The organism is Roseibium sp. Sym1 (assembly GCF_027359675.1).
GTDB lineage: Bacteria > Pseudomonadota > Alphaproteobacteria > Rhizobiales > Stappiaceae > Roseibium.
The window spans coordinates 2,907,419-2,965,089 of sequence record NZ_CP114786.1 but is presented as its reverse complement, the minus strand read 5'-3'; the positions used below and the strand labels follow the sequence as shown (position 1 = coordinate 2,965,089).

Annotated in this window: 50 protein-coding genes (2 of these 50 running past the window's edge); 25 read left to right on the top strand and 25 right to left on the bottom strand. The window is 62.2% G+C overall.

Annotation, left to right across the window (positions count from 1 at the left end):
• The 15 genes from O6760_RS13465 to O6760_RS13395 all read right to left on the bottom strand — a co-directional run.
• A protein-coding gene (locus O6760_RS13465; protein WP_269585872.1) for a MarR family winged helix-turn-helix transcriptional regulator crosses the window boundary here: on the bottom strand, nt 1–420 show its 5' portion. 66 nt of this gene lie to the left of the window's left edge; 420 of the gene's 486 nt are visible here — the first part of the coding sequence; its start codon is at nt 418–420; the stop codon falls past the left edge of the window.
• 4 nt (nt 421–424) lie between these two features.
• Nucleotides 425–1,192: a crotonase/enoyl-CoA hydratase family protein gene (locus O6760_RS13460; RefSeq protein WP_269585871.1), complete on the bottom strand. Its 768-nt coding sequence runs from the start codon at nt 1,190–1,192 to the stop codon at nt 425–427.
• Between the two features lie 10 nt (nt 1,193–1,202).
• Complete coding sequence (locus O6760_RS13455) at nt 1,203–1,967, bottom strand: SDR family NAD(P)-dependent oxidoreductase (protein ID WP_269585870.1); 765 nt, start codon at nt 1,965–1,967, stop codon at nt 1,203–1,205.
• Nucleotides 1,968–2,057: 90 nt separating this feature from the next.
• Nucleotides 2,058–3,374 (bottom strand): TRAP transporter large permease, encoded by a 1,317-nt coding sequence (locus O6760_RS13450; protein ID WP_269585869.1) that lies wholly within the window; start codon nt 3,372–3,374, stop codon nt 2,058–2,060.
• A complete protein-coding gene (locus O6760_RS13445; protein ID WP_269585868.1) occupies nt 3,371–3,958 on the bottom strand; it encodes a TRAP transporter small permease in 588 nt (195 codons plus the stop codon). Before O6760_RS13445 ends, O6760_RS13450 begins: the two co-directional genes overlap by 4 nt.
• 66 nt (nt 3,959–4,024) lie before the next feature.
• A complete protein-coding gene (locus O6760_RS13440) occupies nt 4,025–5,065 on the bottom strand; it encodes a TRAP transporter substrate-binding protein (RefSeq protein ID WP_269585867.1) in 1,041 nt (346 codons plus the stop codon).
• Nucleotides 5,066–5,158: 93 nt separating this feature from the next.
• Nucleotides 5,159–5,449, bottom strand: a complete 291-nt coding sequence (locus tag O6760_RS13435; protein WP_269585866.1) for a hypothetical protein — start codon at nt 5,447–5,449, stop codon at nt 5,159–5,161.
• Between the two features lie 255 nt (nt 5,450–5,704).
• A complete protein-coding gene (locus tag O6760_RS13430; protein WP_269585865.1) occupies nt 5,705–7,351 on the bottom strand; it encodes a dihydroxyacetone kinase subunit DhaK in 1,647 nt (548 codons plus the stop codon).
• 11 nt (nt 7,352–7,362) lie between these two features.
• Entirely contained in the window at nt 7,363–8,358 is a 996-nt protein-coding gene (locus tag O6760_RS13425) for an ABC transporter ATP-binding protein (protein ID WP_269585864.1), read from the bottom strand.
• Nucleotides 8,351–9,448 carry an ABC transporter ATP-binding protein gene (locus O6760_RS13420; RefSeq protein ID WP_269585863.1) on the bottom strand — a complete coding sequence of 366 codons (1,098 nt, stop codon included), beginning with the start codon at nt 9,446–9,448 and terminating at the stop codon, nt 8,351–8,353. Before O6760_RS13420 ends, O6760_RS13425 begins: the two co-directional genes overlap by 8 nt.
• Nucleotides 9,449–9,453: 5 nt before the next feature.
• A complete protein-coding gene (locus O6760_RS13415) occupies nt 9,454–9,642 on the bottom strand; it encodes a hypothetical protein (protein ID WP_248154508.1) in 189 nt (62 codons plus the stop codon).
• Nucleotides 9,642–10,583, bottom strand: coding sequence for a carbohydrate ABC transporter permease (locus tag O6760_RS13410; RefSeq protein ID WP_269585862.1), 942 nt, complete (start codon nt 10,581–10,583; stop codon nt 9,642–9,644). Before O6760_RS13410 ends, O6760_RS13415 begins: the two co-directional genes overlap by 1 nt.
• Nucleotides 10,580–11,527, bottom strand: coding sequence for a carbohydrate ABC transporter permease (locus O6760_RS13405; RefSeq protein WP_269585861.1), 948 nt, complete (start codon nt 11,525–11,527; stop codon nt 10,580–10,582). The genes O6760_RS13410 and O6760_RS13405 overlap by 4 nt, the downstream gene beginning before the upstream one ends.
• Before the next feature lie 158 nt (nt 11,528–11,685).
• Nucleotides 11,686–13,005 (bottom strand): ABC transporter substrate-binding protein, encoded by a 1,320-nt coding sequence (locus tag O6760_RS13400; RefSeq protein WP_269585860.1) that lies wholly within the window; start codon nt 13,003–13,005, stop codon nt 11,686–11,688.
• A 228-nt stretch (nt 13,006–13,233) separates the two neighbouring features.
• Nucleotides 13,234–14,262 (bottom strand): LacI family DNA-binding transcriptional regulator, encoded by a 1,029-nt coding sequence (locus tag O6760_RS13395; RefSeq protein WP_269585859.1) that lies wholly within the window; start codon nt 14,260–14,262, stop codon nt 13,234–13,236.
• A 346-nt stretch (nt 14,263–14,608) separates the two neighbouring features.
• On the opposite strand from O6760_RS13395, the gene O6760_RS13390 reads away from it, so the two are divergent.
• From O6760_RS13390 to O6760_RS13330, 13 genes are all read left to right on the top strand, one after another.
• Nucleotides 14,609–15,685 carry a hypothetical protein gene (locus O6760_RS13390; protein WP_269585858.1) on the top strand — a complete coding sequence of 359 codons (1,077 nt, stop codon included), beginning with the start codon at nt 14,609–14,611 and terminating at the stop codon, nt 15,683–15,685.
• Nucleotides 15,686–15,709: 24 nt separating this feature from the next.
• Entirely contained in the window at nt 15,710–16,843 is a 1,134-nt protein-coding gene (locus O6760_RS13385; RefSeq protein ID WP_269585857.1) for a hypothetical protein, read from the top strand.
• 9 nt (nt 16,844–16,852) lie between these two features.
• Entirely contained in the window at nt 16,853–18,805 is a 1,953-nt protein-coding gene (locus O6760_RS13380) for an ATP-binding protein (RefSeq protein ID WP_269585856.1), read from the top strand.
• Nucleotides 18,802–20,175, top strand: a complete 1,374-nt coding sequence (locus O6760_RS13375) for a DUF6638 family protein (protein ID WP_269585855.1) — start codon at nt 18,802–18,804, stop codon at nt 20,173–20,175. Before O6760_RS13380 ends, O6760_RS13375 begins: the two co-directional genes overlap by 4 nt.
• Nucleotides 20,176–20,180: 5 nt before the next feature.
• A complete protein-coding gene (locus O6760_RS13370) occupies nt 20,181–20,849 on the top strand; it encodes a DUF1523 family protein (RefSeq protein ID WP_269585854.1) in 669 nt (222 codons plus the stop codon).
• Nucleotides 20,850–21,050: 201 nt separating this feature from the next.
• Complete coding sequence (locus tag O6760_RS13365; RefSeq protein WP_269585853.1) at nt 21,051–21,731, top strand: HAD family hydrolase; 681 nt, start codon at nt 21,051–21,053, stop codon at nt 21,729–21,731.
• Nucleotide 21,732: 1 nt separating this feature from the next.
• Complete coding sequence (locus O6760_RS13360) at nt 21,733–22,689, top strand: sugar-binding transcriptional regulator (protein ID WP_269585852.1); 957 nt, start codon at nt 21,733–21,735, stop codon at nt 22,687–22,689.
• 164 nt (nt 22,690–22,853) lie between these two features.
• Nucleotides 22,854–24,164 (top strand): ABC transporter substrate-binding protein, encoded by a 1,311-nt coding sequence (locus O6760_RS13355; RefSeq protein WP_269585851.1) that lies wholly within the window; start codon nt 22,854–22,856, stop codon nt 24,162–24,164.
• 103 nt (nt 24,165–24,267) lie between these two features.
• Nucleotides 24,268–25,140, top strand: coding sequence for a carbohydrate ABC transporter permease (locus O6760_RS13350; protein ID WP_269585850.1), 873 nt, complete (start codon nt 24,268–24,270; stop codon nt 25,138–25,140).
• 2 nt (nt 25,141–25,142) lie between these two features.
• Nucleotides 25,143–25,973 (top strand): carbohydrate ABC transporter permease, encoded by an 831-nt coding sequence (locus tag O6760_RS13345; RefSeq protein ID WP_269585849.1) that lies wholly within the window; start codon nt 25,143–25,145, stop codon nt 25,971–25,973.
• Between the two features lie 10 nt (nt 25,974–25,983).
• Complete coding sequence (locus O6760_RS13340; RefSeq protein ID WP_269585848.1) at nt 25,984–26,988, top strand: ABC transporter ATP-binding protein; 1,005 nt, start codon at nt 25,984–25,986, stop codon at nt 26,986–26,988.
• Nucleotides 26,985–27,758 carry an L-iditol 2-dehydrogenase gene (locus tag O6760_RS13335; RefSeq protein WP_269585847.1) on the top strand — a complete coding sequence of 258 codons (774 nt, stop codon included), beginning with the start codon at nt 26,985–26,987 and terminating at the stop codon, nt 27,756–27,758. Before O6760_RS13340 ends, O6760_RS13335 begins: the two co-directional genes overlap by 4 nt.
• Before the next feature lie 3 nt (nt 27,759–27,761).
• Nucleotides 27,762–29,267, top strand: coding sequence for a mannitol dehydrogenase family protein (locus O6760_RS13330; protein WP_269585846.1), 1,506 nt, complete (start codon nt 27,762–27,764; stop codon nt 29,265–29,267).
• Nucleotides 29,268–29,499: 232 nt separating this feature from the next.
• Here O6760_RS13330 and O6760_RS13325 read toward each other — a convergent pair whose 3' ends face one another.
• Entirely contained in the window at nt 29,500–29,940 is a 441-nt protein-coding gene (locus O6760_RS13325) for a hypothetical protein (protein WP_269585845.1), read from the bottom strand.
• On the opposite strand from O6760_RS13325, the gene O6760_RS13320 reads away from it, so the two are divergent.
• The gene (locus O6760_RS13320) at nt 29,939–30,139 is read left to right on the top strand and encodes a hypothetical protein (RefSeq protein ID WP_269585844.1); all 201 of its coding nucleotides are present in this window, start codon (nt 29,939–29,941) and stop codon (nt 30,137–30,139) included. The genes O6760_RS13325 and O6760_RS13320 overlap by 2 nt on opposite strands.
• Before the next feature lie 184 nt (nt 30,140–30,323).
• Here the strand turns inward: O6760_RS13320 and O6760_RS13315 are convergent, their stop codons facing one another.
• Genes O6760_RS13315 through O6760_RS13300 form a run of 4 tightly spaced genes read right to left on the bottom strand, consistent with a single transcriptional unit; the run spans nt 30,324 to nt 34,279 of the window.
• Complete coding sequence (locus tag O6760_RS13315; protein ID WP_269585843.1) at nt 30,324–31,145, bottom strand: heme ABC transporter ATP-binding protein; 822 nt, start codon at nt 31,143–31,145, stop codon at nt 30,324–30,326.
• Between the two features lie 10 nt (nt 31,146–31,155).
• The gene (locus O6760_RS13310; protein ID WP_269585842.1) at nt 31,156–32,280 is read right to left on the bottom strand and encodes a FecCD family ABC transporter permease; all 1,125 of its coding nucleotides are present in this window, start codon (nt 32,278–32,280) and stop codon (nt 31,156–31,158) included.
• Between the two features lie 17 nt (nt 32,281–32,297).
• Nucleotides 32,298–33,194 (bottom strand): heme/hemin ABC transporter substrate-binding protein, encoded by an 897-nt coding sequence (locus O6760_RS13305; protein ID WP_269585841.1) that lies wholly within the window; start codon nt 33,192–33,194, stop codon nt 32,298–32,300.
• Complete coding sequence (locus tag O6760_RS13300; protein WP_269585840.1) at nt 33,191–34,279, bottom strand: hemin-degrading factor; 1,089 nt, start codon at nt 34,277–34,279, stop codon at nt 33,191–33,193. The genes O6760_RS13305 and O6760_RS13300 overlap by 4 nt, the downstream gene beginning before the upstream one ends.
• A gap of 254 nt (nt 34,280–34,533) precedes the next feature.
• On the opposite strand from O6760_RS13300, the gene O6760_RS13295 reads away from it, so the two are divergent.
• The gene (locus O6760_RS13295; RefSeq protein WP_269585839.1) at nt 34,534–36,687 is read left to right on the top strand and encodes a TonB-dependent receptor domain-containing protein; all 2,154 of its coding nucleotides are present in this window, start codon (nt 34,534–34,536) and stop codon (nt 36,685–36,687) included.
• A gap of 602 nt (nt 36,688–37,289) precedes the next feature.
• Here the strand turns inward: O6760_RS13295 and O6760_RS13290 are convergent.
• Genes O6760_RS13290 through O6760_RS13280 form a run of 3 tightly spaced genes read right to left on the bottom strand, consistent with a single transcriptional unit; the run spans nt 37,290 to nt 40,415 of the window.
• The gene (locus O6760_RS13290) at nt 37,290–38,357 is read right to left on the bottom strand and encodes an ABC transporter substrate-binding protein (RefSeq protein WP_269585838.1); all 1,068 of its coding nucleotides are present in this window, start codon (nt 38,355–38,357) and stop codon (nt 37,290–37,292) included.
• Complete coding sequence (locus O6760_RS13285) at nt 38,354–39,751, bottom strand: sensor histidine kinase (RefSeq protein ID WP_269585837.1); 1,398 nt, start codon at nt 39,749–39,751, stop codon at nt 38,354–38,356. Before O6760_RS13285 ends, O6760_RS13290 begins: the two co-directional genes overlap by 4 nt.
• Nucleotides 39,744–40,415, bottom strand: coding sequence for a response regulator transcription factor (locus O6760_RS13280; protein WP_269585836.1), 672 nt, complete (start codon nt 40,413–40,415; stop codon nt 39,744–39,746). The genes O6760_RS13285 and O6760_RS13280 overlap by 8 nt, the downstream gene beginning before the upstream one ends.
• Before the next feature lie 192 nt (nt 40,416–40,607).
• On the opposite strand from O6760_RS13280, the gene O6760_RS13275 reads away from it, so the two are divergent.
• The 4 genes from O6760_RS13275 (at nt 40,608) to O6760_RS13260 (ending at nt 45,159) form a co-directional block, all read left to right on the top strand.
• Complete coding sequence (locus O6760_RS13275) at nt 40,608–41,597, top strand: Bug family tripartite tricarboxylate transporter substrate binding protein (RefSeq protein WP_269585835.1); 990 nt, start codon at nt 40,608–40,610, stop codon at nt 41,595–41,597.
• A 208-nt stretch (nt 41,598–41,805) separates the two neighbouring features.
• Nucleotides 41,806–42,237 carry a tripartite tricarboxylate transporter TctB family protein gene (locus O6760_RS13270; protein ID WP_269585834.1) on the top strand — a complete coding sequence of 144 codons (432 nt, stop codon included), beginning with the start codon at nt 41,806–41,808 and terminating at the stop codon, nt 42,235–42,237.
• 12 nt (nt 42,238–42,249) lie between these two features.
• On the top strand, nt 42,250–43,791 hold the full coding sequence (locus O6760_RS13265) for a tripartite tricarboxylate transporter permease (protein WP_269585833.1): 1,542 nt from the start codon (nt 42,250–42,252) through the stop codon (nt 43,789–43,791).
• A 339-nt stretch (nt 43,792–44,130) separates the two neighbouring features.
• Nucleotides 44,131–45,159: a Kelch repeat-containing protein gene (locus O6760_RS13260; protein ID WP_269585832.1), complete on the top strand. Its 1,029-nt coding sequence runs from the start codon at nt 44,131–44,133 to the stop codon at nt 45,157–45,159.
• 115 nt (nt 45,160–45,274) lie between these two features.
• Here O6760_RS13260 and O6760_RS13255 read toward each other — a convergent pair whose 3' ends face one another.
• Nucleotides 45,275–46,189 carry a LysR family transcriptional regulator gene (locus tag O6760_RS13255; protein WP_269585831.1) on the bottom strand — a complete coding sequence of 305 codons (915 nt, stop codon included), beginning with the start codon at nt 46,187–46,189 and terminating at the stop codon, nt 45,275–45,277.
• Nucleotides 46,190–46,300: 111 nt separating this feature from the next.
• Between O6760_RS13255 and O6760_RS13250 the strand changes: the two genes are divergently transcribed.
• The 4 genes from O6760_RS13250 (at nt 46,301) to O6760_RS13235 (ending at nt 50,347) form a co-directional block, all read left to right on the top strand.
• The gene (locus O6760_RS13250) at nt 46,301–47,077 is read left to right on the top strand and encodes an SDR family NAD(P)-dependent oxidoreductase (RefSeq protein ID WP_269585830.1); all 777 of its coding nucleotides are present in this window, start codon (nt 46,301–46,303) and stop codon (nt 47,075–47,077) included.
• Nucleotides 47,078–47,088: 11 nt separating this feature from the next.
• Nucleotides 47,089–48,075, top strand: a complete 987-nt coding sequence (locus tag O6760_RS13245; RefSeq protein ID WP_269585829.1) for an aldo/keto reductase — start codon at nt 47,089–47,091, stop codon at nt 48,073–48,075.
• A 137-nt stretch (nt 48,076–48,212) separates the two neighbouring features.
• Nucleotides 48,213–49,112: a lytic murein transglycosylase gene (locus O6760_RS13240; RefSeq protein ID WP_269585828.1), complete on the top strand. Its 900-nt coding sequence runs from the start codon at nt 48,213–48,215 to the stop codon at nt 49,110–49,112.
• 341 nt (nt 49,113–49,453) lie between these two features.
• Nucleotides 49,454–50,347 (top strand): TolB family protein, encoded by an 894-nt coding sequence (locus O6760_RS13235; protein ID WP_269585827.1) that lies wholly within the window; start codon nt 49,454–49,456, stop codon nt 50,345–50,347.
• Nucleotides 50,348–50,532: 185 nt separating this feature from the next.
• On the opposite strand, the gene O6760_RS13230 is transcribed toward O6760_RS13235, so the two are convergent.
• A complete protein-coding gene (locus O6760_RS13230; protein WP_269585826.1) occupies nt 50,533–51,468 on the bottom strand; it encodes a hypothetical protein in 936 nt (311 codons plus the stop codon).
• 70 nt (nt 51,469–51,538) lie between these two features.
• On the opposite strand from O6760_RS13230, the gene O6760_RS13225 reads away from it, so the two are divergent.
• Together O6760_RS13225 and O6760_RS13220 are read left to right on the top strand one after the other, a co-directional pair.
• Complete coding sequence (locus O6760_RS13225) at nt 51,539–55,813, top strand: Ig-like domain-containing protein (RefSeq protein ID WP_269585825.1); 4,275 nt, start codon at nt 51,539–51,541, stop codon at nt 55,811–55,813.
• A 439-nt stretch (nt 55,814–56,252) separates the two neighbouring features.
• Nucleotides 56,253–57,671: the 5' portion of a DUF1565 domain-containing protein gene (locus tag O6760_RS13220; RefSeq protein ID WP_269585824.1), read on the top strand. 363 nt of this gene lie beyond the right edge of the window; the window shows 1,419 of its 1,782 coding nt (coding positions 1–1,419); the start codon lies at nt 56,253–56,255; its stop codon lies beyond the right edge, outside the window.

Genomic DNA, 57,671 nt, shown 5'->3' with positions numbered 1-57,671 from the left:
CGGATTGATGCCCCGAAGCAGGCGCTGCTCATGCGTCTCGACCGCGGCGACGGCCTGCTCGTACAGACGCCGCCCTGCCAGGGTTGCCTTGAGCGCATAGGCCCGGCGGTCACTCGGCAGACGGTCCCTGATGATCAGTTCGCGCCGTTCAAGCTCATCGACGATCACCACCAGGTTGGGCCGTTCGATATCCATTGCCTCTGCCAGTTGCGACTGGCGCAGACCGGGATTGTCGACAATCAGGATCAGCGCGGTGTAGGTGATCATCCGGAGATCGAAGGGCTTCAGCGTCCGGTTGAGATCCGACTGGATGACATTGAACGCCCGCTTGATCTGGTAGCCGTGAAGCGAGCGCAGCGAGCGGTCGCTGACACTTGCGGCCCCGGCAGGCTGTTCAGGTTCGGGCACGGGTTTCTTCATGGCCTCACCGGAAGGTCGGATTGCGTTTTTCAAGAAAGGCCGCCAGCCCTTCCAGCGCATCGGGGCTGGTCTGGGTGATGGCCGCGCACAGGCTTTCGGTAAAGAGGCCGTCGGCCTTGGACATGTCTCCGATCCGGGCCAGCGCCTGGATCATGATGTAGTTGGAAAGCGGCGCGTTGGAGGCAATCTTGCGGGCAAGATCCTGCGCCTTGGCCAGCGCCTCGCCTTCGCCGACCGTATAATGGGTCAGGCCCAGTGCAAGGCCCTCCTCCGCGCTGTACTTGCGGCCGGTCAGCATCATTTCCGTCATCCGGTCCGGCCCCAGGATGCGGCCGACCCGGACGGAGGCACCGCCGCCGACGAAAATGCCGCGACGGCCTTCCGGCAACTGGAAGAACGCGGACGGTTCGGCAACCCGGGCATGCGTGGCCGACGCCAGCTCCAGGCCGCCGCCGATGACCGCGCCGAACATCGCCGAAACCACCGGCAGCCCGCCGAACTGGATCCGGTCCATCACCTCGTGCCAACCGCGCGAATGGCGCATGGTGCCTTCGGCATCGCGGGCGACATGTTCACTGAGGTCGAGCCCGGAGCAGAAATGCCCCGCCGTTCCGGTCAGGACAACGGCCTTGACCCCTTCAGGCGGTTTGGAGAAGAAGCCATCGATTGCTTCCAGCAGCGCGTCGCACATGGCATTGCGCTTGTCCGGGCGGTTCATGGTCAGCGTGGCGACGCTGTCTTGGATGTCAATTTTCAGGATCGGGTCAGACATCTGAAACTCCTCAGCGCGGTGGCAGGCGCACGGCGCCGTCCAGGCGGATGGTGGTTCCATTGAGGAACGGGTTGCTGACGATGTGCTCGGCGAGCAGCGCGAATTCGTCCGGTTCACCGAGACGTGGCGGAAACGGAATGTTGGCGGCGATCTTGGCCGCCACCTCTTCCGGCAGGCCTTCCATCATCGGCGTGCGGAACAGGCCCGGGGCGATCGCCATCACGCGGATGCCGTGCTGGGCGAATTCCCGCGCAGCCGGCAGACACATGGCGGCAATGCCGCCCTTGGACGCCGAATAGGCGGCCTGGCCGAGCTGGCCGTCCTCGAAGGCGACCGAGGCCGTGTTGACGATCACGCCGCGCTCGCCGTTTTCCAGCGGCGCTTCCTCGAGCAACCGTCTGGCCGCGTGGCTCATGACGTTGAATGTCCCGAACAGGTTCACTTTCAGCGTCTTTTCGAACGTATCGAAGGAAAGCTTGCCCTCCCGGCCGACGATGCGCGCGGCGAAGCCGACACCGGCGCAATTGACGACCGCGCGGGGTGCGCCGCCCAGATGCGCGGCGGCTTCATCGAGCGCCTTGCCGACGGCCGCCTCGTCACTGACATCGGCCTGGACGGCACGCGCGCCGATCTCGTCCGCCACCTTGCCGGCCCGGTCGATGTCGTAGTCGAGCAGGACAACCTTCGCACCCCGGGCAGCGAAATGACGGGCCGTTGCCGCGCCGAGGCCGCTGCCGGCACCGGTCACCAGCGCGGTGGTGTTTCCTAGCTGCATCGCGCTGCCTCCAATTCAGTTTGACCTATCATTGTTATATTCCATACCTATTTTCACGGACCGGTAACCCTGTCTGGCCCTCCGGGCGGTCTAGCCGCCCAGAAGGAACAGGGTGATCGAGGGGAACAGCACCAGAAGGATGACCCGGACAATGTCGGAGGTGACGAACCAGAGCACCGCCTTGTAGGTTTCCTTCATCGGCGTCGATCGGTCCATCGCGTTGATGATGAACAGGTTCATCCCGACAGGTGGCGTGATCAGCCCGACCTCGACCACGATCAGCACGATGATGCCGAACCAGATCGCGACATGTTCCGGACTCATGCCGAACTCCAGCACGCTGATCACCGGGAAGAAGATCGGGATGGTCAGGAGGATCATCGACAGGCTGTCCATCAGGCAGCCGAAGGCAAGATAGAACAGCAGGATCAGGGTCAGCACCATCCACGGGCTGAAGCCCTGGCCGACCACCCAGCCGGAAAGCTCCTGCGGCAACTGGCTGAGTGCCAGGAAGCTGTTGTAGAAGCCGGCGCCCAGGATGATGAAGAAGATCATCGCCGTGCTCATGGCGGTCTGGATCATGCTGTCGAGGAACATCTTCCAGGTCAGGTTCCCCGAGATCAGGGCCAGGATGCCCGTGCCGGCCGCACCGACGGCGGCGCCTTCGGTCGGGGTGAACCACCCCAGATAAATGCCGCCGACCACGAGACCGAAGACCAGCAGCACCGGCCACACATCGATCATTGCCCGCATGCGCTCCGGATAGGGAATCGGTTCACGCGTGCCGGCGGCGGCAGGGTTGAGCCGCACATAGATCGAGATCGTGATCATGTAGCCGATCGCAGCCAGGATGCCCGGGACGAAGGCCGCCAGGAACAGCTTGGCGATATTCTGCTCGGTCAGGATGGCGTAGATCACCAGGATCACCGACGGCGGAATGAGAATGCCGAGGGTGCCGCCCGCCGCCAGGGTCGCGGTCGAGAATCCGCCCGAATAGCCGTAGCGGCGCAGTTCCGGCAGGGCGACCCGGCTCATGGTCGCGGCGGTTGCCAGGGACGATCCGCAGATCGCGCCAAATCCCGCACAGGCTCCGACAGCGGCCATCGCGACACCGCCCTTGCGGTGCCCGAGCCAGCTTTCGGCCGCCTTGAACAGCGACGACGACATGCCCGAATGGGTCGCGAACTGCCCCATCAGCAGGAACATCGGAATGATGGTCAGCGAATAGCTGGAAAAGGTCGAGTAGGTCTCGCTCTTCAGCTTGGAGAGAAAGATGTTGGGGCTGCCGGTGGCCAGCCACAGGCCGCCCAGGCCGCAGATCATCATGGCGAGGCCGATGGGCGCGCGCAGGAAGATCAGAATGAGCAGGACGGGAAAGGAGTAGTATCCCAGTTCAAGCAGGCTCAATGGACGCCCCCCTCGGCTTCCGGCGTGTAGCGACGGCCCGTGAACAGTTCCAGCAGCCTTGCGGCCGCGCAATAGACCGCGACGACGGAGGCGATCAGAGCCGCTGAAAAACTGAGGGCGTAGGCCCACCAGATCGGGAACTGCAGCAGGAAGGTTGTTTCGTTGTAGCGCATCTTGTCTTCCATGCCGATGAACAGCCGCCAGGTGATCACGATGATCAGGGCGCTCAAGAGCACTTCCCAGAAGGTTTCAAGAAACCGGTTCAGCCAGCGCGGAAATCCCGTGGCGAAGATGTCGACCGTTGCGTGACCGCGGCGCAGCTGGCAGATCGGCAGAAAGGCGAAGATGGTGAAGCTGATGCCGGCCTCGAGAAGTTCGAAGTCACCCGAGACCGGGCCGACGCCGGTCGAGATCAGGGCGTTGGCGGCGCTTTCGGATATGGATTTCAGGAAGTCGGAATGCCCTAGGGTGTTGAGGCCGCGCCCAAGCACGCTGACACAGGTCAGCGCGATCAGCACGGTCAGCACCAGGCCGCCGAGAATTGCCATGAAGCGCGCGAGACGCTCCACCAGAGTGAGCAACATTGTTCAGTGTCCTGTCGATGGTTCCCCCGGAACCACGGTTCCGGGGGAACGCATGTCACGGATGGATCAGTTGGCCATCAGTTCGTCGGCACGGGCCTTCAGGGCCTTGCCGTCGATGCCCTTGCTGTCCATCTCGACAAACCATTCGTCGATGGTGCCCTGGGCGGCATCCTTCCACTCCGACACCTGTTCCGGTGTCAGCGTGATGATGTTGTTGCCGTTCTCGACGGCGGCGGCACGGGGACCGGCATCGTCGGACTGCATCTGCTTGCCGGCAAAGGCCGAGAATTCCTCGCCGGAATTCGCATCGATGATGGCTTTGAGGTCATCCGGCAGGCTGTCGTACTTGTCCTTGTTCATCGCGAACAGGAACGTGGTCGTGTAAAGCGCGTCGCCCGGGAACTCGGTGTGGTTGTTCACCAGTTCGCTGACCTTGAGCGCGCCGACGACTTCCCACGGAATGACCGTGGCATCGACCACGCCCTTGGACAGCGCTTCCGGAATGGCCGGAACCGGCATGCCGATCGGCGTTGCACCGAGATTGGAGAACAGCTTGTTGGTCACACGCGTCGGCGCACGCAGCTTGACCCCGTTGAGGTCACCCAGGCTGGTGATCGGGTTGCTGGAATGGATCACGCCTGGGCCATGCACCCACAGGCCGAGCGGCTTGAAGGGAGCGAACTCGGTGTCCATCATCTCTTCTTCCGCGAGCTTCCAGTAAGCCCGGGACATGGTCTCCGCGTCGCTCATTGTGAAGGGCAGTTCAAACACTTCCGCACGCGGGAAACGGCCCGGCGTGTAGCCGGCAACGGTCCAGACGATATCGACAACACCATCGACCACCTGGTCGATCAGCTCCGGCGGCTTGCCGCCAAGCTGCATGGCAGGATAACGCTCGATCTTGATGCGCCCGCCGGATTCGGCTTCGATCTTGTCCGCCCACGGATCCAGGATGTTCTTCGGAACATTGGCCTGGGCCGGCAGGAACTGGTGCAGGCGCAAGGTGACTTCCTGCGCGAAAGTGGACGAGGCCGTACCGGCCAAAGCGACTGCCGAGACGGCAGCCGCAGCGGCGAGTTTGGCAATCTTCCTGTTCAAGTTGATCATGGTTTCCTCCCTGTTCGATCAACTCCAAAGCCCGGCCGGCATCCTCCTTCCGACCAGGTGATGGAATATAATAGTTATATCTTATAACTTTTTTCAAGCTGAATTTGACGGGATTGTTTCAAGAGCGGACAAATCCATTTCCGCATGCGCGCCATATTTCGGCAAGCATATCCTTCCTTCCCCGAAAAAAACATCACAGCACACTGTGAGTTTTACCGGATCTTGTGATGAATTGAGATGGAAGGCAAGGCCTTCGAATGGAGCAGACGTGAAGAAAGGGTCTCGCTCGCCAGGCGGACGTTTATTACCCGGAGAGACGTACTCCTCGCTTGACCGGCCGGCAGCAGCTACTGGCGAGGCAACAGGCATGATGGTTTCAGGCAAGGATGACAATCCGGGTACTCATCTGGCTCTCTCCGACTGCCAGCACCCTGAATGAACCAAATCAAGAAGTAAAATAAGAAATCAAGCCACTTACTTTCCAAAACAGGAAAGCAATCAAGGGATAGCAGCGCCGAGAAAGACAACCGTGTCACACAAGCGGGGACCATCACGGCGAATATGCGATTTCCGGCAATGCCACAGATGGAAAGACCGGCGGGAGATCCTGGAAAATCGCCCGCCGGCAGGTGTCCGGCCTTATGCGGATCGGGAGGAAAGGGCCGGCGTTTCGGTGAGCTGCTCGAACAGGCGGGCAACAGCCTCGGCGCCCGGATCGTTGTACCCGGACAGGCTCGATTCGGAGACATAGGAAGCCCGGCCGGCACGGGCGCGGGTGATGCGCGCCGTGGCATCCGCCCCCTGCCGGGCCTCGGCGGCCGCCGCATCGAGCCCCCGCTCCAGCGCGTTGAGCGCCGGCATCAGGGCGTCGATCATGGTCCGGTCTCCGGGCTTGGCGCCGCCCACCTGCATCACCCGGTCAAGCCCGGCCTGAAGCGCGCCGATGGAGCCGCGGCCACTCGACGAGGCGTCACCCGCCGCGGCAAAGAAGATCGCCAGGAGCACCCCGGAAGAACCTCCCATCGTCTGGCTGAGCTCCAGGCCGATGGCCCGGTAGAGCTGGGTCAGGTCCGCCAGCGGCAGCCGGTCCAGCGCCTGGACCAGCGCCCGGGCGGCCGTCGCCAGCGTGCTGCCGGTATCGCCATCGCCGGACTTGAGGTCGAGTGCGTTGAGGTCGTCCTCCGCCGCGATCAGGATGTTGCAGCACCGTTCGATGAATTCACGCGTCTCGGGGCTTTTCGAGGGCAACGGCTGGATCGGAGAAAGCCCGTCCGGCAAGGGCAGGACCGACACAGCCCCGAGAGAAAGACAGCCCGGCCAGGCCCAGGGCGCGACCGGCGCCTGCAGCAGCGCCTCCTCCGCCTTGTCGACCGGCAGCAGCGACACGGAAAACCCATGCATGTCGAGCGAGGTCATCATCGCCGCCGGGCCGATCACCCAGCGGATCTGGCTGCCGATGCGCGACGCCGTCATCTCCTCCAGCAAAACGTTCATCTCGAGCGGCGTCGTGCTGCCGAGATTGTTGAGGATGGCCACATGCGGTCCCGGCTTGAGGTTCGGCGCCAGGCGCTCGACGACCATGGCCATCGCGGCTCTGGCGTTGGAATACTCGACCTGCTCGATCCCCGCCTCGCCGTGAATGCCAAGCCCGAGTTCCGCCTTGCCCATGGCGATCCGGTCTTCCTTCGGCGTGCCCGGGATGGTGCAGGTATCGAGCGACATGCCGATGGAAATCGCCCCGCCGATCGCCTTTTTCGCCGCCGACGTGATCGTGTCGAGATCGGCGCCCTGGTCGGCCAGCGCACCGGCGATCTTGTGCACGAACAGCGTCCCGGCAACACCGCGCGCCTGGGGCAGGTCCGGCAGCGCGACGTCGTCGTCGACGATCACCATGTTGACCTTGAGCCCGAACGCCCGCGCCCGTTCCGCGGCGAGACCGAAATTGAGCCGGTCGCCGGTATAGTTCTTGACGATCAGCAGGCAGCCCGCCTTGCCGGTGACCGCCAGGATCCCCGCCAGGACCGCATCGACGGAGGGCGAGGCAAAGACTTCGCCGCACACCGCCGCCGTCAGCATGCCCTGACCGACGAAGCCCGCGTGGCTCGGCTCGTGACCGGAGCCCCCGCCGGACACAAGCGCCACCTTCGACTTGTCCCAGTCGGTCCTGACGACCACCTTGATATGCGGATAGCCGTCCAGGCGGGCAAGTCGTCCCCCGGCGGTCCTGAGCATGCCGTCGATCGCTTCGGTGACGAGTGTCTCCTTGGTGTTGATGAACTGCTTCATGTCTCGTCTCCTCAGGCAATCCGGGCGCCGCTGGCGTCAAAGAACAGCGGATTGCGCGGCTGGATGGCAACGGTGTCGCCGGGTTCGATGGTCGTGTGGTGTTCGGACAGGGTGACGATGTCATGCCCCTCCAGGGACAGGTGCAGGCGCGTCTGGTCGCCCAGGTGCTCCACCCGCTTGACCCGCGACGGCTGGCCCTCTCCCTGGGCAATGTGTTCCGGCCGGAGCCCGATTGACTTGGCGCCCGTCGGCGCGCCCGCGAACATGTCGGCGGGCAGCACATTGATGCGCGGCTGGCCGAGCCGCCCGGCCACGTAGAGATTGACCGGGTTTTCGTAGATCTCGCGCGGCGAGCCGAACTGCACCAGCCGGCCGTTGTCGAGCACGCCGACATGGGTCGCCATGGTCATGGCCTCGATCTGGTCATGGGTGACATAGAGCAGGGTCGCGCCGAGGTTTTCCTGGATCCGCTTCAACTCGATCCGCAGGTCCGATCTGAGCTTGGCGTCGAGCGACGAGAGCGGCTCGTCCATCAGGTAGATGGACGGATCGCGCACCAGCGCCCGGCCGATCGAGACACGCTGCATCTCGCCGCCCGACAGATTGGTCGCCTTGTTGCCCAGTTTGTGCGAGATGCGCAGAACCTCCGCGACTTCCTGGACCTTGCGGTCGATCTCGTCCGCCGGGGTCTTCAGGAGCGGCGAGCGCAGCGGAAAGGCCAGGTTGTCGCGCACGCTCATGTGCGGGTAGAGCGAATATTGCTGGAACACCATGGCCACGTTGCGCTGCGCAGGCGTGTCTGCGATCACGGACCGGCCGCCGATGGTGACGTCCCCGGTGTCGGGTTGCTCCAGTCCGGCGATCAGCCGCAGGATCGTTGTCTTGCCGGCCCCGGTCGGGCCGAGCAGCGTGACGAAGGCCCCGTTCGGAATGGTCATGGTGACGTCATCGACGGCCACCGTGTCGCCGAAGGCTTTTGAGAGATTGCCGAGCTTGACCTCAGACATGGGCGAGCACCCCCTCGTTCAGTTCCGAGCGCAAGGCCCGGCCCGACTGGTTGTCGAAGAGCGTGACCGTCGCGCCGTTGAACTCCAGACCGACATACTCTCCGGCCCGCACCGCCTGGTCCGACGGGATCCGCGCCTTCAGTTCGCCATTGGCGGTCTTCAGCGTCACGATCTGCGTGGTGCCGAGATATTCCGCGGCGATCACTTCACCACGATAGGTCCCGCTGTCGGAAAGCGCGATATGTTCCGGGCGGATGCCGAACACCATGTCGCCCTCGAACGGTTCCTGCAGCCGCGGCACCGCGATCTCCTGATGATGGATGCTGATCTCGGACGAGCCGGCATGGACCTGGCCGTGGAAGCGCAGGAAATTCATCGATGGCGAGCCGATGAAATCGGCGACGAACATGGTCGCCGGCTTGTCGTAGATATCCTGCGGCGTGCCGAACTGCTCGATGACGCCATGGTTCATGACGACGATCTTGTCGCCCATCTGCATGGCCTCGAGCTGGTCATGGGTGACATAGACCGTGGTCGCGCCCATGCGGTCGTGCAGGGCGCGCAGCTCCTCGGCCATATGCTCGCGGAACTCCGCATCGAGCGCGCCGAGCGGCTCGTCCATCATGAAGGCCTTCGGATCGCGCACGATCGCCCGGCCGAGCGCGACGCGCTGGCGGTCACCGCCCGACAGACCGCCCACGGGACGGTCCAGGATCTTGGTGATGCCGAGGATCTGCGCCACTTCGGCGACCTTCTCCTGCACCTGGTGTTTGGGCATGCCCTGGCTGACCAGCGGATAGGAGATGTTCTTGCGCACGTTCATGTGCGGATAGAGGGCGAACATCTGGAAGACGAAGGCGATGTCGCGCTTGCTGGCGCGCTGCTGGCCGACCTCCTCGCCGTCTATGTAGATCTCGCCGGAGGTCGGCAGTTCCAGCCCGGCAATCATGCGCAAGGTGGTGGTCTTGCCGCAGCCGGACGGGCCCAGCAGCATGAAGAACTCGCCGTCCTCGATCTTGAAGGAGGAAGACTGCACGGCGGTGAAGTCGCCGAACTCCTTCCTGAGGTTTCTGATCACGATCTCAGCCATCTGGATCACTCCGGGAAGTGGCTGACGACGATGAACATCACCGTTCCGGTCAGCGTGACAATGAAGGAATAGGTGTAGGCCCACAGAACCAGCGGCTGCATCAGCATGATCACGCCGACGGCGATCAGGATGGAGGCCAGCATTTCCCAGGCCCCGCGGCGGAAGTGGACAATGCCATGGACGAAGTCGCTCATCATTTGCGGACCGCTCCGAAGGTGATGCCGCGCAGAAGATGCTTGCGCAGGAGAATTGTGAAGACCATGACCGGCACGAGGAACAGGGTCGCGCCCGCGGCCACCGCCGGCCAGTCCTGGCCGCCGACACCGATGATGGTCGGGATGAAGGGCGGCGCGGTCTGGGCCGTGCCGGAGGTCAGGAGAACCGCAAAGGCATATTCGTTCCACGAGAAGATCAGGCAGAAGATGGCCGTCGAGGCGATCCCGGTGGCCGCCTGCGGCAGCACCACCTTGTAGAAGGCCTGGAAGCGCGTGTAACCGTCGATCAGGGCCGCTTCCTCATATTCGCGCGGGATCTCGTCGATGAAGCCTTTCAGCAGCCACACCGCCAGCGAGATGTTCACCGCCGTATAGAGCAGGATCATGCCCAGATGGGTGTCCGAAAGGCCCAATGTGCGGAACATCAGGAAGATCGGGATCGCGACCGCAATCGGCGGCATCATCCGGGTCGACAGAATGAAGAACAGGAGATCGTCCTTCAGCGGCACCTTGAACCTTGAAAAGGCATAGGCGGCGAGCGTTCCGAGGAACACCGACAGGAAGGTCGAACCGAAGCCGATGATCACCGAGTTCAGGAACCGTTCGCCGTAGCGCGACGGACCGGCAATGACCATGTCGCGGTTGCGCACGATTTCCTCGTACCAGGTCGCCGGCGGCGGCAGCGCCTCAAGCTGTTCCTGGGACACCCGGGTGCGCGTGGTGAAGAGGTTGACGTAACCCTCGAGCGACGGCTCGAACATGACCTTCGGTGGGTAGGCGATGGCATCGACCGGCGACTTGAAGCCCGTGGTCAGGATCCAGACCAGCGGCAGCAGGGTGATGACCGCATAGGCGATGACCAGGGAACCGGCGACCCATTTCTGCCGGGAGGACGGTTCGGTGATGGAATAACTGCTCATCGTTCTTTCACCTTGTTGAGCGCCTTCACGTAGATCGAGGCGAGGCCGAAGACGGTCACGAACAGGATGATCGCGTAGGCGGAGGCATAGCCCGTGCGCCATTTTTCAAACGCTTCGCGTTTCAGGTTGATCGAGGTGAGTTCGGTGACGGAGCCGGGTCCGCCGCCGGTCAACTGCACCACAAGGTCGAACATCTTGAAGTTCTCGATGCCGCGGAACAGGACCGCCAGCATCAGGAAGGGCAGCACCATCGGGATCGTGATCGTCCAGAACTGGCGCCACTTGCTGGCCCGGTCGATTTCGGCGGCCTCGTAGATATAGTCCGGGATCGAGCGAAGCCCGGCCAGGCAGATCAGCATGACGAAGGGCGTCCACATCCAGGTATCCACGATCACGATCGCCCAGGGCGCCAGCGCGACATCGCCGATCATCTGGAAGGACGACGGATCGACGCCGGTCAGGAACGAAATGCCGTAATTGAAGAGGCCGATCTGGGGCTGGTAGAGAAAGGTCCAGAAGTTGCCGACCACGGCGGGCGACAGCATCATCGGCAACACGATCAGGGTGGTCCAGAGATCATTGCCCTTGAATTTCCGGTTGATCAGCCAGGCCAGCGTGAAGCCGATCAGCACCTGCAGGAAGATGGTCCAGAACAGGAAATGGGCCGTTGCCTGCATGGTCAGCCAGATGTCGCCGTCGGTCAGGATGCGCTCGTAGTTGCGCAGGCCGATATAGTCGACCTCCCGGTTGGGCCGGTTGGCCCGGAAGTTGGTGAAGCTCAGGTTGATCGTCCAGATCAGCGGAAAGATGTTGACCGCGAGCAGCAGGAAAATTGTCGGTGCGACAAACAGCCAGGCGATGGTGCGATCTGACAGCCCCCGGATTTTGGACGCGACCGAGGGCGGGGTCGCTTTTGCTACGTGGTCGATAGGTGTCACGGCCATGAGATGCTCTTCAGTGAAAAGGTGCCGGAAAGACCCGGTTGGAACGGTTGGTCCTGGATGGCAGGATGCGCCGCGCGCACCCGCCCCTTGGCCGATGGGGCCTTTCAGTTGCAGGCGGCCCGGCGCGTTGTCCGGGCCGCCTGTTCCTCAAGCCGGGATCAGAGCTTGCCTTCGTCCTCGAAGGTCTCGGTCCAGTCCTCGATCAGCTTGTCGAGGGCTTCCTGGGCAGTTCCCTGATCCGCCACGACATAGTCGTGAAGTCGCTTCTGCATGGCCAGCAGCAGTTCCGCATAGGCCGGCTCCTGCCAGAAGTCCTTGACGTTATCCATCGCCAGCAGGAAGTCGGACGCGAACGGCGCGCTGTCCGGGAACCCCGGATCGCTCAGAACGCTGACATGACAGGAATAGCCGCCGAGGTCCCACCACTTCTTCTGCACGGACGGCTGGGCGAACCACTTGATGTATTCAAGCGCAGCGTCCTGCTTGTCGGAATAGGCGACCACCGAAATCCCCTGCCCGCCGAGCGTCGAGGCCTCGACATTCTGGCCGGGATTGACGAAGAAGCCGATCTTGTCGCCGCCCACATCCGGGTCCGCGTAGAGCCCGGGGAAGAAGGCGAACCAGTTCATCGCCATGGCCACCTGGCCCGACTTGAACGCGTCAAGCGACTGTTCCATGTAGCTGTCGGTGTAGCCCGGTGGCGTTCCGGTCTTGTAGAGCTCCTTGTAGAACTCCAGCCCGGCGACGGCTTCCGGCGAGTTCACCGCGCCTTCCATGTCGTATTTGCCCGGCGTCATCTCGTATTTGAAGCCGAACGGATACATGGAGCTGGTCGCGCCCATGGTGATGCCCTCCGAGCCTCGCTCGGTGAAGATCGACGCGCCATAGCGGACCTGACCGTCGATTTCCCGTTCCTGGAAGAACTGGGCGACTTCCAGGAGTTCGGCCTGGGTTTTCGGCGGCGCCAGATCGCGGCCGTGCTTTTCCTTGAACGCCGCCTGGATCTCGGGCATCTCGAACCAGTCCTTGCGGTAGAACCAGCCGTTGGCATCGCCCATGGCCGGCAGCGCGTAGTAGTTCGGCGTGCCCTTCGGCCAGGTCGAATAGGCATAGACGGTCGCCGGGGCGAAGTCGTCCATGCTGATGCCTTCCTTGTCGAAGAACTCGTTCAGCTTGACATAGTGCCCGTTCTCGGCGCCGCCGCCGATCCACTGGCTGTCTCCGATCAGGAGATCGCACAGCTTGCCGCCGGAGTTGAGCTCGTTGAGCATGCGGTCGGCGAAATTCGGCCAGGGCACGAATTCGAAATTCATGGTGTGGCCGTATTCGGCCTCGAATTCCTTGGACAGTTCAACAAGGGCGTTGGCCGGATCCCAGGCCGCCCAGCACAGCGTCAGGTCTTCGGCCTGCGCATTGGTGGCAGTAAGTCCGCTGGCCGCCACGAGGGCGGTCGCCGCGAGTAGGTTCGCAGTTTTCATGGGTGAAGTCCTCCCGAAATGATCGCGCACCGGCGCCTGCCGGGCGGCTGCACTCCTCCAAGTGCAAGGGCACGGTAATTGACACACGTATGTCAGGTCAATCAAAAAACTGACATACGTCTTTCTTTTTGACGTCAAAACAGCGCTTCAGCAGCAACAAAAATTGCTCAAGTCATTGTAAAATAGTGATTTTCAAACCAAGGTGCTGAGCCGGAAAGAACATCACGCTCAGTAGAGATTTTCCCGCATGATGATCTCGATACGGATCTTTTCCTGGGCTTCGTAGATGTCGGTACCGTCGCATTTGGCCCTGAGCACCCGGAGCGCGCTGCGCACCAGGTGCCCGACATTTTGCGCGATCACCGCATCCAGCTCCCCATCGATCAGTGCCTGACGGGTAACCGTCGTCAGATCATGGGCGATGGCGACAAGCCTGCCCGCGACACCATGTTCCCGGAGGGCGTCCAGCATGGCCGCATTCCCCGACCCCATGGAATAGACAGCCTTCAGTTCCGGATGTTCCCTGAGTGCATGATCCAGGGTTTCGTGAATGCGCTCCGGGTCGTCGTAGAATTCGATTGTCGGCAGCGCCGTCAGTCTCGGAAAGTCCCGCGAGAGCACCTCATCGAGACCGAAGCGCCGCTCGATGCTGTCGCGCGCCACCATGGAATTGGTCGCGACCAGGATGCTGCCCGTTTCATTGCGAAGGAACTTTCCGAGCAGCGCTCCCGCGGTCTTGCCGGCGGAGAAATTGTCAACGCCTGCAAAATAGTGGCACCCGGAGTTGGGCAGATCCGAGACAAGCGCGACCACGTAGAGACCGGCGCTCTTGATATGGGCAATCGCATCGCGAACCTGCGGCGTCTCCGGAACCATGAGCGCCACGCCGTCAAGCGTCGACAGGTCCAGCCTCTTCAATGTGTCGACGATCGCATGCGGATCGGCCGCATCGACAAACTGCACACCAACATCGGTCCGGTCGGCAACCCAGGCGCCGGACACGTCCTCGACAGCCGTGGCAATGGTCTCGACAAAGTGGTTCGGCCCTTCAGGCAGCACGAAGACGAAACGATACTGGCGCTGCTTGGCGAGGTTTGCCGCGTTGGTGTCGCGCACATAGCCGAGCTTCCTGACGGCTTCCTTGACCCGCTCCGCGTTTTTCGGCCGCACGTCGGCACGGCCGTTCAGCACCCGATCCACCGTCGACAGGCTGACGCCGGCTTCCCGCGCAATGTCATGGACGGTTGGCTTGGCCATAACACCTCCTCTGAGAAGGCCACTGTCGCGCGGCATTCTGACATACGTCAATCAAATTCGCGGGCCCCACTAAAATCCGGCGAGATTTTTCCAATAGATATCAGCTGCTTGCCGGCTACCTGCCGGAGCATCCCGTCAATAAGCATCGATTCGCGCACAAGACCACCCCTTCAAACGCATTGCCGTGCCGGCGGCTTCGGGAGGGCCTGGTCTCATCTCCCTGTTTCCGTGACGCCATGCCTGACCCCATCGGTCAACATCGTTCGGCATGTCGTCTTGTAATTGTATTTCCAAGAAGAGTTGCTAAATAAGAGCTGCAATATTTTACAAGTTCAGGAAGGGGCCCATGGCGGATTTCAGCGCTCAAATAGAGAAGTCCAAGAAGGAAGTGGCTGCCGCGCAGCAGAAGATCAGCGATCTGACCTCGAAGATCGAAACCGTGCGCAGCAAAATGGACTCCGGCCAGGACATCTCGATCGACATCGAAAACGCGACCCTGGACGATGTCCACGCCCATACGGAGCTGATGGGCGCCAACATCGCCGAACTCATCATGGGTCTGGACGACGTCACGGCGAACTTCTCCAAGGACTTCGACGCCATGCGCTCGAAGACCGGCTGGGAAACCTTCATCGGCATCTTCTCCAAGCAGCGTTCCGACAGCATCCGCCAGGAACGCATGCGCTCCGCCAGCATCGACGACAAGCTGCAGGACCTGATCTCGAAGTCCAACGTCATCGGCCAGCTGCTGCAGGAACAGCTCAACACGTTGAACGAGCACTCCAAGCGGGTCGAGACCAACCTGAGCGGCACGCTCGCCCAGCGGGAACAGACCGTCGGCGCGCTCGACGAGATCAAGCAGAAGCTGGTGGCGATGGACCCGGACATCATCGCACTGGAAAACAAGATCTCCATGGAGACCGATGCCGCCGCCCGCACCAAGCTTGAAAGCGAGCTGGCGGAAATGAACACCGAATACAACCGCCTCGCCCAGGAAGAGCAGGTCAAGCTCGCCGAAAGCCAGACGCTTGAGCGGTACATCGAGAAGGGCAAGACCTGGGTCGACAGCCTGCAGAACCAGGCCGCCACCCAGATGGTCCTGATCAACAAGCTGCAGACGGACACGAAACAGCGCGTGGTGCTCTACGATGCCCTGGTGAAATCGCTGAAGACGGCGCAGCAGCAGGATGTCGCCCACAAGATCAACGAGATCGGCGTGGCCACCGACAAGGAGGCACAGTCCGCCATGGCCGCCATCGGCTCGGCCACCAACCAGCGCATGGCCGACATGATGGAAGCCCATGAGGACCACATGGTGTTCGCGCGCAAGGTGCTGGAGGAAAAGGCCAAGTCGGACGAGCGTTTCGCGCGCCGGTTCGAGAAGATCGTCGAGAAGCACGACAAGAACGCCTACGGCGCCTGACGGCTCGGCCCGGGAGCATAAGCGTTGGACCTGACCCTGGACCACAGAACCCTGGAAGAAGCGCATGAAACACGGCGCTACTTCGCCAAGTTCGAGCGGATCATCCATCATCTGAAGGGTGTCGCCGACAGTGTCGTCAACGAAAACACGGCCCTGGCGAGTGAGATCCCCATCCTGCAGGACTACCTGGAGGCACTGTCGGCCACCTTCACCGCGTTGTCCTACAAGTATCTCCTTGCGGGCCGCGTATCCGAGATGATGCCCTCGCTGCTCAGCATCGACCGGCAGGACAGCGGTTTTCCCGTCTACCAGGAACTGCTGCAAATGGCGAATGACGCCATGCAGGTGGACAATCACCTGCGTTCGCTGCCAGGCATGCGCGACCTCAAGCTGGCAATGGTCAACCATATCCTGCGCGAACAGTCGTCGCCGACAAACCTGCAATTCGCGGCCTCCCAGCGTCAGTACTACGAGGAACTGGCCAAGGGCGGCCTGTTCTGGGCCAGGAACGACCCGCGGATCTCCTGGACCGGAAACGCAACGGAAAGCCGCCGCAGATACCGGCTGCACTGGGCGATCTATGACAGCCAGCAGAACATCCCGCTTGTCTATATTCTCGACCTGGAAGACAGCGGAAAACGGCCGCTGGCCAAGGACGAACGCCGCTGGCCGCGCGTCCAGAGCCACCTGACGGCCCAGGCCGGAGCCTCGCTGAAACTGGTCACCATCGCCCGCGGCTTCGACCGGGATTTCGACGATCTGCACCCGAAGCGGCTGCGGCGGTTTTTCCTCGGACCGATGTACAGCCACACCTTCACCCAGCAGAGCGGCCCGTTGAGGGACGTGCTCGCCGAAGTGGATGGACATCCCGGCGAGGACTGGGCGCTGGCCTGGACCACCGAGACACTGGTCGCCACGGGATCGGAGCAGGAATCGTCCGGTTTCTTCTCCTCGGTCGAGCGGCAGATTTACGAACTCGACCCGCTTGCCGCGCTGGACCCGGCCGCCCAGGAAGCCCCCGGCCATACCCACCAGCAGCGATCGCTGATCCTGCCACAACGCCCTTATCAGGTGCTGCAGGAGCGCGATCCGCCCGGATTTTCCAACATCCGCAAATATGCCGTCAGCCCGGCGGGCAAGATCCTCAGCTACAGATAGGTTTCACGCGTGACCCTTTCCAACGACCTCATGGAACTGAAAGAAGACAAGATCCGCGAGAAATACAAGCTGGCGGAAGCCATGCTCGAAGGCTTCGACCACACGCCGCGGATTGCAAAGAAATCCGAGCCCGACCGCGTTTCCTCCGAACGCTCGCCCGGCCTCGGCTCCCGCCGGCGCTTCCGCTCGACGACCCCCGGCCTTGTCACCCGTTCGACGGCGCGCCCCGAAGGCGTCCAGCTGTCGGTCCGCATCCTGGAGAGCGACGACGACGCGCTGACCACGCCGACCCAGGCGAGCGTGCTGCGCGCGTTGCGCCGTGCCCTTTCGGTCGCGCAGGTCACCTCGGACCAGTTTGCCGAACAGTCCGGCCTCTCCGACCTGAAACGCGCCAATCTCGCGGGCACCCTTGACCCGTCCCGGAAGGTCCGCTTCGAGAAACTGCTCAACGCCTCCGCACTGATTTCCCTGCATGTTTTTGCCAACATGACCGATTTCCTGCTCTCCGGCCTCGGCACCGAAGAGGGCGAGAGCGAAACGCAATGCGGTGAGGTCGAGGAAGTCCTGATCGACAATGACCAGCTCGCCCTGCACGGCGTGCTCTGGGAACTGGACCAGGAAATTGCCGCGGCCGGGGTCGACACCGACGCCGGACTGATCGGCCTGATCACCTCCTTCTGCGAACAGCTGATGGAGAAGGTGACCCTGCGCGCCGAGGGCATGAGCGAGCTTCACCCCTTCTCGGAGGCCCGTTACCGGGTCGAGGCAGACAATTTCGAGATCACCGGGTTCACGCCGTCGGCACATGCCCGCTCGACCACGCTGACCATGGCCTTCAAGAAGCCGGAAGAGGTCGTCGGCAACCACATCGCCAAATACCAGGCCATGAAGCTCTCCAAGATGCTGATGGCTTACGATTTCGACCGCAAGCTGAACCCGTTCGCCGAGCTCGGCGGCTTCATCTTCACCTTCATGGGCGACGGCAAGCCGGGCACCGGCAAGACCACGCTGATCCAGATGATGGCCGGCATGATCAACGATTATTGCCAGGCCGCCGGGTACCCGTTCCGCTATCAGAACCTGTCGACAGAAAGCATCGACAGCTACCAGGGCAAGTCGGCCCAGAACGCCAAGGCGTTTATCCGGACTGTCACCGACCCGAACGTGATCGGCTTCGGCACCATCGACGATATCGACCAGCTCGCCGGCAAGCGCGGCGACCGCCAGTCCTCCGCCGGACAGCTTGAAATCACCGCGGTGCTGATGGAGAGCTTCGCCGGCGCCAACACGGTGGTGCGCGGCAATTGCACCTTCGGCATGTTTTCCAACTACCCGGAAAATGTCGACGATGCCCTGCGCCAGCGCGCCGGCGCCCGGTTCCTGGTGGACGGACCGCAGACCCGTGAGGACTATATCGACATCCTGCATCTCCTGATGGGCAAGAACCATTCGATCCCGGTCGGCGAACATGACCTGTTCGAGGCGCAGGCGATCAAGAAGGCGGTCGCCGCGTCCTATGACCGCCACTCCCGTCCGCAGGAAGACGCGCTTGCGAAGGTTTTCGAGAAGGTTCAGGCCGACATCGGCGAACTCGACACCATTGCCAAGTTCGGCGCCTATCTGAAAGCGATCCAGGAAGCCGACGAGCGCTTCACCGGCCGGGCGATCAAGAACATCACCGACGCCATCAAGGTCCGGGCGATGGATTTCGAACTGCCCGACGAATGGATGGAAGATCCGGACCTGTTCCTGTTCAAGGACTACGCCACCAAGAAGGCCATGATCGCCGACCTGGCCCAGCCGATCACGATCGACATGGTCATGCAGGAGATCAACCGCTACGCCGACAGCGAATTCCGCTACGCGGACAAGTCGGACGAGGTCGCGATCGAGAACGCCGTGCGCGAGATGCAGCGGATGGAAGAGGCCAAGCGCCGCTACATGGAAGCCGCCCGTCCATGATGCGTCTCGTCAAACATGGACTGATGTACGGCAACCTCTTCGAGGTGACCTCGCCGTCCATGGTCGCCCGCTACAATCGCGCGCTGGAGCACCTGACCGGCAGGCAGACAGGCCTGCAGGAGTTCCATGTCGACATTTCAGGCTTTTCCCCGGAGATCGGCGACGAGCTGAACAACATCCATTATCTCAACCCGAACGGCTGCAATCGCCAGTTCATCCTCCTCTCGGTCGAGCAGAAATCCGCGCCGCTGCTCAACGCGCGCTTCTCGACGTCGCGTTCGATCCTGCGCCGTTTCATCGACGAAAACGAGGAACAGCTCTTCGCCCTGTCCATCCGCGACTGCGTTGTCGGCGAGCTGGTCAATTCCGTCTATTCCCTGTCCTCGCCGCGCGACCTGTTCGACATTCGCACCATCGAGATCGACGCGGACACGGTCGGCGGGCACGTGGAAGCCGGAGAGGATCTCGGCAACCTGATCGAGCGGTTCATGAAGGAACCGGACGGCTGGTGGGACGATGTGCTGATCGCCGAGATGATCGAATTGTCCAAACAGGCCGGCGATGTCATCCGGACACCGCTCAGCCCCCGCAACCGGTCCTACGAGCAGGGCAATTTCTATACGTCCCACTATGGCGGGCTCTACGTCTTCCGCGACGTGCGCGAAAGCGCCTGCATCGCGCCAAAGGACACGGACATTGTTGCCGACCTGCCGGTCAAGCGGATCCTGACCATGGAAGACCGGCAGGACATTGCCGAGTTCCTGAACCGCAATGCCCTTGTGGAGCCGATCGTCGAGGCCTGCGGCACGCGGGCCGTGAACATCCTGAAGCAGAAGCTCGACTTCATCGTCATCGATGCGGCCGCCGATCATGACGAGGACCTGAGCGACGTCTCCCGGCGCGACCTGCGCGCGCTCAAGCGCAAGTATCACGAGGACCTGCCGGCCGAGTATCACGCTCTGGAACGGGCGGTCCGCGCGGCGATGCGCGGCGGCGACACCTGGCCTTCGCCGGACGATCCGGCCTATTTCTATCTGCTGAGGTCACGAAACCACCGCGACAAGCACCTGGTCAACATGCTGCTGGCGGAGCTCACGCAACTGGACTTCCGCCAGCTGTTCATCTGCCACAAGGACGCGTTCTACACCCAGTATGCGGCCTGGTCGGACGCCAAGAAGAACTATGCCGCGGACTTTCTTGCCGCGGAATACATGGTGGACAAGGTCGGCACGCGCGAAGAGCTGTTCGGACCGGAACCGGGCATGGACGAGGACGACGACGGGCTCGATTATGGCTTCGGCCGGAACCGCGGCCCCTGGGGTCCGGTACCGCGCGACGACGATGACGATGATGACGACGACGAGGACTGAGCCAGATGAAGTATCTTAAGTGGATCATCGGCATCCCGCTGATCGTGATCGTCGTGGCTTTCCTGCACTACACGCTGCCGGGCCGCGACGTGGTGCGCATCGTCGGCACCGACGTCAAGCGCATGGACATCGGCTCGTCCGCGTTCTTCTGGGCCGCGCCGGACGCCGGCACCAACCCGAACTGGACCCGCGACGTGCGCTTCATCAGCACGGTCTGGCCGGACGGACAGCCGCGCGTCTACCGCAACGAGGACACCGACTGGGGCTGGCCGCCCTATTTCAAGTTCGATTCGAGCAACATCACGGCCCAGGCGCAGGACCTTGTGAAGAAGGAAGGCGATGTCTGGGTCGCGGTCACCCATTACGGCTGGCGCATCGAACTGTTCACGATCTTCCCGAATGCCATCGACATCGATGTGGTCGAAGGGCCGGACGCGTTGCTGATCCCCTGGTTCAACATCCTGTTCGTCCTGGTGCTCGCGGCGCTGGCCATGCTGGTTCTGAAAACCGTAAGCGCCTTCAAGAAGCGCCGGATCGATCCGGTCGTCGACAGCATTGACGGCTTCATGGACGATGTCGGCGACAATGCCGAACAGGCCCGTGCCCATGCCCACAAACGCGCATCTGAAGCCACCAGTGGCTTCCGGCGATGGCTGAAGCGCTGGTTCGGGTGAGCACAGTGTTTGGTTGGCTGGTTGGACCCATCCCCCAAATCAGGCCTCATCCTGAGGAAGCGCGTCAGCGCTGTCTCGAAGGATCGGCCACTTGCTCCAGAGTATGTCGCCGATCCTTCGAGACAGACCTGGCGGTCTTCCTCAGGATGAGGTGATTGTTTGCAGCGGGCGCTCCAGCCCCATTCCAGGAAAGACATCCGATTGACCCAGCCCATCGACCTTGTGATCTTCGACTGCGACGGTGTCCTGATCGACAGCGAGGTTATCAGCGCGCGCATGCTGGTGGCGGAACTTGCCAAGCGCGATGTCCTCATCACCATGGACTATGTCGCGCACCATTTTCTCGGGCGCAGCTACCCTGTGGTCCTGCAGCAGATCCGAAGCGAATTCGGCGTCGATCTGCCGCCGGAATTCGAAGCCACCTACCGGGCGAACCTACTGGGAGCCTTCGAGGCGGAACTGCAACCGGTCGTGGGCGTGCGCACCGTCATCGAACAGTTGCGGCCGGATTACTGCCTGGCCACCAGCTCCAGTCCGCCCCGGCTGGCCAAGTCGCTGGAAATCACCGGCCTGACCGACCTTTTCGCCGGCCGCGCAACCACCGCCTCGGAGGTGGAACACGGCAAGCCCGCGCCGGACCTGTTTCTGCTGGTGGCGGACAGGCGCGGTGTAGCTCCGGAACGTTGCCTGGTCATCGAGGACAGCGAGAATGGCATCAAGGCGGGTCTTGCCGCAGGCATGCAGGTCTGGCGGTTTGTCGGCGGATCCCACCTGAAATCACTTGCAAATTCCGGGGATGCGGCAGCAGGCGCCGAGCAAGTGTTTGCATCTTTCACGGATTTCTTCCAGCTTAGGCCGGATTTGCAAATCAACGGCAGCTGAGATGAAACAGAAACTTTCTGCCGAGACGTCCCGTCTCGACGACGCCGCCCGGGCGGGCTGGCTCTATTACGTTGCCGGCAACACCCAGGACGAGATCGCGCGCAAGCTCGGCGTCTCGCGGCAGTCGGCCCAACGGCTGGTGTCGCTAGCCGTCAGCGAACGCCTGATCAAGGTCCGGCTCGATCACCCGATCGCCCATTGCATGGAGCTTTCCAGCCGGCTGACCGAGAAATTCGAGCTCAAGGGCTGCGAAGTCGTACCGAGCGACCCGGACGCACCGTCTTCCACGGTGGGCATTGCCCAGGCGGCAGCCACCGAAATGGAGCGCCATTTCCGGTCGCAACAACCCAAGATCATTGCCTATGGCACGGGCAGGACCCTGAGGGCCTCGGTCGACCAGCTGCCGATGATGGACTGTCCGCAGCACAGAGTGGTCTCGCTTCTGGGCAACATGATGTCCGACGGCTCGGCCTCCGCCTACAACGTCATCATCCGCCTCGCCGACAGGATCAACGCGCGCCACTACCCGATGCCGCTGCCCGTGTTCGCCCGTTCGCGCGAGGAGCTGCAACTGCTGCACAATCAGGAAGCCGTGCACAATATTCTCGATCTGATCCGCCAGGCGGACGCCACCTTTGTCGGCGTCGGCAACATGGGGCCGACCGCACCGCTGGCCAAGGACGGCTTCGTCAGCCTCGACGAAATGCGCGCTCTTGAAAATGCGGGGGCGACCGGGGAAATCACCAGCTGGGTCTATGACCGGAACGGCAAGCTGATCGAGGGGCTCACCAACGACCTCGTCGCCAGCGCACCCCTGCTTCCGGCCGGGGAAAAACCGGTCTACGGCATCGCTGCCGGCGAAGCCAAAGTGTCGGCCATACTCGGCGCCCTGAGAGGCAAATTCATCAATTTCCTGATCACCAACGAAACAACAGCTGAGCAATTGCTCAAGTGCTGAGCTTTTTCTCAATGTACATAAATATCTGATTAAAAAAGACTTTTTGCGATGCAGCGAAAAGTCTTTTTTGTTTCAGGCGATTTCCGCCTTGACTCCCGCGCGGATTTGGAGCGAATATTTGCTCGCAAGAATGGCAAATGCCCAATCTCGCTTGGGAGGAAAACATGGCATTTCATACCCGTGCGCTTGTCAGCGCATGTGCACTCGCTGCGCTCTGCACAACCGCATCCGCAGAAACAATCACCATCGCGACCGTGAACAACGGCGACATGATCCGCATGCAGGGTCTGACGAAGGACTTCACGGACAAGAACCCCGACATCGAAGTCAAATGGCTGACCATGGAGGAGAATGTTCTCCGCCAGCGCGTCACCACGGACGTCGCCACCAAGGGCGGCCAGTTCGACGTCATGACCATCGGCACCTACGAGGTTCCGATCTGGGGCAAGCAAGGCTGGCTCGTGTCCCTGAACGACCTGCCGGAAAGCTACGACGTTGACGACCTGCTGCCCGCCATCCGTGGCGGCCTGACCGTCGACGGCGAGCTCTATGCTGCTCCGTTCTATGGCGAAAGCTCCATGGTCATGTACCGGACCGACCTGATGGAAAAGGCCGGTCTGGAGATGCCGGAAGCACCGACTTGGGATTTCATCGTCGAGGCCGCCAAGGCCATGACCGACAAGGACAATGAGATCTACGGCATCTGCCTGCGCGGCAAGGCCGGCTGGGGTGAGAACATGGCGTTCCTGACGGCCATGGCCAACTCCTTCGGTGCGCGCTGGTTCGACATGGACTGGAAGCCGCAATTCGACTCTCCGGAATGGAAGGCGACCCTCACGACCTATCTGGACGTGATGAACGAAGCCGGACCTCCGGGTGCATCTTCCAACGGTTTCAACGAAAACCTCGCCCTCTTCCAGACCGGCAAGTGCGGCATGTGGATCGACGCGACGGTCGCTGCGTCCTTCGTGACCAATCCGAATGACAGCCAGGTCGCCGACAAGGTCGGGTTTGCCCTGGCACCGGACAACGGTCTGGGCAAGCGCGGCAACTGGCTGTGGGCCTGGTCCCTGGCCATCCCGGCCGGCACCCAGAAGGAAGCTGCTGCCAAGAAGTTCATCGAGTGGGCAACCTCCAAGGAATATCTGGAGCTGGTTGCCGCCGAGGAAGGCTGGGCCAACGTTCCTCCGGGCACGCGGACCTCTCTTTACGAGAACCCGGAATACCAGAAGGTGCCTTTCGCCAAGATGACCCTGGACAGCATCAACTCTGCTGATCCGAAGAACCCGACCGTCGAGCCGGTGCCCTATGTCGGCGTCCAGTTCGTGGCCATTCCGGAGTTCCAGGGCATGGCGACCGTCACCGGTCAGGCCTTCTCGGCAGCCCTTGCCGGCTCCATGGACGCCGATGCCGCCCTGGCGGCGGCCCAGGCGACGGCCGAACGCGAAATGAAGAAGGCCGGATACCTCAAGTAGAAGCCTTCAGCGGACCGGCGGGTTCCTGCCCGTCCCGCCGGTCTCCTCCTCTTCCGCAGTTCCTTTATGCTACCTGCTCCAACGAAGAGCAGAGGATCCAATCATGGCTACCCAGCACTCCCGTGCAGCGGCCCGTTTCATGATCTCGCCGGCAGTTCTGCTGCTGCTGGGATGGATGATCATCCCGCTGTCGATGACCCTTTATTTCTCGTTCCTGCGCTACAACCTGCTCATTCCGGGCATGGAAGAGTGGACCGGCTGGACCAACTACGAGTTCTTCCTGACCGACCCCGCCTTCTTCGCGGCGCTCAAGAACACCCTGCTCCTGGTCGGCGGCGTGCTGCTGATCACGATTGTCGGCGGCGTGCTCCTGGCGCTCCTGCTCGACCAGCCCATGTGGGGCCAGGGCATCGTTCGTATCCTCGTGATCGCCCCGTTCTTCGTCATGCCGACCGTTTCGGCACTGGTCTGGAAGAACATGTTCATGAACCCGGTCAGCGGCCTCTTTGCCTACATGGCCAAGGCCGTCGGGCTCGAACCGTTCGATTTCCTGGCGCATGCGCCGCTGTTCTCGATCATCCTGATCGTTGCCTGGGGATGGCTGCCTTTCGCGACCCTCATCCTGCTGACGGCGCTGCAGTCGCTCGACAGCGAGCAACTGGAAGCCGCCGAAATGGACGGCGCAAATTTCCTCAACCGGTTCGTCTTCATCATGGTGCCGCACCTGGCGCGCTCGATCACCGTCGTGATCCTGATCCAGACGATCTTCCTGCTGTCGGTGTTCGCCGAGATCCTGGTCACCACCAATGGCGGGCCGGGCAACGCCTCCACCAACCTCACCTTCCTGATCTACGCCCAGTCGCTGCTTCAGTTCGACGTCGGCGGCGGATCCGCCGGCGGTGTGGTCGCCATCATCCTCGCCAACATTGTCGCGATCTTCCTGATGCGGATGATCGGCAAGAACCTGGAGGCCTGACCATGGCGCGCGCAATCTCAAACCGCCGCAAGGCCGTCACCACGTTCTTTGCCTGGGTGATCGGCCTTGCCATCTTCTTCCCGATCCTGTGGACCGTGCTGACCAGCTTCAAGACGGAAGCGGAAGCGATCGCGTCTCCTCCAAGCTTCCTCTTCTTCGACTGGACGCTGGAAAACTACAGCACGGTCCAGGAGCGCTCGGACTATTTCAGGCACTTCTGGAACTCCGTTGTCATCTCCGTGGGATCGACACTGCTTGGCCTTCTGATCGCGATCCCGGCCGCCTGGTCCATGGCCTTCGTGCCGGGCAAGCGGACCAAGGACGTCCTGATGTGGATGCTGTCCACCAAGATGCTGCCGCCGGTCGGCGTGCTGATCCCGATCTACCTTTTGTTCCGGGATTTCGGCCTGCTCGACACCCGCATCGGCCTGGTGGTGGTGCTGACCCTGATCAACCTGCCGATCATCATCTGGATGCTGTTCACCTACTTCCGCGAAATTCCCGGCGAAATCCTGGAAGCCGCGCGGATGGACGGTGCCGAGCTGTGGGCCGAGATCGTTCATGTGCTGACGCCCATGGCCGTGCCCGGCATTGCCTCGACGCTGCTGCTGAACATCATCCTGTCCTGGAACGAGGCGTTCTGGACCCTGAACCTCACGGCGGTCGATGCCGCTCCCCTCACCGCTTTCATTGCAAGTTATTCCAGCCCGGAAGGCCTGTTCTTCGCAAAGCTGAGCGCCGCCTCGACCATGGCGATTGCGCCCATCCTCATTCTCGGCTGGTTCAGCCAAAAACAACTTGTGCGCGGCCTGACCTTCGGCGCGGTGAAATAGGAGACGGACCATGGGTCAGATTACGCTCAACCAGATCACCAAGAGCTTCGGTGACGTGCAAGTCATCCCGCCGCTCGACCTTCAGATCAACGATGGCGAATTCGTCGTGTTTGTCGGCCCCTCCGGCTGCGGCAAGTCCACCTTGCTGCGCCTGATTGCCGGCCTGGAGGACGTCACCAGCGGTGCGATCACCATCGACGGTCGGGACGCAACGGAAGTTCCGCCCGCCAAGCGCGGCCTTGCCATGGTGTTCCAGTCCTACGCACTTTACCCGCACATGTCGGTGCGCAAGAACATCGCCTTCCCGCTGCGAATGGCCGGTCTCGACAAGGCCGCCCAGAATGAAAAGGTCGAAGCCGCCGCCAAGGTTCTGAACCTGACGGATTATCTTGACCGGCGCCCGGGACAGCTTTCCGGCGGCCAGCGCCAGCGTGTCGCCATCGGCCGGGCCATCGTCCGTGAACCCGCGGCCTTCCTGTTCGACGAACCGCTGTCGAACCTGGACGCCGCGCTGCGCGTGAACATGCGCCTGGAAATTTCCGAGCTGCACCAGTCGCTCAAGACCACGATGATCTACGTCACCCATGACCAGGTCGAGGCCATGACCATGGCCGACAAGATCGTGGTGCTGCAGGCTGGCGTCATCGAGCAGGTCGGATCGCCGCTGGAGCTGTACCACACGCCGCGCAACAAGTTCGTTGCCGGCTTCATCGGCTCTCCGAAGATGAATTTCTTCATGGGCTCCTACGCTTCCGAATACGACGCCACCACGATCGGGGTACGCCCGGAACATCTTTCGGTTTCCGCCTCCGACGGCAAGTGGGCCGGCAAGGTCGGCGTCTCCGAGCATCTGGGCTCTGACACGTTCCTCTATGTCGATATCGAGGGTGTCGACGAGCCGGTCACCGTGCGTTCGTCGGGCGAGGTCTCCCTGCGCCACGGCGACACGGCGTATCTCACGCCGGACGCGGAAAAAATCCACCGCTTCGACAATCAGGGCCTGCGCATCGCATGACACGGCTTTCCGGAAAATCGGCGCTGATCACCGGGGCCGCCCGGGGCATCGGCAAGGCCTTCGCCGTGCGTTATGCGGCCGAGGGGGCACGGGTCGCCATCGGCGATATCAACCTTGCCGGCGCCGAGGCAGCCGCGGCCGAGATCGGCCCCAATGCCTATGCCGTCCGGCTTGACGTCACCGACCAGGCCTCCATCGACGCGGCGATCGCCTCCGTCGAACAGGAAACCGGCGGCCTCGACATTCTGGTCAACAACGCGGCCCTGTTTGATCTCGCTCCCATCGTCGAGATCACCCGCGACAGCTTCAACCGGCTGTTCGAGATCAATGTCGGCGGCACCCTGTTCATGATGCAGGCGGCTGCGAAGTCCATGATCAAGCGCGGCCAGGGTGGCAAGATCGTCAATATGGCCAGCCAGGCCGGCCGGCGCGGCGAAGCGCTGGTTGGCGTCTACTGCGCCACCAAGGCCGCGGTGATCAGCCTGACGCAATCGGCGGGCCTCGACCTCATCAAGCACGGCATCAACGTCAACGCGATCGCGCCGGGCGTTGTCGACGGCGAGCACTGGGACGGCGTCGACGCGCTCTTCGCCAGACATGAAGGCCTGCAGCCAGGTGAAAAGAAAGCCGCCGTCGGGGCCGCCGTGCCCTACGGGCGCATGGGCACCGCCGACGACCTCGCCGGAATGGCGGTCTTCCTGGCAACTTCCGAGGCCGACTATATCGTCGCGCAAACCTACAACGTCGATGGCGGCAACTGGATGAGCTGACCAATGACACGAAAGCTGAACAACACTGTGCTCGCGACCCTTCCCGAAACCGTCAAGGCCCCGGCCTATGCCCGCGCCGACCTCTCCCCCGGCATCCTGCATATCGGTGTCGGCAATTTTCATCGTGCCCACCAGGCCATCTACCTGAGCAAGCTGTTCGATCTCGGCGAAGGCCGGGACTGGGCCATCGTCGGCGCGGGGCTGAAGCCCTATGACACGGCAATGCGCGACCGGCTCGCCCCCCAGGACTGGCTGACCACGGTGGTCGAGCTTGATCCGAATGGTCTCAGTGCCCAGGTCTGCGGCGCGATGATCGACTTCATCGAGGTCGACCCTGCAGCCCTGATCGAGCGGCTCAGCCAGGCCGATATTCGCATCGTCTCGCTGACCATCACCGAAGGCGGCTATTTCGTCGACCCGAATACCGGCGGCTTCGACACCCGCCATCCGGAAATACAGGCGGACCTGGAACATCCGGACACGCCCGGGACCGTTTTCGGGGTGCTCGTCGCGGCACTGTTGCGGCGCCGGGACAGGGGCCTGCCGCCGTTCACCGTGATGTCCTGTGACAATCTTCCGGAAAACGGCCACATGGCCAAACAGGCGGTTGCCGGCTACGCGACCGCGCTGTCGCCGGAAACCGGTGCCTGGATTGCCGACAACGTCGCCTTTCCGAACGGCATGGTCGACTGCATCACCCCGGCGACCGGCGAGCGCGAACGCAAACTCGTGCAGGACACGTTCGACCTCGAGGACGCGGCCCCCGTCGTCTGTGAACCCTTCCGGCAATGGGTGCTGGAGGACAACTTCCCGGCCGGACGCCCCGCGCTGGAGAAGGTCGGCGTCGAATTCGTCGCCGACGTCGCGCCCTATGAGCTGATGAAGCTGCGGATCCTGAATGGCGGCCACGCGGCCATTGCCTATCCCGGCGCCCTGCTCGGCCATTATTTCGTTCATGACGCCATGGCCGATCCGTTGATCCGCGCCTTCCTGAAAAAGCTTGAGGAAGAGGAAGTCCTTCCGACCGTTCCGGAAATTCCGGGGGTCAGCTTCACCGATTATCTCGACACGGTGATGGAGCGTTTTTCCAATCCCGCCGTTGGCGACACGATTCCGCGCCTGTGCCTGGACGGGTCCAACCGGCAACCGAAATTCATCCTGCCATCGATCCAGGACCGTCTCGACAAGGGCCTGTCCGTGACCGGTCTCGCGCTGGAAACCGCGCTCTGGTGCCGCTATTGCCTCGGCCGGAACGAGGCGGGCGAGGCCCATGTCATCGAAGATGGCAGCGCCGCCCTGCTGCAGGACTGGGCCCGGGATGTCTTTGAAGGCACTGCGGACGCGTTTGTGATGCCGGAGCTTTTCGGGGCGCTCGGTTCCAACCCGGTCTTCCTGAAGGCCTTCTGCCACGCGGCCGAGCAGATCGGCACGATCGGCGTTGCCGAAACACTGAAGAGATATCTTGACGGCTCGTTCGCCGACGCCTCGATCCGGCACGCCTCCGCCTGAGTCGTTTGCGGCAGCCTCTCTCCATAGCTGTCGATGACGATATCACACTCGGTGTCGCCCCGGCCAAGCGCAGCACGAGCCGGGAACCAGGACGCCCGCGCAGATGTTTGTGACAAACCGTCAGGATGAAGGGTCCCGGGTCACTGCTTGCGCGGAGATGACAGCTGAGAAAACTGAAATGCCGGGCTTATGCCAACCTCATAAGATAGGAACCTATCTTTTGAGGTTGGTATTACGCCCGCTCCTCCATTTGAGCCGCAAGGGACCAGTCATTCCAATAGGCAGACCATAGATCCTTGTATTGTGCCGGATCATAACCAAGCGTCTGGAACGAGAAGTCGATCCATTCGCCGACATGCTTCATTTCCGTGACGATGGTCTGCCGGCTCCTGATATGCTTGGCACGGATGTCCGCCATCAGGGCCGCCATTCTGAGCGGCAGGATCTCGACCACCAGCGGATTGAAATAGTCAGGCGACTGTTTCAGGTTCCTTGCCCAGTCGTCTCGCTGGCGTTCGAGCTCCTCGAAACTCCGCTCCCCGCCGACGACCTCCTGCAGGACCCCGATCGGGTCCGGTTCCACACCCTTGAAGCGAAACTCGAGCCGGTCACAGACAGCGAGCAGAAAACTGATCCAATGCCGGGCCGAGCCGTCGATTTCCGGATGTGTCATGGGAAATGTCCACGTTTTCAAAATATACAGCCGCCCCGCAAAAAGGCGGATCAAACAAACAGAAATTCCAAACAGCTACAGAACAACTTCAGGCATTTCGCAAAAGGTGCGCGATACATTTCCAAAACAATTGGTTGCAAAAGATGGCAAAAATGAGCCAGCAGTCATGTTTTGGAAAAAGGCTGGGAAGCAATCGTGACGATATACCTCTGGAGAGGGTGTAAATGCCCGCATTCCCGCACCGTCGTCCTCCCGGCCAAACGCAACGCGCGCCGGGACCCGGAACTCCAGTGCAGATGTTTGTGCCACGGAGTGACGATGAAGGGTCCTCTCCGCTTTCGCGGAGATGACAGCTGGTGGGCCGATCACAGGGCTGTCAGTTTTCATAACTCCGCCGGCACGATCACGGACCGCCCTTCCTTCCGGTGCAGGATCTCAAGCGGAAAGTCATAGGCCCGTGTCAGCAGCTCGGGACGCATCACCTGATCGCGCGCGCCGAAGGCGAGACGTTCTCCCTTGCGCATGACCAGGACCCGGTCGGCAAAGGCCGCCGTCAGGTTGAGATCATGCAGGACGGCGACGACGCCGCCGCCCCGGGCGGCATAGTCCCGCGCGAGACTCATGATCTGGACCTGGTGCCTGATGTCGAGGCTGGAGACCGGTTCGTCGAGGAACAGCCAGCGCGGCGGAGCGTCCACCGGCAGCGGTTCCCAGACCTGGCACAGCACCCTCGCCAGCTGCACCCGCTGCTGTTCGCCGCCGGAAAGGTCCTGGTAGGTCCTGCCCTCGAACCCCGCCAGGCCGACCCGGTCCAGGGCCTCGGCTGTGCGCCGCGCACGCGTCTGGCGAACCGTGCCCCTGTCGATCAGTCCGAGGCCGATCACTTCGGCGACATTGAGCGGAAAGGAAATCTGGCTTGCCTGCGGCAATACTCCCCGCAGGGAGGCCAGGGTTTCGGGAGCAATCTCATTGACGTCCCGGCCGCCGAGCGCAATCGAACCGTCATAGGCCAATTCACCGGTCATGGCCCGCATCAGCGTTGTCTTGCCCGATCCGCTCGGCCCGATGATCGCCAGCAACTCGCCGGCCCCGGCCTGAAACGAGAGATCCCTGACGATCCGTGTCCGGCCGGCCGAGATCCCGACGCGTTCAACCACTAGCCCGTCTGTCGGCGACGTCATTTCGATGGAGGAGTGATGATACATGTGTCAGCCCTCAAAGACCTGTCAGGCCGCGCTTGCGCAGCAGGATCCACAGGAAGAAAGGCGCGCCGGCAAAGGCGGTGATGATGCCGATCGGCATCTCCGCGGGTGCAACGATGGTCCGTGCGAGCGTGTCGGCGGCAATCAGCAACGACGCGCCGAGCAGACCCGACGCCGGCAGCAGATAACGATGGTCCGGACCGATGGTCAGGCGCAGCAGATGCGGGACGACGATGCCGACAAACCCGATGCCGCCGCTGACCGCGACCGACGCGCCGGTGGCCGCGGCCACAAGCAGGATGCTGAGGTTCTTCAGCCTCTGCACGCGAACGCCGAGATGGGCAGCCGCCGCCTCGCCGAGGGTCAGGGCGTTCAGGCCGCGCGCCAGGAACGGAACGCTCACCAGCATCGCCAGGATGATCGGCGCGGCGGACAGGACCTTCTCCCAGTTGGAACCGGCCAGCGAGCCCAGGCCCCAGAACTGAAGGTCACGCAGTTGCTGGTCATCGGCGACATAGACCAGAAGCCCCGTCATCGCTCCCGTCAGCGCGCCGAGCGCGATGCCTGCAAGCAGCAGCGTTGCCACCGAGGTGATCCCGCCGCGCGTGCCGATCCGGTAGAGCAGCAGCGTCGTGACGAGCCCGCCGGCAAAGGCCGCAAGCGGCACCGCATAGATGCCGAGAAGCGCCATCACCGGCGCGAGCGCCGCATTGCCGAGCACGATGAACAGCGCCGCGCCGAGACCGGCGCCGGCCGAAACGCCGACAATGCCCGGGTCCGCCAGGGGATTGCGGAAAAGCCCCTGCATGACCGCACCGGAGACGGCCAGCGCCGCCCCCACGAGCGCCCCCAGAACCAGCCGCGGCAGACGAATGTCCATGACCACGATCCAGTCCCGCAGGGAAACCCCGTCCGGGGCGCCGTCTCCCGCCGCCAGGACATGTCCTGGAACATGCGGCAGCAGATCCAGAACCGGAACCGCGATCGGTCCGGTCGCAAGACTGCCGAGCATGACCGCAAGCGTGAGCAGGACGAGCCCGCCGGTGACAATCCGGGCAAGAGGTTCCCGGTTGCCATCGCCGGCCTCCGTCAGTCCGAACAGGGCCGCCACCCTTGCGGAACGCGGCCATAGGGACATTTCACTCATTGCTCCGGTCAGCCCCGGGTCTCGGCGAGCCGGGCGGCAAGGTCCCGGACGGCCTCGGCCGTGCGCGGGCCGAACCCGAGCAGGTACTGGCCGCCCATGGTGACAAGGCGCTTGTGCTTGCCGGCCGGCGTCTTGCCAAGTGCGGGATGGCTGAACAGTTCATCGGCACTGGCGCCATGATCGCCGGTCCTGTCCATCATCAGCACCACGTCGGGTGCTGCACTGAGGATCGCTTCGTCGCTCAGTTGCTTGTAGCCGGTAAAATCGGAAACGGCGTTGGTCGCCCCCGCCAGTTTCAGAATGCCGTCGGCCGCGGTGCCGGTGCCCGAGGCCAGGATGCGTCCCCCCCTGGTGGAGAGGATGAACAGGACACGGATGCCAGCCGACCTGTCGCCGGCATCCTCACGGGCCGCCGCTAGATCCGCTTCCAGTTTTCTGGCCAGAGGTTCGGCACGACCCGAGACGCCCAGGGCCTCCCCGACGGTACGAACCTTGGCGACGATGCCTTCCCCGGTATAGGCTTCCGGCACCCTGGCGATGGCGATCCCGGATTTCTCCAGGACCTCCACGGCCTCGGGCGGCCCGCTTCCCTCCAGCATCAGGATCAGATCCGGATCGACGGACAGCACGCCTTCCGGCGACAGCGCGCGGATGTAACCGACATCCGGCAGGGTGTTCGCCTCTGACGGAAAGGTGCTCGTGGTGTCCCGCGCGATCAGCCGGTGCTGCTCACCGAGTGCAAAGACGACCTCGGTCACCGAGCCGCCGACAGCAACGATCCGCCGGGCGTCAACCGGGGCATCGTCGCCCGCCAAGAGCGGTTTTTCCGGAAGGAACAGCGCGGTACCCGTCAAGGCGATGGCAGCGGCGATCCCCAGAAGGCGGTTGGAAAATAGACGGCTCATTCCGCGGCTCCCAGCTGGATGGCACGATCGAGTTTCGGAAGGTTCTCGGCAAGACCCCGCCAGTCGGACCGTTCCCGGTTGCCTTCGCCGCGCACGCCGAAGAACTGGATGATCTGCCGTCCGTCGCTGTCATAGGCCTCGACGGACGTGACATGACCGACATCGGCCGGTTTGCGCACTGCCCAGACCTCGTGAATGTGGTCGGTTCTCAGATGGAGATGGAAGGTCGGATCCATCACGTTGATCCATGGCCCCTTATCCATCACGGTTGCTACGGCGCCGGAATGGATCTGGATGCACCCCCTGTTGCCGACGAAACACATGATCGGAATGCTCTCTGACGCCGCCAGGCGCAGCAGCGCGGGGACAGCCCCCCGATCCAGTGGCCAGGCCCAGTCGTCACCGGCCAGTTCGAAGGCGCTGATCCGGTCGAGATCGAGATCCCTGAGCATGCCATGAAACTGGTGCGGATCGCTCATGGCCTGCCAGCGCTCGCGCAACTGCGCCTCCGCGCCGTCGACGGGCCGCTTGCGGACAAACGGTTCGGCCTCCGTCACCTCCGGCAAGCGATCTGGCGTCTGGTCGTCCAGCAACAGGGTCTCCACCAGCCTGTCCCAGGCGGCACGATCGGTGTCGGGGCGGGCATGGATCTTCTGCACCGCCTCGCCATGCGCATCGAAGAATTGCAGGGAACGGCGCACGTCCTTGCCGTCGGATTTCTCCACGGCGAAGCCATGCACCCAACTGGCCGGAAACATGCGTGTGTCGATCTGCTCACCCAGCATCAGGGCGGCGCGCTTGCCGTTCACAAACTTCTCGAACGGGCCGATCTTCTCATGCACGGCGCTTTCATTGCGTGTCAGCGCCATCACCTCGCCGACACCCTGCAGGCCCGGAAAGAGATCGTCGAAACGCGGTGCGATCCGTTTCACGCCGTGACCGACAAAACTTGCGACCAGCTCGGCTTCCGTGACATCGAGACTGTGGGCCAGATCCCGTTCCCGCATTTTCGGATTGCGCGCGCGGGCCTCACGGATTTCCGCCGCACCCGGCCTGGTTTCTGGAGAATTCGGATCGGCTTTCATCGAACTTGCCTCACTGCCTTTGGTCTGTCTTTCGCAACACAAAGCCCCGACGCGTTTTCATAACCTTATGAAATCACGAAGAAATCTGGAACATTTCTAAACTGAGGCTTTCTTGCTGCGGCTGCGAACTAATACTTGACTCCTATACTCATGTTTCATTAGGACATCAATACCTGAGTCAAAGACTCATGTTAAAAATGCTGTTTGAGAGGCAGCGAAAAAGGACGCGATCACGCGCACTCTTGGAGATTTTTATGGGGCTCAACTCGACCTTTCATTCCCGCCTTCTGGGCGGTGTCGCTCTTTGGATTCTGGCGAATAGTGGCGGAGCACTCGCCCAGGACACTCTGCCGGATCCGGAAGAGACGCCGGCAGGGCCGGTGCTCACGGCACCATCCGAAGAACCTGTTTCCCTGCTGCAGCAGATCGTGATCAGCGCCGGCGTCCCGAAGGTTGCCATCGACACGCCGCAGGCGGTTACGGTGCTTGACCAGGAAGGCCTCGACGCCCGGCAGGCGCGCACCATCGGCGACATCTTCAGCGAGGTTCCGGGTGTCACGCCGATCGGCTCGAATTCCGTGCTGGGCGAAAGCATCAACATTCGCGGCATCGGCGAAGCGCTTTCGGGCGACGAGACCCGCATCATCATCCAGGTCGACGGCGTCAACAAGTTCTTCGAGCAGTACCGGATGGGGTCCTTCTTCTCCGATCCGGAGCTGTACAAGCAGGTCGAGGTCCTGCGCGGCCCCGCCTCGTCGACGCTCTACGGCTCGGGTGCGATGGGGGGCGTGGTTACCTTCACCACCAAGGATGCCGGCGACTTCCTCGATCCGGGCGACAGGCTCGGCGGGCGTGTGAAGACAAGCTGGGATTCCAACGGCAATGGCTGGCTCGGCAGCGCCATCGTCGCGGCGGAGCCGGTGAAGAACCTGGAACTGCTCGGGGCCCTCAACTATCGCCAGTCCCAGGACCTCACCGACGGCCACGGGGACAAGATCGACGATTCGGACTTCGCGTCCGTCAACGGGCTGATCAAGGCGCGTTACACGTTCGGCGACAATGACGACCAGTCGGTCTTCGCCAGCTACCAGAACTGGTCGAGCAACGAGGACAACCAGAACTACGACCAGGTTGCCTGGGGCCCCGATTTCGGCGATGTCGACCGGACCGTCACCGACCAGACGGCCATCCTCGGCTACGAAAACGCCTTCACCGGCAACGACCTCCTGGACGTGAAGGCCCAGGTGAGCTGGTCCGACACAAGGGTCGAACAGAAGAACCAGGACCAGCTCTGCGTCCAGTTCGCGCCGCCTCCGGCACCGCCGACCTGCTACTATCCCTTCGGCTACAACTCTGAATATTCCTACGAGACCTTGCAGGGCAAGCTCGACAACGTGTCCACATTCCAGCTGGGCGACAGCTGGATGGCCTATGTCACCACCGGTCTTGATGCCCAGTACCAGGAACGGCGCAACCCGCGCGACTTCGGCTCCTATACGCGAAGCGGCTCCGGCTCCCACCCGGAAGGCGAGACCACGAATGCCGGTGTCTACACCCAGGCGGAATTCGTCTGGAACGACCGTGTCACCCTGATCCCGGGCATGCGCATCGACTACGCCAATGTCCATGTCGGCAGCTATGTCGACGGCACCGGCAACACGGTCGACCTGAACCAGGACAAGACGAGGTTCGGCTACTCACCGAAACTGGCCGCCATGGTCAAGCTGAGCGACTGGCTCGGCGTGTTCGGGTCGGTTGCCCATACCGAGCGGCTGCCGTCGCTCGACGAGGTCTTTTCCAACTACACGGTCAATGCCATCGAGAAGGAACAGTCGAACAATTTCGAGGCGGGGATCACGCTCTCCTTCGACGATCTCGTTGTTGGCGGCGACGCGCTCCGCCTCAAGGGAACCGCGTTCCGGAACAACATCACCAACTATTACGCCAGCTACTGGAACGGCACCGATGTGGTCACCGAGATCATTCCGAAGGCCCGTTACGAAGGCCTGGAACTGGAGGCGTCCTACCGCACCGGAAGCGTCTACGGCTCGCTCGGCGCATCGCTGATCCGGGGAGAAAATGTCAGCACCGGCGGTTACATGAACGCCGTTCCCGCAGACAACGCCTTCCTCAGGATCGGCTATGTACACCAGCCATGGAATCTCGATTTCGGCTGGAAGGGCGACTTCTACGCCGCCCAGGACAGGGTCGGCACCGACGAGGACGAAACCGCCGGCTACGTGCTGCACAATCTCTACGCCTCCTGGAAACCCGAGGAAGGCCATCTTGCCGGCAGCGAGCTCCGGTTCAACGTCGACAACATCTTCGACAAGTCCTACCGCAATCATCTCAGCGAAGACGAAGGCGCAGGCCGGAGTTTCAAGCTGAGCTTCGCCAAGAAGTTCTGACCCAGGCCCCGCCGCCCGGCAGACCGGGCGGCGGTTTGGGGGGACTGTGCCCTGCTTCAGGGACGAACAGGCGTCACCACCAGGCCGCTCCGCGGTTCACCCCCACCCCTACCCCCACAAGGACAGGGCAATCGCAATTGACCAACGTCGTGTCCGCAGTCGCCAAATTTACCTCTCCCACTGGGAGAGGTCGGACCAAAGGTCCGGGTGAGGGGGCAGACTTTTCTGGAGACTCAGGCATTTGTTCCCTCACCCCAACCCTCTCCCACCGGGAGAGGGAGCCATGCTCTGCCAAATGCCATTGCCCTGCTCCTTGTGGTGAGGGGCTACTGCCTGAGCAAACCGCAAGCAAAGTGTTCTGGGTTCCAGGTTTGGTGACTTGAGATAACCACATGTCGAAGCCTGTCCCCCTCCCCCTTGTGGGGAGGGGTTAGGGGTGGGGGTCCTCCTGGAAATCAAAACGCGTTTCAAAACACCACGTCTTCGATGCAGAGGAAACCTTGCCCCGATTTCGGCTCGCTGGAAACGAGTAGGCCCGGGTCAGCGCTACGCTTGCCGGGGTGATACCCGTGTTTGTGGCGCGTCTTTTTGGATTGCGCGCCCTACGGACCTGGAAAGGTCGCGCGCCAGCGGCGCAGGAAGGTCTCGCGGGTCAGGGCGTCGAGCGCCACCATCAGGGCGGGCGACAGGCCGATCGGGCGCAGCGCGGTCGAGCTGAGCGACTCGCCCTCGTTGCCCTCGTCCGTTTCCAGAAGCGGGCTGATCAGCAGCGCCGTTCTCAGCGCCAGCACGCCTTCCGGCGACAACAGAAAATCGAGAAACTGTTCGGCCGCCTCCTTGTTGGCGGCCTCCCGCGGGATCATCAGCGCCCGTGACAGCACAAGCGTGTAGTCGGAGGGCAGCACGATGCCGATGCGGTCGTCCTGCTGCTGATAGCCCTGGGCGTAGGAGCCAAGCACGTTGTAGGCGATCAGGTAGCGGCCTTCCGCAACACTCCGGATGATATCCGCCGAACAGCAGGTCGAGACCGCCCCGGACCGGCCGAAGGATTCCTGAAGGGCGCCGAAGGTGGAGGCCTCGCGTGCGTCGGCGAAGGCAAACAGGTAACCGAGGCCGGACTGCTCGATGTCATAGGTCGCGACCCGTCCCGCATAGCGGGTTCCGGAGGGACGCAGCAGGTCGAGCAGGTCGAAGCGGGTCCGGGGAATGTCGTCCGCAGGCACCAGGTCCCTGTTATAGACCATCACCGCCGGTTCCCGGGTGATCCCCCACAATTCGTCGCGCCACCTGAGCGGCGCCGGCAACCGGTCGGTCAGGCGGGAACTGTAGGACCAGGCACAGGCCTCGTTGACCAGCTTGACCATCTGGTGCACCCCGGAACTGATGACCACGTCGGCGCCCTGGCGTCCGCTGTGACAGTCCTGACGGCCGAGACGGTAAAGCTCGTTCGAGCCCCACTGCTCGTAGCGCACCTGCAGGCCGGGCCGGCCGGCAAGGAAGGCGTCGACGACCGGACCGAAGACGGCGATGTCCGTTGTCGAGCGCAGGACAAGAACCTGCGCCGGCGCCGCCGCCCCGAACACCCGGATCATCTCCTGGGCGCGCGCGGCGCCAAGGCCAAGAAGAACGAAGGCCGCGACCCATGCGGCTGTCAGAAACCGCAGCGTCATGAGGTCCACTCCGGCGCGGCTTCGAATTCCAGCGACGCCCTGAAGCTGCCCGAGCCGGTGGCACCGAGTTTCAGCTCGCCATCGAACGACACCGCGACGGAATGGGCGATGGCAAGCCCCAGTCCGGATCCGGTCTGGCGGGACAGGGTGCCCTTGTTGAACCGGCCGCCCAGCTCGGCCAGGATCGCGGCAGACGGCCCGGACCCGGAATCCTCGACCCAGATGGCGCCCCTGCCTTCTTCCTGTGTTGCGCCGACCCGGACCGGCGAGCGGCCATACTTGACCGCGTTGTTCAGAAGATTCTTCAGCGCCTCCTTAAGCGACGTCTCGTCGGCCATCACGATCACCGGCGCGTCGCCGATTTCAAGCTGGATGTCGAACTCCGGATTGAGTACGGCATGGTCGCCTTCCTCGAAGACGTCCAGGGCAATATCGCGCAGGTCCACCGCTTCCCGGCGGGCACTGTCGCCGCGATGGATGACCAGCGCCTGCGACAGCATCTGGTCGAGCAACCGGCCGAGACTGGCGGTGCGGGTCTGGATCCGTTCGACAATCTTTTCCTTGCGCGACAGATCGGCCTCGTCGGAGAAAAGATCCGCCTGCGCCCTGAGGGCCGCCACCGGCGTGCGCAATTGATGGGCCGTATCGGAAATCAGGTGGCGCATGGAATTCATCTGCCGGTCGAGCCGGGCCATGAAACCGTTGAGCGCGTTGACCATCACCGCGGTTTCGCGCGGGACCGCCGTGTCCATGGGCGTCAGGTCATGCGGATCGCGGGCCGACAGGCCGCCGGCCATGGTCTCGAGCGGTTTCAGCACGGAGCGGACAACGACCATGGCCAGGAGCACCATGGCCAGCCCCGAGGCGGCCAGCACGTAGAGCGCCTTGCGGGTGATGTCATAGGCCATGGCGTTGCGGGCGCGCAGCGTCTGGCCGACCACGACCTTGATGGTGCCGTTCAGCTTGCGTTCGGCGAAGCGCCGCGAGACCACCGCGAAACGTGCAGGCTCACCAAAGAATGTCCCGTCAAAGAAGCCCTCGCGCAATTCGTTTCGCCGGTTCGGCAGCGTGATGTCCTCGTATCCCGTCAGCGTGTCCCCTTCCGGACCGAGAATGCGGTAGCCGATCCTGTCGTCCGGGGCCAGTGCCAGCAATTCGAAGGCGGAAACCGGCAGCTCGATCTCCGGACGGCCGTCCTGCACGCCGATGGCGGAAGCGATGTTGGTCGCCGCACCGAGCAGCAGCCGGTCATAGGCGCTGCGCGCCGCCTCGCGGCCATAGGCAAACGCGGCAATGGAGACGATCAGTCCGCCGAAGATCAGGAGAAACGCGATGCCGAAAGCCACGCGTGCCGTCAGCGACAGCGTGGCCAGCCGGTTGAGAAGGTCAGTCATCGGCTTCCAGCTTGTAGCCAAGCCCTCTCAGGGTCTCGATCCGCACCGAGCAGTCCGACAGTTTCTTGCGCAGGCGCGCGACATAGAGCTCCAGTGCATTCATGCTGACATCGGTGTCCTGAAAGCTGAACACGCCCTCGAACAGCCTTTCCTTGCTGACCGTCTTGCCGCGATTGTGGATCAGGATTTCCAGCAGCGAGAATTCCCGCCTTGTCAGGCTGATCGGGCTGTCCTCCCGGCGCGCCACCCGGGCAGACGCATTGAATGTCAGGTTTCCGACGGTCAGTTCCTCGGCCTTGTCGCCCAGGTCCCGGCGGTAGAGCGCGCGCACACGCGCTTCAAGTTCGCGGTGGTCGAACGGTTTGACGAGGTAATCGTCGGCTCCCGAGTTGAGCGACGACACGCGGTCGTCGACGGAAAACTCGGCCGTGAGCATCAGCACCGGTGTCCGGTCGCCCCGCGCGCGCATTTCCTTCAGGAGTTCGGTGCCAAGCCCGTCCGGCAGGTTGATGTCCAGCACGATCACGTCATAGCGCTGGACGTCGACACAGCCCCGGGCCTCTTCCAGCGACCTGGCATGGTCGCAGGCAACGCCGGACCGCTCCAGCCGGATCATGATCGCCTCCGCGACGTCAAACGTGTCTTCAACCAGCAGCAAGCGCACCGAGTCTGTCCTCCCTGCCATCAGCATTGCATCGCCTTTTCGCGACATGCAAGCGACCTGACAGGGTTTGACAGGTTGATGACAGGGAACGGCGCTAGGGTTCTCCCACGTCCGCTGGGAGGACCCGCATTCAGAGCGGAACCACGGACAAAAAGGCAAATCCAAGCCTGACACATGTGGAGGAAACACATCATGGCATTCAAACCGACCCGCCTTCTTCTGGCGGCCGCTTTCCTTGGCGCATCCGCCTTCGGCGTTGCCGCACAGGATTTCACGCCCGAGAACCCGGAATGCATCGCACCGGCCAACCCGGGCGGCGGCTGGGACTTCACCTGCCGACAGGTCGGCAAGTCCCTGCAGGATCTGAAGCTGCTCGACAAGACCATGCAGGTCGTCAACCTCGCCGGTGGTGGCGGCGGCGTGGCATTCGCCGAAGTGGTCAACAAGCGTGGCGACGACAACGACCTGATCGTGGCCGCCTCCTCGGCAACCGCGACCCGTCTGGCCCAGGGCGCCTATCCGGGCAACACCATGGACCAGGTGCGCTGGCTTGCCACCATCGGAGCCGACTACGGCGTGATCGCCGTGGCTGCCAACAGCGAGATCAACACGCTTCCGGAGCTGCTCGACAAGATCAAGGCCGATCCGAGCTCCATCTCCATTGCCGGCGGTTCCGCCGTGGGCGGCTGGGACCACCTGAAGGTTCTGATCGCGGCCAACGCCTATGGCATCGACGACGTGCGTTCGGTGAAATACATCGCCTTTGACGGCGGCGGCGAAGCCGTCACACAGCTTCTGGCCGACAGTGTCCAGGCTTTCACCGGCGACATTTCCGAAGCCAAGGGCTTCGTCGACAGCGGCGACATCAAGGTGATCGCGGTGCTGGCACCGGATCGCCTGCCGGGTGAATTCGCCGACTTCCCGACCGCCAAGGAACAGGGTGTCGACGCCATCGGCGCCAACTGGCGCGGGTTCTACGCACCGGGCAACATGTCCGACGAAGCCTACAACGCCTGGGTCTCCAAGATCGCCGACCTTTACGCCAGCGACGAATGGAAGGGCATCATGGCCGCCAACGGCCTGGCACCGCTCGACCTGCAGGGCGAAGCCTTCCAGGAATTCGTCGGCAACTCCGTCCAGCAGATCCAGGACATCTCCAAAGAGATCGGCATCATCAAATAAAACAGCCGACTTGACCTTCGGGGGCGCACATCGTGTGCCCCCTCTTTGTTTCCGGCACACCGCCGCACGGATCTCTCCGCGCCTTGGGATCTCCGGCCGGGACTCCGGTCTGGATTGTCGGCGCCCCCGGTGGCACAGTTAAGCCGCCGTTCAACAATCAAACAATAGCGGCCACCGGTTGGGGAAGAGCCGCCAAGGGAAGGAAACCATGAGCGACCGCATATTTGGCGTGGTCGGGCTACTCCTTGCACTCGGATATGCCTGGGCCGCTCTCAACATCGAGGAAAGCTTCCTGTCCGACGCCGTCGGCCCGAAGGCCTTTCCCCTGATCATCGCAACTGTTCTCGGTCTCGCGTCCATCGCCATCATCGTCAAGCCGGACGCCGCCCCCGAGTGGCCCAGCCTGATGCGTTTCGTGGAGGTCGGCGCGGCCATCGTGGTGATGATCCTCTACGCGATCTTCCTGCCCGAACTCGGCTTCGTGATCGCCACCGCGCTGGCGGCCACGTACCTCACCTGGCGCCTCGGCACCCGGCCGCTGTCGTCGGTCGTCTCGGGCAGCCTGACGTCGCTCGGCATCTATGCCGTGTTCCATCTCGTGCTTGGCCTCTCGCTGGCCAAGGGCCCCCTCGGCTTTTAACGGAGCGCTTCCATGGAAACCCTGTCTTCATTGGCCGACGGCTTCGTGATCGCCCTGACCTGGCAGAACCTTCTGCTGGCCCTGCTCGGCTGTTTTCTAGGCACCATGATGGGCGCCCTGCCCGGTCTCGGCCCGTCCAACGGCGTCGCCATCCTGATCCCGCTGGCCTTCACACTTGGCCTCGGCGCAACCCCCGCCCTGATCCTTCTGACCTCGGTCTATTACGGCGCCATGTATGGCGGGCGCATCTCGTCGATCCTCCTGAACATACCCGGCGACGAACCCGCGATGATGACCTGTCTCGACGGTTATCCGATGGCCAAGGCCGGACGGGCAGGCGAAGCGCTGGCGCTGTCCGGCATCGCCTCCTTCGTCGGTGCGTTCCTGGCCACCTGGGGCCTGATCCTGCTGGCGCCGCAGCTGGTCAAGATCGCGCTCCTGTTCGGCCCGGCGGAATATTTCGCCCTGTTCACGCTCGCCTTCGCCACGCTCGGCGGCGTCGCCTCGACCAACCAGGCCAAGACCGCGATTGCGGCCGCGCTCGGCATCGGCCTCGCCACCGTCGGCGTCGACACCCAGACCGGCGTGCCGCGCTTCACCTTCGGCGAGGTGCACCTTTACGACGGCATCGATTTCCTGGTCGCCATTGTCGGCCTGTTCGCCCTGTCGGAAGTGTTCCTGTTCCTGGAGCACCGGCACGGCAACGCGGACGCCGCCGGTCACAAGGTCTCCGTCGGCCGGATGATGCCGAGTTTCTCGCTGATCAGGTCCTGCACCCCGACCATGCTGCGCACCAGCTTCCTCGGCTTCATCGCCGGTGTGCTGCCCGGTGCCGGCGCCTCGCTCGGCTCGTTCATTTCCTACACGATGGAAAAGAAGCTGGTCGACAAGGAAGGCACCTTCGGCACCGGCGACCCGCGCGGTGTCGCCGCTCCCGAAGCCGGCAACAACGCCGCCGCCGGCGGCGCGCTGGTGCCGATGCTGGCGCTCGGCGTGCCCGGTTCCGGCACCACCGCCGTCCTGCTCGCCGTTCTGCTGGCGCTCAACATCACCCCCGGCCCGCTGCTCTTCACCCAGCAGCCGGACGTTGTCTGGGGCCTGATCGCGGCGCTGTTCATCGCCAACTTCATGCTGCTGGCCATGAACATCCCGATGATCGGCCTGTTCACCCGCGTGCTGCTGATCCCGCCGCGCATCCTGATGCCGATCGTCGCCATGGTCAGCTTTGTCGGCATCTACGGCATTTCCGGCTCGTCCTTCGACCTCCTGGTCATGATCGGCTTCGGCGTCATGGGCTGGATCCTCAGAAAGCTCGACGTGCCGCTGGTGCCGATCATCCTCGGCACGCTGCTCGGCAACGCCATGGAGAACAACCTGCGCCGTGCGATCACCATCGACAACGGCAACTGGTGGACGCTCGTCGACAGCCCGCTCTCCCTCACCCTGTGGGCCCTCGCCCTTATCGGCTTCGTCCTGCCGATCATCTTCGGCCGTGTGCTGAAGGCACGGATGAAGCACATGAAAAAGGACGAGGAAGGCGCGACGATCGACTGATCGGCTCGCTGGTACCGCCAATCACGAAACGCCCTTTCCGCATGGAGAGGGCGTTTTTGTTATTGGGCGGGCAAACGACCGGGATGCTGACTTGGGAGACGTTCTGGCATGGTCGATGACGACCGAAACTTGCACAGGTCTGTCGTTTGCTGAAATCCTGGTGAGGACGGTTTGGCCAATATTGTTTCCGATGGCCATGCCTGTTTGATTTCGTACCCCTCGCCATTGATATCGCTCAAGGCTTGAAGGTCCAGCATGCGCAACCTCTATTTGGTAAGATTGCCAGAAGAGTGAGCTGATTTTCCGACCAGTGACAGAGCCGAGGCCAGGGAGAGTGCGATGAATCCCGTAGTTTGGAAATATCTGCCAATAAAACCAGCCTTTTACCCTTTGCTACGGAAATTGTTCGGTTGGCGGGACTTGAGTTGGAGCTTGAAAGCTTCGCTTCCGGTCGCCCGGTATGAGGCCGGTGCGATTGCCACCACAGGCAAGATCTACGTTTTTGGCGGCGCGGAATTCAGTGAAATCGTAGATGGCTATCTGTTTACCAAGCCGGGTGAACCCGTCTTCGAATACGATCCGGCAACGAATATCTGGAACACGGCTGATGACATGCCGACGCCGCGGTCTGGTTGCTGCGTAATGAAATTCAGCGACGAGCGCATATGTGTGGTCGGCGGTTTCGAAAAGCTGCCCAACCAATGGGTAAAAAACACAAGTATCGACATCTTCGATCCGGATACACAGAGCTGGACTCCGGCTGGCCAGTTACACTTCGGCACAACACACTACGCGGCTGTTCTGGTCGATGATCGGTACATCTATGCGTTCGGCGGCATAGGCACTGGGACAGGGGGATTTTTCACATCACGGGCAGTCTGGTGCCAGGATCTTCAGGAAAACACCGGGCCATGGCCGGGATCCATCCCGCTCATGCCAACACCACGGCATGGACATGTCAGCGTTGCTGGAAAGGATGGCCTGATATATGTCATTGGCGGACTTAACGATTCAGGAGATCTGGCAAACGTCGAGGTCTATGATCGGGAAGCCAATATCTGGCAAACGCGGGCGCCTATGCTGTGTGCACGCCGCCACTTTGCCGCGGTCGTTGGACCCGCGGGTCACATATATGTTTTCGGCGGCATGAGCTGCGGCGCGGCCATAGCTTGCGCGGAAAAGTACGATCCGGTCTCCGATAGCTGGACACCTTTGTCCGACCTGCCCAGACCGTGCATGTATCACTCTGCCGTCGTTTCCGCTGACAATCGGGTTTTCCTGATCGGCGGCTTTGAAAAGGAAAGCTGTGAGGCCGATCCGGTGTTCCTGGACCGGGTTTGGGCGTCGACATCCCCCTTGACCGAGTGACCGATCCTGGCCCAAACCCGCAGGAAACCGACCGGTTTGCAAGGATTTGAAACGACGTTGCCGAGCAAATTCACCCTGTCCCGGGAGAAGATCCCTGCCAGGGCCGGCCCGAGTTTCAAATCGGCGAAAAGCCATTGTGCCGCCGAATAATGTTGGTCAATTCCCTCAATCCGGGGTGATTGTGCCGTCGGCTCGCGTAATAGATATGAAATGGATCTCCGGCAGCCGCATTCTCTTCCAGGACGATTTGCAAACTGCCTTCCGCCAGTTCCCGCTTCACGCGTGCCTCGATAACATAGGCCAGACCCACACCGGATTTTGCAGCGGCGATCGTTGTTGCCGTATCTTTGACGGTTATGTTTCCCGGTACGCGCCATGCCTTCTCGCTGTCACCTTCGCGCAGTTCCCATGGGTAGTTGGAATCATCGCCAAGCAGCAACTGGATGCAAGTGTGCCGGTCCAGCTCCGACGGGGTTTGCGGCGCGCCGTGCTTGTCGATGTATCCGGGCGACGCAACGACGACCCAGCGCTGCGGACCGGTCAGCGGGACCGCCACCATGTCTTCAGGCACAAGATGTCCGTAGCGGATCCCGGCATCATAACCCTCGGCGACAATGTCGATGGGGCGTTCCTCAACGGCCAGGGTAAGACGTACATCCGGAAATCTTCCTGCAAATTCCGGCAAGGCGGGAGCGAGCAACAATTGTGCTGCATCTGCAAAGGCATTGATCCTCAACTCTCCAAAACTGGCCGCTCCCGGTGCCTGTACTGCATGAAGCGCATCGTCGATCGCGTCGAAGCCGTTGGTCAGGCTCTTGGCCAGCTCCAAGCCGATGTCGGTAGGCATGACTGCGCGGCTGGTCCTGTTCAGGAGTTTCACGCCCAGTTTTTCCTCCAGCCGCCGCATGGCATGACTGGCTGCCGACGGCGTGACACCAAGCTCGATTGCAGCGGAGGTGAAGCTTTGCCGGCGAACGATCGTCAGAAACAGTCGCAGATCGGCCAGATTGGTTCTGTCGGCGGAAATCACTATGAATCATCTTCATCTCAAGACTGAATCATATTCAATCAATATCGATCCTTTTGCAAGCGCCGTGTGTGTAGTTTGGCCTGGCCGACCGCTAGCAGGGAAGGATGTATCATGACGCATTTTGAGGAAATCAGGATTGGCGATCTCGCCGGCAAGCGCATCCTTGTGACCGGTGGCTCGACGGGAATCGGGGCTGCCGTTTCTCTTGCCTTTGCCGCACAAGGGGCAAAAGTCGCCGTCCACTACAATGAGAGCGAAGCCGCGGCGGAGGCGGTCCGCGCCCGGTTCCCAGACAACATTGTGCTCGTTCAGGGAGACCTGAGCACACCCGGCGTGGCCGCTCAGGTCGTTCAACGGGCTGCAGAAGCTCTCGGCGGCCTTGACGGGCTGATCAACAATGCGGGCGGCATGCTGGGCCGGATTCCGACAGTCGAGGCCAGTCCGGAGCATGTCACGCGCGTGTTCAACCTGAATGCGCATTCGGTCTGGGAAGCAACAGTCGCAGCCCATCCCTATCTGCGCCGGTCAAACAGCAGCTTTGTGATCAACACGAGTTCCGTTGCGGCGCGCAATGGCGGTGGCGGCGGTGCCGCGCTCTACGCTGCCGCCAAGGCCTATGTCAGCAGTCTGACCCGTGGGCAGGCAAAGGAATTCACCGCCGACGGCATTCGGGTGAACGCGGTTGCGCCCGGCATCATCCAAACGCCCTTTCACGACCGCTACACGTCCAAAGAGGTCTTTGCAGCCCAGATCGCCACGATCCCCATGGGGCGCGAAGGCCATCCGGAGGACTGTGTCGGGGCCTTCCTCTTTCTCGCGTCGCCCACCCTTTCTGGCTACATCACCGGCCAGGTTATCGAGGTGAATGGCGGCCAGCTCATGCCTTGAGGAGCAAATTCATGAAAACCAGACCCTTTGGCCGCACCGGCCGCGATGTTTCCGAAATCGGCTTTGGCGCCTGGGCAATCGGAGGAAGCTGGGGTGACGTGTCCGAGACGGAGGCCAAAGGTGCCCTGCATGCCGCGCTGGATGCCGGAACGACCTTTATCGACACGGCGGATGTCTATGGCGACGGCCGCTCCGAACGGATCATTGCCGACGTATTGAAGGAACGCGAAGGGGACCGGCCCTTTGTGGCGACCAAGGCGGGCCGGCGCCTGTCACCCCATGTCGCGGACGGCTACACCAGGGACAACCTGAGCGCCTTTGTTGACCGGTCCCGTGACAATCTCCAGACCGATTGCCTCGATCTGGTTCAGCTCCATTGTCCGCCGACCGAGGTTTATTATCGCCCGGACGTTTTCGACGTGATGGAGGGTTTTGTCCGGGACGGAAGGATCAGGGGCTATGGCGTATCGGTCGAAAAGATCGAAGAGGCGCTGAAGGCGCTCGAATATCCGGGCGTCAGTTCCGTCCAGATCATCTACAACATCTTCAGACAGCGCCCTGCGGGCCTGTTCTTCCGGGAGGCAAAGGCGCGCAATGTCGCGATCATCGTGCGGGTCCCCCTCGCCTCCGGTCTGCTGACGGGCAAAATGAGTTCCTCAACCACTTTTGCAAGCGATGACCACCGTGCGTTCAACCGCAATGGCGAGGCATTCGACAAGGGCGAAACCTTTGCGGGTGTTCCCTTTGAGCTGGCGCTGGATGTCGTCGAGGAGATCCGCCAACTGGTCCCGGAAAACGTGACCATGGCGCAATTCGCTCTGCGCTGGATTCTCATGGAAGACGCCGTCAGCGTTGTCATTCCCGGAGCCAAGACAAGAGAGCAGGCAGAGGCCAATGCCGCCGCCAGCTCCGTCGCAGCTCTCTCGCCGGAGACCATGGATACCTTGCGCGAGCTCTATCAATCCCGCATCGCACCGCATGTGCATCACTATTGGTGAGGATCATTCCGGCTCGTTTCGGATGGGACCGGCGAAACCAGTGTCAGGAAACATGGGTGGCGGGGGTCGGAAAGAAAACGTTCTTCGGGGATATCGAGGCACCTGGCCATTGTCGTGCTAGATCCTAATTTAAATAAATGAAAATATGGATACGAAGAAAAAGTGTTTGTCGGCTTGACCCTTGCTCATCTGGATTGATGGAGATTGATTTGACACCGGGACAGACTACTTTGCGAACGTTGGCGATCGTTACCGCGGTGCTGCTGGCTACACCGGCCCTGGCTGCGTCCTGCATCACCAGCAAGGGGCAATTTCAAGCCTACAAGCAGCAGCTGGCGCAACAGGCTGCTTCGTCTGGTGTTGGGCGGCGCGGTTTGCAGGCGCTGCAGCAGGCCAAGCTTTCCGGTATCACATGGCGGTTTGAATCAAGCCCGTCCTCGCAATCCAGCATGCGCCATAGCAGTCCCGAACAATTTCTGAAAAGCCGGTTCTCGAGCGTGAATTCGTTTGTCTCGGGTGGCAAGCAACGGTTGAAGCAGAACGCAAGACTGTTCCGGTCCATTGAAAAGCGCTACGGCGTGCCGGGGTCGGTCCTGGTGGCAATCTGGGGCTACGAGACCGGTTGGGGCGGCTACACGGGGAAAACGCCTGTCGTAAGCGGCGCCGTGACCCTGGCGTCCTATTGCCGGCGTCATCCGCGATTTGAAGACGACGCGATCGCGGCCTTGCAACTTGTTGACCAGGGGCTCCTGACAGGCGGCAGCCGCGGCGGCCCGTCTGGTGAACTGGGGCACATGCAGTTCCTGGCCGGCAACTGGAGCCGGTACGCCGTTGACGGGAATCGCGATGGCCGCGCCGACCCCAACAACGCGGCCGACGCGCTTGCAACGGCGGCGAACATGCTGCGCCGCAATGGCTGGCAGTCCGGACGTCCCTTCGGCGAAGGAACGGCCAATTTCCGTGTCCTGTCGACGTGGAACGACAGTGGCAACTATCAGCGCGCAATCGCTTTCGCAGCCGGGTTGATTCAACAATAGGCGACGCACGCGGCTGCCCGGCTTCAACAATCAGACGAATGAACTTGCCTAAAGGGGGCTTGGCGCCGATCTGAGTGGTCGAAATCCCCTTTTTCAGACGCGGTATCGGCACGCAACCCGGTGCCCAATGCCCTCGCCCTCCTTGGCAAAGTCCTGCCACCTCTCCTCGGCCGCCTCCTATAGACGCACAGGCGTCCAATGGAGGATCAAGAAGAGATCAGCCATCAGACAGCATGGCTGTCCCGGCCGTCACAGCCTGTTTCTCCTGGCCGCAGCCATTAATGAACAGCAGGCGTTTTCAAGGGTCGACCGGTTCACCGGTCTGTTGAATGGGGATTGAAATGCGCCCTGTGAATCCACGCCGTCTCAAGGATGGCCAGGTCTCGGAACTCGTCGTCGCATCGCACGATGGTGAGACCATTGAAGTCATCTACGAAACGGGAGACCTGATCGAAGCGCCGAACTGGACACCGGATGGGCGATGGCTGATCTACAACGCAGACGGCAGGCTGTTCCGCATCTCGCCGGACGGGTCCATCGGCCCTTCGCGGATCAACACCGCTCCGGTCGAAAACCTCAACAACGACCATGTCGTGTCTCCGGATGGACACTTTCTTTACGCGAGCGCCAACGATGGCCATCTCTACCGGGTGAGCGTGGAGGGCGGTGAGCCGGTCAGGATTTCAAACACCCATCCGCCCGAGCGGGGGTTCCGCTACTATCTTCACGGCATTTCACCCGATGGCCGCATGCTTGCCTATGTGGGGCTGGAAACCGGAACGGGAGAGACAATGACGCGCGTCTTCCTGATCCCATCCTCCGGCGGGAAAGACGTTGCCCTCACCGACGGGTCCAGCCCTGTCGACGGACCCGAGTTCACGCCCGGAGGGGAATGGATATACTTTAATTCCGAGCAGGGTTCATCGGCAGCCGAACACGCCCAGATCTTTCGCATGAAGCCGGACGGAACGGCCGTCGAACAGCTTACTTTCGATGACCGGGTAAACTGGTTCCCACATCCTTCGCCCGACGGTCGCCTGGTTGCTTACCTCTCCTATCCTCCCGGAACGACCGGGCATCCCGCGGATCAGGACGTGATCGTCAGGACGATGACCCCGGACGGAGATGCCATCCGGGAGATTGAGCGTTTCAATGGAGGACAAGGCACCATCAATGTTGCTTCGTGGTCACCCGACTCGTCCCGCTTTGCCTATGTGCGGTATCCGTTTCGATAGTCAGACGGCTCTGACCGGTCTTTGGGCATTTCATCGGGTTTGCAGGTGACCGCCACCTGTCGAGGATATGGTGCGCTTCACAGCCGGAGCGGAAAGTGTGATTTTGCCGCGGCTGTAGGGCGCGTCGCGGAGCAGCCGTTGATTGGTGCAGACGTCGGCGAAGGTTCCGGCCGCACCCGGTAAATTCAGCCGTAGTCCAGGTCCAGCAACTCGAACCGGGCGATGTCGCCGGCCTTCGACGACAGGAAGTTCGACTGGACGACAACACCGTTGCCGAGCAGGGCGTCCGGCACGCGCCATCCGGGCCTGAAATCCACCTGCCTGTTCCAGCCCGCATGCAGGAATATCCTGCGCCCGCCGGCCGCGCACAGTCTGGCCAGAACCCTGCCGGCTTTCTGCCGGTCAAATAGCCGTTCATCCCGGCAAAAACTCGCGCATACCAGCAGCAGCGGGATGCCGCGGATCGTCCTCGGTGACCCCAGCAGGGCAAAATTGCCGTCACAGGCCATGGCGTAGGCGTGTACGGGCGTTGCAAGGCGTCTGCCGATCTGGCGGGACGTCCAGCGGGGACCGCTGCGCCCCGCGCTTTCCTCATATGTCCCGAAGGCTTTCGAGATTTCCGTGCTGTCCTGAAACACCCTGACCCCGCACCGGCCGCCGCCTGGCAACAGACCGGCGGAAACACCGATCCGGACCGGGAGAAGATTGAATTCCGTCAGCTTGAGGAAGCGGCGGTTCAACAGCCGGGCCCCCGCGTTCGGATAGGTGTAGATCCACCGCACGTCTTCAGCCTCAAGTGTCGCCCTCAGTTCCTGATAGATGCGGCTGACCGTCCGGTAGTCCCTGCTCTCGGGCGACACGAACAGGTCAACGAGTTCAGCCGTCTTCTCCACCTTGCCGTTGAAGGCCAGGGTCTTGAAAATGACACCTGCCTGGCCGATCTTGTCCCCGCCGCTGTAGGCCGAGACGGCCACCGCCCGGTCGTAGCCCTCTTCATAGGTCCATCTGAACCGCTTTTCCGACAGGTCCGCCCCCCGCCGGGCAAAGGCGCGGCACGCCAGCTCGGAGGTTATCCGGGAAGGAAACTCGCCAGCGCCTGCAACTTCTAGCTTTATCTTCACAGGTGACTCGCCTATCAATTCGTCAGTTGTAATTTTTGCCAATTTTCGCATGGATTGAAAGGGCGCCGCCATGAGCATCAGCGATTTCACCTTTGGAACTCACGTCTTGACCAACAGCTGGAACACCTCTGGTGCCCCGGCTCACGGCGGCATGTCGATCAGCGACATGATCGACCTTGCCGCACAAGGCGGTTCCGGAATTGTACGCATTCCGGTTGACCTGTCTGTTGTCACCCAGAACGGGACGCCGCAATGGCAACTCGACATTTTTTCGGAAGTTCTTCAAAAAGCGGCCCAGCACAATATCAAGATCGTGTTCGAACCGGGCCAGACTCCCCTCGACCTGCTTCCCCCGGGTGGAAATGCGGGCGATGTACCGACGGAGCCCTGGGCGATCCAGGAGCTGGCAAACCGCTTCGGACTTCTCGTCGAGCAGATCCACAGCACGTTTTCCGACTATGCCGACACCATCGCCGGCTGGGAAGTCGGCAACGAGCCGAACCTGAGCTACCAGTACACCGGCACCTATCACGGCGGCGAAGGGGATCCCGGCAACCCGCGCTTCTACGCTGTCAGCACGGAGAACGCTGAAGTTTACGCCCAATACCTGCACGCGGTGAATGAAGCGGTCAAAGGCGTCGAAACCGCTCTTGCCCAGGACATCAAGGTGATCGGCGCCGGTATTGCCCACAATGACTATGCCTACATGGACACCATGTTCGCGACCCTGGACAGCCTCGGCGCCGATATCGACGGCTTCACCATCCACCCCTATACGATCTACGACTACAACGCGACGACGCCGCAGTCCGGGCGCCCCACCGACTGGGTGCCGAACCCCACCGACGCCGCCTCTTCCTGGGACTATTATCACAGTTTCCAGGGCGCGCTTTACAGCGTCCAGTACCTGAAGGATTACCACGGCTTCGGCGACGCCGAGCTCTGGATAACCGAATTCGGCGTGCCGTCCTATGCCGGTTACCGCGGCGCCGGCGCGGCCGGCGAAATCGACCAGGCGAATTTCTTCGCCGAAGCCATCGGTGTTCTGGACAGCTGGGACAACAGCGACCTGAAGGGCGTCATGGCCCATATGGTGCTCGACAACTACTACAAGGAAACCAACGACGGTTACAACGCCTATGACGGCGATCCCGGCAATGACGGCACCGCGCTGACCGGCGAAGGCTCCTTCGGCCTTTACGGCCGCTATGCCGACGGCACGATCTATGCCAAACCGGTTGTCGGGTTCCTGCAGGCGGTCACCTCGGGGCAGGACTATTCCAACCCGAACCTGCGCCTCCTGAATGTGGTGAGTTCCGACACGCTCGACATTTCCCAGTGGGGCTCGAACGGCGTCGGCTATCTCGACGGCTACATCGCCCTGACCAATGACGGCGACGACACGGTGTCCGGGTCGGCATTCAGCGACAGCCTGTTTGCGGGAAACGGCAACGATACGGTCAGCGGCAATGGCGGCGACGACCGCATCTATGGCGGCCAGGGCAACGACATCCTTTCCGGCAATGACGGCGATGACGACCTTTACGGCAATACCGGCGACGACCGGCTGAACGGCGGCGCCGGCGAAAACCGGATCGACGGCGGCACCGGCTGGGACACGGTGGTCGTTGACGGCGCGAGCAGCGCCTACACCTGGTCCGGTAATGGCTGGTACGTCACGGTCGGCGCCAACAATGGGTCCGCGTTCACCGCTGCGATCAATGTCGAGGCAATCTACTTCGCGGGCGACGATGTCACGATCACGCTCTCCGACACGGATATCGCCCGCGGCAATGGCGGCGTTGCCGGCGCGTCGGCCGGGCCCACTGCCCCGACACCGGCCAACGACACGGCTGAAGTCGCGCCGGGCGGCTCGGTCACCATCGATGTGCTCGCCAACGACACGGACCCGAACGGCGATACGCTCACCATCACGCAGATCAACGGCGTCGACATGCAGCCGGGCTGGCAGACATGGGTCAACGATGCAGAGGGCCTGGTCATCTACAACACCGACGGCACGCTCACCTATCAGCCCTCGGCTTCGGCCACCGGCACCAAGACCTTCACCTATACCGTGTCGGACGGCACCGAGACCGCGACGGCCACCGTCACGGCCACGGTCGCCCCCATTCCAACCACTCCGGAACCGCAGAACGACACGGCCGAAGTCGCCGCGGGCGGATCCATTACCATCGACGTGCTCGCCAATGACACGGACCCGAACGGCGACACGCTGACCATCACAAAGATCAACGGTGTCGACATGCAGCCGGGCTGGCAGACCTGGGTCAACGACGCAGACGGCCTGGTGATCTACAACACCGACGGCACGCTCACCTACCAGCCGTCGGCTTCGGCCAGCGGCACAAAGAGCTTCACCTATACCGTGTCGGACGGCACCGAGACCGCGACGGCCACCGTCACGGCAACCATCGTGCCGACGACTCCCACCCCTGCGGACGACGCCGCAAATGTCGCCCCCGGCGGCTCCGTCACCATCGACGTTCTGGCCAATGACACGGATCCGAACGGCGACGCTCTGACCATCACAAAGATCAACGGTGTCGACATGCAGCCGGGCTGGCAGACCTGGGTCAACGACGCAGACGGGCTGGTCATCTACAACACCGACGGCACGCTCACCTATCAGCCGTCGGCTTCGGCCAGCGGCACCAAGACCTTCACCTATACCGTGTCGGACGGCACCGAGACCGCGACGGCCACCGTCACGGCCACGGTCGCCCCTGTTGCCACCGCACCGACGCCATCGGACGACACCACCCAGGTCGAGGCCGGCGGCTCCGTCACCATCGATGTGCTTGCCAACGACACGGACCCGAACGGCGACACGCTGACCATCACAAAGATCAACGGTGTCGACATGCAGCCCGGTTGGCAGACCTGGGTCAACGATGCCGACGGCCTGGTGATCTACAACACCGACGGCACGCTCACCTATCAGCCGTCTGCCTCGGCCAGCGGCACCAAGAGCTTCACCTATACCGTGTCGGACGGTACCGAGACGTCAACGGCGACGGTCACCGCGACAATCGGCACGGCCCCGCCGGCCTCGGGCGTGAAATACACCGGCGTCAACATTTCGAGCATGGAGTTCGGCAACGTGGAAATCGGCGACCTGTGGACCGATTACGGCTTCAGCGGCGAAGACCACTATGACTATTGGGCCAATGCCGGCGCCAACACCGTGCGGCTCCCGTTCACCTGGGAACGGCTGCAGCACACGGAGAATGGCCCGCTGGATGCAGGCTACCTGCAGCTGATCCGGGACTCGGTCGCCTATGCACAGGCCAATGACCAGCTGATCATCCTCGACCTGCACAATTTCGGCACCTATTTCGACCAGGAGATGACCAGCGGATCGCAAAGCCTGAAAGCGGCTTTTGCGGATGTCTGGACGAAGCTCGCCAACGAGTTCAAGGACGAGCCGAATGTCTGGTTCGGCATCATGAATGAACCGCACGGCATTACCGCCGAGACCTGGATGGGCTTCGCCCAGGACGCCACCAATGCCATCCGGGCAACCGGAGCGACCAACAAGATCCTGGTGCCGACCGTGGACTGGTCCGGCGCCCACCGGTTCAACGATCCGAACTACCAGGATGAGGAAGCGCTTTACGAGGCCTTTGTCGATCCCGCCGGAAATTATGCGTTCGAAGTGCATCAGTACCTGGACAGCGACAGCAGCGGCACTTCCGACGATGCCGTCGACGGCAAGGGAGCAACGGTGCTTCAGGGCGTGACCGACTGGGCGCGCGCCAACGGCTTCGATCTGTTCCTGGGAGAATTCGGGGTTTCGGCCGACGGCGCCAACGCCGACGAATATCCGGATTTCCTGAACTACATGGAGTCCAACGGCGATGTCTGGCTCGGCTGGACTGCCTGGGGCGCCGGGGAATGGTGGCCGGAAAGCTATCACTATTATCTCGGTGACAAGGACGGTTCCGGCACCGACATCCTGGATGACTTCTTCAACCCCGCGCCTGTCGATTACGAGAACGGCGCGACCATGGCCGCTGCGGGCCTGTCCTTCTTCGCGTCCGGCACCGGCGACGACGCCCTTGCCGGCACGAACGGGCATGACATCTTCTTCTTCGCCGATGGCGAGATCGGACACGACACCGTCACCGGGTTCGAAACCGGTGCCGGGTCAGACGATGTGCTGGCCTTCGACCGGGGCGTGTTCGAGGATGTCGACAGCCTGGTCGCCGCTGCCTCGGACAACGGCGTCGACACGACCATTACCATCGATCAGGACAACAGCATCACGGTGACAGGGCGCATCCTGTGGGATTTCCACGACGACGACGTGATGTTTGTCTGAGCCGGTCGGGATGCGGACACCAAATATCGCGCGCCCAGGTCGTTCGGCGAATGACCGTATCCAGGGCGCGGAGGAAACACCTGAAGAAGGATGAGGACAGCGCGAAGTTCGACTGAGTGACGTGCAGATTTCTTCAAACGCAAAACGCCCCTTCCTGACGGAGGGGGCGTTTTGCTTGAGAGGGCAAGTTCGCAATCAAATTTGCCGGCCCGGCATCGCACCAGGCCATGCTCCCCCTGATGCTTCATGGGGTTCGATCCGCCTGGTTCATCTCGCTTTCCATTGCAATTCAAGACTGCACGCTCCGGATTGATCAGCATCAATGCACAACCGGGGGGATCCTGTTGAGGGTAACGGAATAGCAAAAAGGAATGAATCCCGTTGCCGCGTTCGTGACCATCGAACCGGCAGAACGCTTGAGTGTGAATGGGAGCATGCCATGGCTTATTATGTCTCAGTTGAAGAAGGCGATGACACCAACCCCGGCCTTTCGCGCGGAGAGCCCCTTCGTTCGATCACCCGGGCCATGGAACTCATCTCGGCCGCGTTCATGGAAGAAGGCGATCCGTTCCCTGAAACCGTTCATGTTGCCGCGGGTGACTACAGCGGGCCGACCGGCGAGAGATTTCCGATAACCGTATTGCCGCTGGTGCAGGTCGTTGGCGAGTCGAGCGAGGATTGCAGCATCCTGTTTTCGCTGGAACACGCCGACTGGGTCAGTTCCTGCGCGCCGATCGGGGCATTCATTCATATCTACGGCTCCGTATCGGGCTTCACTTTCTCGGTGTCGGACCCGTCGTCGGAGTGCGCCATGGTCATCCTGATGGACCAGAACGCGGTCCTCGACGACGCCGTGGCGGCGAATATAGTCATCGAGTCGGCCCGGCGCGTTTCGAATGCCGAGTTTGTCTGGCTGATCACGAAGGATGGATTTGAATCTGAAGACGAGGTTTTTCCCCATATCGAGAATTGTCACTACAGCGGGGATCTTGCCGATGAAATCGGTGTTTTTGTCAGGGATGACGGCGGTTTCTCCCTCTGCGGCGGACGCCTGGAGCGCAGTACGGCGATAAACGTCACGGTCCACTCTCCCTCCCGAACCGTCGTGCACGACAACGAGATCGATGCCTGCCACGAGTTCGTGGTTGTCCGGGGATTGTCGGAACCACCTCCCGCCGATCCGGCAATGGTTCCGCAAATCCTGGACAACAGGATCTGGAAGCGGGCGGAACTGACAGGCTGGTTCAGCCAGGTAACGGCGAAAGGCGAGTCCCATTGGGAAGGCAATACACTCCAAGTCAACCGCGTCGGGATAGGTTGCGACTGCACTTTTCATGACAACACGATCGAAGCGCTCGTCGATTTTTCCCTGCACAGGGAAACGGGATGGGCGATTGGCGACCGTTCGGACCTGAACGATTTCTATGCATGCGGTTTTACCCCGGAAGCCGAAATGTTGCGGCGGCCCTTCCGACCGGTTCTGACCGACAACAGCTTCACCTTCTCCGGCGCTTTCTCTGCAGGCAGGAGAGCCTACATGGAGATATTGTATGATGCCGGTCCGGTATTCGAGGGCAACACGTTTTCGACCGAGGGCAGCGAATCCCTTGTCCACGTTCAGAACATCCCCTGCTTCGACTGGTCTGCACCCTCGTGGGTCGCGGAAGAGTTGCAGCCTGTCTGGACGACGAACTGGCAGGATTTCATCACACGCGTGCGCTACAACGACAGATCGTTGCCCGGCTGGATTGATGACTTGCCGGCTCCCTGGCCGGACATGTGGGACGGGTTCATCGCCTGGCTTCACATAGCGTCCCGTTCGGGGCTGATCACGCTTCCGGTGGATCTGACGCACCCG

Bases quoted from the DNA above. Each gene is read 5' to 3' on its own strand.
- O6760_RS13350 (WP_269585850.1), top strand. From the start codon at position 24,268: ATGGCTACCCAGCACTCCCGTGCAGCGGCCCGTTTCATGATCTCGCCG.
- O6760_RS13330 (WP_269585846.1), top strand. From the start codon at position 27,762: ATGACACGAAAGCTGAACAACACTGTGCTCGCGACCCTTCCCGAAACC.
- O6760_RS13225 (WP_269585825.1), top strand. From the start codon at position 51,539: ATGAGCATCAGCGATTTCACCTTTGGAACTCACGTCTTGACCAACAGC.
- O6760_RS13340 (WP_269585848.1), top strand. From the start codon at position 25,984: ATGGGTCAGATTACGCTCAACCAGATCACCAAGAGCTTCGGTGACGTG.
- O6760_RS13370 (WP_269585854.1), top strand. From the start codon at position 20,181: ATGAAGTATCTTAAGTGGATCATCGGCATCCCGCTGATCGTGATCGTC.
- O6760_RS13320 (WP_269585844.1), top strand. From the start codon at position 29,939: ATGGGAAATGTCCACGTTTTCAAAATATACAGCCGCCCCGCAAAAAGG.
- O6760_RS13265 (WP_269585833.1), top strand. From the start codon at position 42,250: ATGGAAACCCTGTCTTCATTGGCCGACGGCTTCGTGATCGCCCTGACC.
- O6760_RS13250 (WP_269585830.1), top strand. From the start codon at position 46,301: ATGACGCATTTTGAGGAAATCAGGATTGGCGATCTCGCCGGCAAGCGC.
- O6760_RS13390 (WP_269585858.1), top strand. From the start codon at position 14,609: ATGGCGGATTTCAGCGCTCAAATAGAGAAGTCCAAGAAGGAAGTGGCT.
- O6760_RS13275 (WP_269585835.1), top strand. From the start codon at position 40,608: ATGGCATTCAAACCGACCCGCCTTCTTCTGGCGGCCGCTTTCCTTGGC.
- O6760_RS13235 (WP_269585827.1), top strand. From the start codon at position 49,454: ATGCGCCCTGTGAATCCACGCCGTCTCAAGGATGGCCAGGTCTCGGAA.
- O6760_RS13400 (WP_269585860.1), bottom strand. From the start codon at position 13,005: ATGAAAACTGCGAACCTACTCGCGGCGACCGCCCTCGTGGCGGCCAGC.
- O6760_RS13375 (WP_269585855.1), top strand. From the start codon at position 18,802: ATGATGCGTCTCGTCAAACATGGACTGATGTACGGCAACCTCTTCGAG.
- O6760_RS13300 (WP_269585840.1), bottom strand. From the start codon at position 34,279: ATGAAAGCCGATCCGAATTCTCCAGAAACCAGGCCGGGTGCGGCGGAA.
- O6760_RS13460 (WP_269585871.1), bottom strand. From the start codon at position 1,192: ATGTCTGACCCGATCCTGAAAATTGACATCCAAGACAGCGTCGCCACG.
- O6760_RS13335 (WP_269585847.1), top strand. From the start codon at position 26,985: ATGACACGGCTTTCCGGAAAATCGGCGCTGATCACCGGGGCCGCCCGG.
- O6760_RS13295 (WP_269585839.1), top strand. From the start codon at position 34,534: ATGGGGCTCAACTCGACCTTTCATTCCCGCCTTCTGGGCGGTGTCGCT.
- O6760_RS13260 (WP_269585832.1), top strand. From the start codon at position 44,131: ATGAATCCCGTAGTTTGGAAATATCTGCCAATAAAACCAGCCTTTTAC.
- O6760_RS13425 (WP_269585864.1), bottom strand. From the start codon at position 8,358: ATGTCTGAGGTCAAGCTCGGCAATCTCTCAAAAGCCTTCGGCGACACG.
- O6760_RS13415 (WP_248154508.1), bottom strand. From the start codon at position 9,642: ATGAGCGACTTCGTCCATGGCATTGTCCACTTCCGCCGCGGGGCCTGG.
- O6760_RS13395 (WP_269585859.1), bottom strand. From the start codon at position 14,262: ATGGCCAAGCCAACCGTCCATGACATTGCGCGGGAAGCCGGCGTCAGC.
- O6760_RS13315 (WP_269585843.1), bottom strand. From the start codon at position 31,145: ATGTATCATCACTCCTCCATCGAAATGACGTCGCCGACAGACGGGCTA.
- O6760_RS13240 (WP_269585828.1), top strand. From the start codon at position 48,213: ATGAAAATATGGATACGAAGAAAAAGTGTTTGTCGGCTTGACCCTTGC.
- O6760_RS13345 (WP_269585849.1), top strand. From the start codon at position 25,143: ATGGCGCGCGCAATCTCAAACCGCCGCAAGGCCGTCACCACGTTCTTT.
- O6760_RS13360 (WP_269585852.1), top strand. From the start codon at position 21,733: ATGAAACAGAAACTTTCTGCCGAGACGTCCCGTCTCGACGACGCCGCC.
- O6760_RS13355 (WP_269585851.1), top strand. From the start codon at position 22,854: ATGGCATTTCATACCCGTGCGCTTGTCAGCGCATGTGCACTCGCTGCG.
- O6760_RS13405 (WP_269585861.1), bottom strand. From the start codon at position 11,527: ATGGCCGTGACACCTATCGACCACGTAGCAAAAGCGACCCCGCCCTCG.
- O6760_RS13440 (WP_269585867.1), bottom strand. From the start codon at position 5,065: ATGATCAACTTGAACAGGAAGATTGCCAAACTCGCCGCTGCGGCTGCC.
- O6760_RS13270 (WP_269585834.1), top strand. From the start codon at position 41,806: ATGAGCGACCGCATATTTGGCGTGGTCGGGCTACTCCTTGCACTCGGA.
- O6760_RS13325 (WP_269585845.1), bottom strand. From the start codon at position 29,940: ATGACACATCCGGAAATCGACGGCTCGGCCCGGCATTGGATCAGTTTT.
- O6760_RS13305 (WP_269585841.1), bottom strand. From the start codon at position 33,194: ATGAGCCGTCTATTTTCCAACCGCCTTCTGGGGATCGCCGCTGCCATC.
- O6760_RS13445 (WP_269585868.1), bottom strand. From the start codon at position 3,958: ATGTTGCTCACTCTGGTGGAGCGTCTCGCGCGCTTCATGGCAATTCTC.
- O6760_RS13290 (WP_269585838.1), bottom strand. From the start codon at position 38,357: ATGACGCTGCGGTTTCTGACAGCCGCATGGGTCGCGGCCTTCGTTCTT.
- O6760_RS13420 (WP_269585863.1), bottom strand. From the start codon at position 9,448: ATGGCTGAGATCGTGATCAGAAACCTCAGGAAGGAGTTCGGCGACTTC.
- O6760_RS13310 (WP_269585842.1), bottom strand. From the start codon at position 32,280: ATGTCCCTATGGCCGCGTTCCGCAAGGGTGGCGGCCCTGTTCGGACTG.
- O6760_RS13430 (WP_269585865.1), bottom strand. From the start codon at position 7,351: ATGAAGCAGTTCATCAACACCAAGGAGACACTCGTCACCGAAGCGATC.
- O6760_RS13455 (WP_269585870.1), bottom strand. From the start codon at position 1,967: ATGCAGCTAGGAAACACCACCGCGCTGGTGACCGGTGCCGGCAGCGGC.
- O6760_RS13285 (WP_269585837.1), bottom strand. From the start codon at position 39,751: ATGACTGACCTTCTCAACCGGCTGGCCACGCTGTCGCTGACGGCACGC.
- O6760_RS13245 (WP_269585829.1), top strand. From the start codon at position 47,089: ATGAAAACCAGACCCTTTGGCCGCACCGGCCGCGATGTTTCCGAAATC.
- O6760_RS13410 (WP_269585862.1), bottom strand. From the start codon at position 10,583: ATGAGCAGTTATTCCATCACCGAACCGTCCTCCCGGCAGAAATGGGTC.